The 40753-nt window shown below is 66.3% G+C and carries 36 protein-coding genes and 1 pseudogene; 17 read left to right on the top strand and 20 right to left on the bottom strand.

Annotation, left to right across the window (positions count from 1 at the left end; translation table 11 throughout):
* A partial coding sequence (locus G7Z99_RS17790) for a helicase C-terminal domain-containing protein (RefSeq protein ID WP_308812301.1) occupies positions 1-301 on the top strand: 301 nt, incomplete at its 5' end.
* Positions 302-616: 315 nt separating this feature from the next.
* Positions 617-2254: a phosphoglucomutase (alpha-D-glucose-1,6-bisphosphate-dependent) gene (pgm, locus tag G7Z99_RS17795; protein ID WP_181096111.1), complete on the top strand. Its 1638-nt coding sequence runs from the start codon at positions 617-619 to the stop codon at positions 2252-2254.
* Between the two features lie 70 nt (positions 2255-2324).
* Here the strand turns inward: pgm and G7Z99_RS17800 are convergent, their stop codons facing one another.
* Positions 2325-2663 (bottom strand): hypothetical protein, encoded by a 339-nt coding sequence (locus G7Z99_RS17800; protein WP_181096113.1) that lies wholly within the window; start codon positions 2661-2663, stop codon positions 2325-2327.
* 287 nt (positions 2664-2950) lie between these two features.
* On the opposite strand from G7Z99_RS17800, the gene G7Z99_RS17805 reads away from it, so the two are divergent.
* Positions 2951-3817: a hypothetical protein gene (locus G7Z99_RS17805; RefSeq protein WP_181096171.1), complete on the top strand. Its 867-nt coding sequence runs from the start codon at positions 2951-2953 to the stop codon at positions 3815-3817.
* Between the two features lie 452 nt (positions 3818-4269).
* Here the strand turns inward: G7Z99_RS17805 and G7Z99_RS20240 are convergent, their stop codons facing one another.
* Both G7Z99_RS20240 and G7Z99_RS20245 read right to left on the bottom strand, forming a co-directional pair.
* Positions 4270-5025, bottom strand: coding sequence for a methyl-accepting chemotaxis protein (locus G7Z99_RS20240; RefSeq protein ID WP_375139170.1), 756 nt, complete (start codon positions 5023-5025; stop codon positions 4270-4272).
* Positions 5026-5127: 102 nt separating this feature from the next.
* Positions 5128-6417, bottom strand: a pseudogene (locus tag G7Z99_RS20245) (PDC sensor domain-containing protein); the annotation flags it as partial.
* A gap of 288 nt (positions 6418-6705) precedes the next feature.
* Here G7Z99_RS20245 and G7Z99_RS17815 point away from each other — a divergent pair.
* Positions 6706-8025 (top strand): Na+/H+ antiporter family protein, encoded by a 1320-nt coding sequence (locus G7Z99_RS17815; RefSeq protein ID WP_181096117.1) that lies wholly within the window; start codon positions 6706-6708, stop codon positions 8023-8025.
* Between the two features lie 8 nt (positions 8026-8033).
* Here G7Z99_RS17815 and G7Z99_RS17820 read toward each other — a convergent pair whose 3' ends face one another.
* Complete coding sequence (locus G7Z99_RS17820; RefSeq protein ID WP_181096119.1) at positions 8034-9044, bottom strand: FecR family protein; 1011 nt, start codon at positions 9042-9044, stop codon at positions 8034-8036.
* Positions 9045-9350: 306 nt separating this feature from the next.
* Between G7Z99_RS17820 and G7Z99_RS17825 the strand changes: the two genes are divergently transcribed.
* From G7Z99_RS17825 to G7Z99_RS17835, 3 genes are read left to right on the top strand one after another with little or no spacing between them, the layout of a single operon-like run.
* Positions 9351-9824, top strand: a complete 474-nt coding sequence (locus G7Z99_RS17825) for a MarR family winged helix-turn-helix transcriptional regulator (RefSeq protein WP_181096121.1) — start codon at positions 9351-9353, stop codon at positions 9822-9824.
* A 34-nt stretch (positions 9825-9858) separates the two neighbouring features.
* Positions 9859-11058 carry an HlyD family secretion protein gene (locus G7Z99_RS17830; RefSeq protein ID WP_181096123.1) on the top strand — a complete coding sequence of 400 codons (1200 nt, stop codon included), beginning with the start codon at positions 9859-9861 and terminating at the stop codon, positions 11056-11058.
* Entirely contained in the window at positions 11055-12590 is a 1536-nt protein-coding gene (locus G7Z99_RS17835; RefSeq protein ID WP_181096125.1) for a DHA2 family efflux MFS transporter permease subunit, read from the top strand. The genes G7Z99_RS17830 and G7Z99_RS17835 overlap by 4 nt, the downstream gene beginning before the upstream one ends.
* Positions 12591-12872: 282 nt before the next feature.
* Here G7Z99_RS17835 and G7Z99_RS17840 read toward each other — a convergent pair whose 3' ends face one another.
* The 3 genes from G7Z99_RS17840 to G7Z99_RS17850 all read right to left on the bottom strand — a co-directional run bounded on the left by G7Z99_RS17840 (position 12873) and on the right by G7Z99_RS17850 (position 14910).
* Positions 12873-13694, bottom strand: coding sequence for an aldo/keto reductase (locus G7Z99_RS17840; RefSeq protein ID WP_181096127.1), 822 nt, complete (start codon positions 13692-13694; stop codon positions 12873-12875).
* Between the two features lie 63 nt (positions 13695-13757).
* Positions 13758-14327, bottom strand: coding sequence for a GNAT family N-acetyltransferase (locus tag G7Z99_RS17845; RefSeq protein WP_181096129.1), 570 nt, complete (start codon positions 14325-14327; stop codon positions 13758-13760).
* Positions 14328-14412: 85 nt separating this feature from the next.
* Positions 14413-14910 carry a GNAT family N-acetyltransferase gene (locus G7Z99_RS17850; RefSeq protein WP_181096131.1) on the bottom strand — a complete coding sequence of 166 codons (498 nt, stop codon included), beginning with the start codon at positions 14908-14910 and terminating at the stop codon, positions 14413-14415.
* A gap of 206 nt (positions 14911-15116) precedes the next feature.
* On the opposite strand from G7Z99_RS17850, the gene G7Z99_RS17855 reads away from it, so the two are divergent.
* The gene (locus G7Z99_RS17855; RefSeq protein WP_181096133.1) at positions 15117-15737 is read left to right on the top strand and encodes a LysE family translocator; all 621 of its coding nucleotides are present in this window, start codon (positions 15117-15119) and stop codon (positions 15735-15737) included.
* Between the two features lie 82 nt (positions 15738-15819).
* On the top strand, positions 15820-16611 hold the full coding sequence (gene hisN / locus G7Z99_RS17860; protein WP_181096134.1) for a histidinol-phosphatase: 792 nt from the start codon (positions 15820-15822) through the stop codon (positions 16609-16611).
* 216 nt (positions 16612-16827) lie between these two features.
* Here hisN and G7Z99_RS17865 read toward each other — a convergent pair whose 3' ends face one another.
* Positions 16828-17922, bottom strand: a complete 1095-nt coding sequence (locus tag G7Z99_RS17865; RefSeq protein ID WP_181096136.1) for an alpha/beta hydrolase — start codon at positions 17920-17922, stop codon at positions 16828-16830.
* Positions 17923-17973: 51 nt separating this feature from the next.
* Between G7Z99_RS17865 and G7Z99_RS17870 the strand changes: the two genes are divergently transcribed.
* On the top strand, positions 17974-18162 hold the full coding sequence (locus G7Z99_RS17870) for a hypothetical protein (RefSeq protein ID WP_181096138.1): 189 nt from the start codon (positions 17974-17976) through the stop codon (positions 18160-18162).
* Positions 18163-18382: 220 nt separating this feature from the next.
* On the opposite strand, the gene G7Z99_RS17875 is transcribed toward G7Z99_RS17870, so the two are convergent.
* A complete protein-coding gene (locus tag G7Z99_RS17875) occupies positions 18383-19627 on the bottom strand; it encodes a saccharopine dehydrogenase family protein (protein WP_181096140.1) in 1245 nt (414 codons plus the stop codon).
* Between the two features lie 31 nt (positions 19628-19658).
* Entirely contained in the window at positions 19659-20756 is a 1098-nt protein-coding gene (locus G7Z99_RS17880) for a carboxynorspermidine decarboxylase (RefSeq protein ID WP_181096142.1), read from the bottom strand.
* A gap of 270 nt (positions 20757-21026) precedes the next feature.
* Here G7Z99_RS17880 and G7Z99_RS17885 point away from each other — a divergent pair, with 270 nt between their 5' ends.
* The 3 genes from G7Z99_RS17885 (at position 21027) to G7Z99_RS17895 (ending at position 22516) form a co-directional block, all read left to right on the top strand.
* The gene (locus G7Z99_RS17885; protein ID WP_060393601.1) at positions 21027-21236 is read left to right on the top strand and encodes a hypervirulence associated TUDOR domain-containing protein; all 210 of its coding nucleotides are present in this window, start codon (positions 21027-21029) and stop codon (positions 21234-21236) included.
* 58 nt (positions 21237-21294) lie between these two features.
* Positions 21295-21567 (top strand): PepSY domain-containing protein, encoded by a 273-nt coding sequence (locus G7Z99_RS17890; protein ID WP_181096144.1) that lies wholly within the window; start codon positions 21295-21297, stop codon positions 21565-21567.
* 166 nt (positions 21568-21733) lie between these two features.
* On the top strand, positions 21734-22516 hold the full coding sequence (locus G7Z99_RS17895) for a hypothetical protein (RefSeq protein ID WP_181096146.1): 783 nt from the start codon (positions 21734-21736) through the stop codon (positions 22514-22516).
* Between the two features lie 32 nt (positions 22517-22548).
* Here G7Z99_RS17895 and alkB read toward each other — a convergent pair whose 3' ends face one another.
* Together alkB and G7Z99_RS17905 are read right to left on the bottom strand one after the other, a co-directional pair.
* Entirely contained in the window at positions 22549-23193 is a 645-nt protein-coding gene (gene alkB, locus G7Z99_RS17900) for a DNA oxidative demethylase AlkB (protein ID WP_181096173.1), read from the bottom strand.
* Between the two features lie 211 nt (positions 23194-23404).
* The gene (locus G7Z99_RS17905; RefSeq protein WP_181096148.1) at positions 23405-24181 is read right to left on the bottom strand and encodes an NAD(P)-binding domain-containing protein; all 777 of its coding nucleotides are present in this window, start codon (positions 24179-24181) and stop codon (positions 23405-23407) included.
* Between the two features lie 851 nt (positions 24182-25032).
* On the opposite strand from G7Z99_RS17905, the gene G7Z99_RS17910 reads away from it, so the two are divergent.
* On the top strand, positions 25033-25704 hold the full coding sequence (locus G7Z99_RS17910) for a lipopolysaccharide kinase InaA family protein (RefSeq protein WP_258197078.1): 672 nt from the start codon (positions 25033-25035) through the stop codon (positions 25702-25704).
* Between the two features lie 118 nt (positions 25705-25822).
* Here G7Z99_RS17910 and G7Z99_RS17915 read toward each other — a convergent pair whose 3' ends face one another.
* On the bottom strand, positions 25823-27169 hold the full coding sequence (locus G7Z99_RS17915) for an MFS transporter (RefSeq protein ID WP_181096151.1): 1347 nt from the start codon (positions 27167-27169) through the stop codon (positions 25823-25825).
* A gap of 265 nt (positions 27170-27434) precedes the next feature.
* Positions 27435-28235, bottom strand: coding sequence for a hypothetical protein (locus G7Z99_RS17920; protein ID WP_181096153.1), 801 nt, complete (start codon positions 28233-28235; stop codon positions 27435-27437).
* Positions 28236-28450: 215 nt separating this feature from the next.
* On the opposite strand from G7Z99_RS17920, the gene G7Z99_RS17925 reads away from it, so the two are divergent.
* The gene (locus G7Z99_RS17925; RefSeq protein WP_181096155.1) at positions 28451-29557 is read left to right on the top strand and encodes a Gfo/Idh/MocA family protein; all 1107 of its coding nucleotides are present in this window, start codon (positions 28451-28453) and stop codon (positions 29555-29557) included.
* 139 nt (positions 29558-29696) lie between these two features.
* On the opposite strand, the gene G7Z99_RS17930 is transcribed toward G7Z99_RS17925, so the two are convergent.
* The 4 genes from G7Z99_RS17930 to G7Z99_RS17945 all read right to left on the bottom strand — a co-directional run bounded on the left by G7Z99_RS17930 (position 29697) and on the right by G7Z99_RS17945 (position 35332).
* Positions 29697-31451: a glycoside hydrolase family 15 protein gene (locus tag G7Z99_RS17930; RefSeq protein WP_181096175.1), complete on the bottom strand. Its 1755-nt coding sequence runs from the start codon at positions 31449-31451 to the stop codon at positions 29697-29699.
* Positions 31452-31735: 284 nt separating this feature from the next.
* The gene (locus G7Z99_RS17935) at positions 31736-32509 is read right to left on the bottom strand and encodes a ParA family protein (protein WP_181096157.1); all 774 of its coding nucleotides are present in this window, start codon (positions 32507-32509) and stop codon (positions 31736-31738) included.
* A gap of 178 nt (positions 32510-32687) precedes the next feature.
* Entirely contained in the window at positions 32688-33737 is a 1050-nt protein-coding gene (gene uvsE / locus G7Z99_RS17940) for a UV DNA damage repair endonuclease UvsE (protein WP_181096159.1), read from the bottom strand.
* Between the two features lie 47 nt (positions 33738-33784).
* Positions 33785-35332 carry a sensor domain-containing diguanylate cyclase gene (locus G7Z99_RS17945; protein WP_375139169.1) on the bottom strand — a complete coding sequence of 516 codons (1548 nt, stop codon included), beginning with the start codon at positions 35330-35332 and terminating at the stop codon, positions 33785-33787.
* 330 nt (positions 35333-35662) lie between these two features.
* Here G7Z99_RS17945 and G7Z99_RS17950 point away from each other — a divergent pair, with 330 nt between their 5' ends.
* Positions 35663-37789, top strand: a complete 2127-nt coding sequence (locus tag G7Z99_RS17950; protein WP_181096163.1) for a putative bifunctional diguanylate cyclase/phosphodiesterase — start codon at positions 35663-35665, stop codon at positions 37787-37789.
* Here the strand turns inward: G7Z99_RS17950 and G7Z99_RS17955 are convergent.
* Positions 37786-38046 carry a DUF1652 domain-containing protein gene (locus tag G7Z99_RS17955; RefSeq protein WP_181096165.1) on the bottom strand — a complete coding sequence of 87 codons (261 nt, stop codon included), beginning with the start codon at positions 38044-38046 and terminating at the stop codon, positions 37786-37788. The two genes, G7Z99_RS17950 and G7Z99_RS17955, sit on opposite strands and share 4 nt — an antisense overlap.
* Before the next feature lie 471 nt (positions 38047-38517).
* On the opposite strand from G7Z99_RS17955, the gene G7Z99_RS17960 reads away from it, so the two are divergent.
* Positions 38518-39363: a site-specific integrase gene (locus tag G7Z99_RS17960; RefSeq protein ID WP_258197080.1), complete on the top strand. Its 846-nt coding sequence runs from the start codon at positions 38518-38520 to the stop codon at positions 39361-39363.
* Between the two features lie 28 nt (positions 39364-39391).
* Here G7Z99_RS17960 and G7Z99_RS17965 read toward each other — a convergent pair whose 3' ends face one another.
* On the bottom strand, positions 39392-40252 hold the full coding sequence (locus G7Z99_RS17965; RefSeq protein ID WP_181096169.1) for a CAP domain-containing protein: 861 nt from the start codon (positions 40250-40252) through the stop codon (positions 39392-39394).
* Positions 40253-40753 lie beyond the last annotated feature (501 nt).

The following is a 40753-nucleotide window of genomic DNA, read 5'->3' on the forward strand; positions in this document are numbered from 1 at the left end:
GGCCTTCGGGGAGGGGGTGGATTTGCCCGGCACGCGACTGATCGGGGTGTTCGTCGCCACCCTCGGGTTGCCCCAGGTCAACCCGGTCAACGAGCAGTTCAAGCAGCGCCTGGGGCGCCAGTTCGGCGCCGGGTTCGACTATGCCTACCTCTACCCCGGGGTGCGCAAGGTGATCCAGGCCGCGGGCCGGGTGATCCGGGGTGATCATGACCAGGGCACGCTGGTGCTGATCGACGAACGCTTCGCTGAAGCGCGGGTGCGGCAGATGTTTCCGTCGTGGTGGCAGTGTCCCGAGGGGTAGGGGCTTGTGCCGACGGTGCGGGGTCTTGTGGGCCCTGCGGGCCCAATCGCGGCACAGGGGCCGCTCCTACAGGGTGGACCGCATCGTTGATCCGGCAGGCTGATGCAATTCCTTCTGTAGGAGCGGCCCCTGCCGGGGCGCCGGACCGACCGCGATTGGGCCCGCAGGGCCCACAAGACCAGCCCACTCCGATCCCTCTCCAGCACCCCCTCTCAACGCGACACCCAGCCCTTGCCCCACATCACCTCGCCGCGCCCGAGAACTCTCAGTACACTGCGTGTTCCAACCCCCCACACTCCAGAACACGAGGTTTTCATGACGCTCAGTCCCTTGGCAGGCAAGCCAGCACCTTCCAGTGTGCTGGTAGACATTCCTCGCCTGTTGACCGCCTATTACACCCACCGCCCTGACGCCAGCGTGGCGTCCCAGCGTGTGGCGTTCGGCACCTCGGGCCACCGCGGCACCTCGTTCGAATCGAGCTTCAACGAAGACCACGTGCTGGCGATCACCCAGGCCATCTGCCTGTATCGCCAGGCCCAGGGGATCGACGGCCCGGTGTTCATCGGTGCCGACACTCACGCGCTGTCCGCACCCGCTGCCGCCAGCGCGCTGGAAGTGCTCGCCGCCAATGGCGTGCAGGTCATGCTGTCCAAGGACGACGAGTACACCCCGACCCCGGCGGTGTCCCACGCGATCCTCTGCTACAACCGCGACCGCCAGCAGGGCCTGGCCGACGGTATCGTCATCACCCCGTCGCACAACCCGCCGCAGAGTGGCGGCTTCAAGTACAACCCGCCCAATGGCGGCCCGGCCGACAGCGACGTGACCAAGTGGATCGAGGCCAAGGCCAACGAACTGCTGGCCGCAGGCCTGGACGGCGTCAAGCGCATGGACCACGGCCAGGCCCTGGCCGCACCGACCACCCAGCGCCATGACTACATCACCCATTACGTCGAAGACCTGCAGCACGTCATCGACTTCGACGTCATCCGCCAGGCCAACCTGCGCCTGGGCGTGGACCCCTTGGGCGGCGCCGGCGTCCACTACTGGCAGGCCATCGCCGATCGCTACCAGCTGAACCTCGAGGTGGTCAACACCGAGGTCGACCCGACCTTCCGCTTCATGACCGTCGACTGGGACGGCCAGATCCGCATGGATCCGTCCTCGCCGCACGCCATGCAAGGCCTGATCGGCTTGCGTGAGCGCTTCGACGTGGCCTTCGCCTGCGACCCGGACCACGACCGCCACGGCATCGTCACCGCCGACGGCCTGCTGGCGCCGAACAACTACCTGGCCGTGGCCATCGACTACCTGTTCCGCCACCGTCCGCACTGGCGCGCCGATGCGGCCGTGGGCAAGACCGTGGTCAGCAGCGGCCTGATCGACCGCGTCACCGCGCGACTGGGGCGTCGCCTGCATGAAGTGCCGGTCGGCTTCAAGTACTTCGCCCAGGGGTTGTTCGACGGTTCGCTGGGGTTCGGCGGTGAGGAGAGCGCGGGCGCGTCGTTCCTGCGCATGGACGGCGGCGTCTGGGCCACTGACAAGGATGGCCTGATCCCGGCCCTGCTGGCGGCCGAGATGACCGCCCGCACCGGCCGCACCCCGAGCCAGGCCTATGCCGACCTGACCGAGGCCCTGGGCCGGCCGTACGCCACCCGTGTCGAAGCCAAGGCCGATGCCCGTCAGAAGGCGCTGTTGAGCAAGCTGGCGCCCGAACAGGTCACCTCGACCGAGCTGGCCGGCGAAGCCATCGAGCAGATCCTCAGCCATGCCCCGGGCAATGGCCAGGCCATCGGTGGCCTCAAGGTGATGACCGCCAACGGCTGGTTCGCCGCACGCCCGTCGGGTACCGAAGACATCTACAAGATCTACGCCGAAAGCTTCATCGACGAGGCGCACCTGCAGCGTCTGGTTGCCGAGGCCCAGGTGCTGGTGGACGCCGCCATCGCCTGATGGGGCCAGCGGGCCGCTTCGATGGAAGGGGCCCGCATCGCAGACCGGTCTTCGACAGGGTGGCCAGGAGTCATGATGGCGCCGCCTTGATCGTCACCACGCCCTTGCCGGCCAGGGCGATCTCGATCACCGTCTCGTGCTCGGCGCCGCAGGGGGCGACCGACGCATGCAAACCTTCTTCCGAAAGCGCCTGCACATGGGCGTGAAGCGGCTGCCCCGTGGGGTCGATCAAGGCCTCGTAGGCCAGCAGCTCGACCTGCTCGATCAGCTGCCGGCTGCGCTCGTCCGTGGCACAGAAGAACAGCACGCCACTGAGGTGCGGATCGTCGTCCGGGTTGTGCAGGTCATGGTCGGCCAGGGCGCGCAGGGCGGTGCGCAGTGCCTGGAGGGCAGGGGTGTGCGTGGGCATGAGGGTGGGCTCTCACAGACGATCGGCCCGGGCCGGGCCAGCGCCTGATCATGGGCAGGCTTGGAGGGTGTGGCAATGTTGCGGATTCCCAAGAGGTTGTAGGAAAAGGTTTAAGTGGTGAGTGGCGAGTAGTCATTGCTGTGCGTCAGGCGCTCGATGCGGCCCCGAAAGATCAACCACGCCTGCCCCATCCGACACAATTTTCACATCCCCTTGCTAGCATGCCCCCACCATCGACACACGAGGAAGGGTGAGTGGGCGTTCGTGCGCGACGTATCAAAAGCGTCATGCTGGTGTCGGCCGGTGTGGTGGTCAGTGCCTTGGGCTTTTTCGCCTGGCAGAGTTTCTACCCGGTCCAGGCCGCCAAGGGCTGGGAGGTGGAGGTGGTGCACGGAGCGGTCGACAAGGCGGCTTCGCTGGTGCCGCTGGCCGATGGCAGCCTGCTGGTCAGCCGTGAACTCAAGGACGGGCAAGGCAGCATCCTGCGCATCACGCCCGACGGCGGGCGGAAAGTGATGGTCAAGGGCCTGTCCAAGCCCGACGGCATGATCGCCGCACAAGGCGGTTGGGTATTCAGCCAGGAGGGCGGCAAGGCGCCGGTCAGCCTGTCGCGTGACGGGCAGATCACCCACCTGTTCGACGGCGAGAACGTGCAGGGTCTGTGGAGCGATGCCCATCACCTGTACGCGATCGAAGACCGCAAGGCCGAAGGCCGCCTGATGCGCTACGACTGGCACACGGAGGCCCTCGACGTGCTGCGCTCGGGGCTGACCGAAGGCGAAGGCCTGACGCGCTGTGGCGAGGGCCGGTTGCTCTACACCGAAAAGGCCGCCGGCCAGGTGCGGGCCTTGACCCCGGACAAGCGTGACCCGGTGGTGGTCGCCGGGTTGCGTAACCCGACGTTCCTGATGTGCGACCAGCGCGGGCTGTGGATCAGCGAGGACTCCACCCACCGCGCCCGGCTGCTGCGCATCGACCCGCAGGGGCACCAGCACACGGTGCTGACGTTCCTCAAGGCGCCCCAGGCGATCGTGCCGGATGGGGAGGGCGGTTACCTGCTGGCCGAAGGCGGGCGTGACCGGATCCTGCACCTGACCCCGCCGACCGAGCAGCGTGACGCAACGGCGGTGGTCGAAGGCAAGCCAGGGACGTGACCCCCGGCACCCTGCGAACATGACAGAAAGCGCCACTCCTCCTGTGGGAGTCCGCCCGCCGCCTTGGCGCCGCGCTGTCGCGCAGAGAACATGGCGATAGCTGGCAGTGCTCAGATGCTGTGTCACTGATCGATTTTTGGGACCGCTTTGCGGTCCATCGCGGCCGGTCCGGCGCCCCGGCTGGGGCCGCTCCTACACCCACCGCAGTGGCACAGGCAATCGCGGTCCCATGTGGGAGCGGCCCCTGCCGGGGCGCCGGACCGGCCGCGATTGGGCCCGCAGGGCCCACAAAATACTGAAGTTACTCCTTTTAAAATCAACAAGGTATTTTATGTTCTATGAGAGCGGGCTTGCCCGCGATAGCGTCCGTTCCATCACCGCCTGCATCGCGGGCAAGCCTGCTCTCACATAGGGGGTGAACCGCTTTGCCAGATCAGCGATCACTCTGCGCCCTAGACCCTGAACTGATCCATCAACCCCTGCTGCTGGTTCGCCAGCCCATTGAGCGACTGGCTGACCCGCGCCGCTTCACCGGCCTGCTCGGACAGCGACTCGGTCACGTCGCGAATGGTGGCGATGTTGTGGTTGATCTCTTCGGCCACGGCGCTCTGTTCCTCGGCGGCGCTGGCGATCTGCAGGTTCATGTCGCTGATCACGCTGACTGCCTCGCCGATGCGCTGCAAGGCGCTCACGGCATGGTTCACCTGCTCGACGCTGCCCTGGGCTTGGCGGTGGCTGCCTTCCATGGCCGAGACCACCTCGTGCGTGCCAGCCTGCAAGGCTTCGATCACCTGGCGGGTCTCTTCCACCGACTCCTGGGTACGCCGCGCCAGGTTGCGCACCTCGTCGGCGACCACGGCGAACCCGCGGCCTGCTTCACCCGCACGGGCCGCTTCGATCGCAGCGTTGAGGGCCAGCAGGTTGGTCTGCTCGGCAATCGAGCGGATCACTTCCAGCACGCTGCCGATCTGCTCGCTGTTGCGCGCCAGGCCACCGACCTGGTCCATGGCGCTGTTCATCTCGTTGGCCAGGGCGTCGATGCCGGTGGTGGTCTTGTCGATGACGGCCAACCCTTCACGGGTGGCCTGGTCTGCCTCGCGGGCGGCCTGTGCGGCCTGCGCCGCGCTACGGGCCACGTCCTGGGCAGTGGCGCTCATCTCTTGCGAGGCGGTGGCGGCCTGGTCGACCTGACGGAACTGCTGCTCCATGCCGGCGCTGGTCTGGCTGGCGATGGCGGCCGACTGCTCGGCGTTGCCGCGGGCCGCGGTGACCGACTGCTTCACTTCGGCCACGATGGGCTGCAACTTGTCCAGAAAGCGGTTGAACCAGCCGGCCAGCTGGCCCAGCTCGTCCTGCTTGGCGTACTGCAAGCGGCGGGTGAGGTCGCCCTCGCCACTGGCGATGTCCTTGAGCATCGCTGCCACGCCGAGGATCGGCCGGGTCACGCCGCGTGCCAGCATCCAGACCAGCAGCAGCCCCAGCAAGGCCGCACCGATGCCCAGCGCCAGTTCGAGCCAGGTGCCTTGGGTGTTCAACTGGTCGAGTTCCTGCTCCAGGGCGTCGGCCGGTTCGGTGAGCACCTGCTTGGGCGCATCCAGCATCACGCCCCAGCGCTTGCCGCCGGGGATCGGCGCGAAGGTCGCCAGCACTTTCAGGTGATCGGTGTTTTGCAGCAGGCTCAGCGGCTGGCCTTCGCCCAGCAGTCGGGTCAGCTCGGCGCCCTGGACGGTGTCCACCTGGTCGAAACGCGTGGCCAGCTTGCTGGCATCGCCGCTGTAGCCGGCCAGCAGACCGCCTGGGCTGAGGATGCCCACCTGGGTACGGCCTTCGTACAGGCCACGGCTGGCCTCCACGCTGAGGGCCTGCAGGCTGTCGAGGTTGATGTCCACCGACAGCGTACCCATCACCCGGTCTGCGACCATCAGCGGGAACACGATGCTGGTCATCAGCACCTGCTGGCCCTCGACTTCATAGAAGTAGGGCTCGCTCACGCACACCTGGCGCGTGCGGTTCGGGCAAGCCCACCAGGTGTTGGCCGGCTCGCCGCTGGGGCCGACACGGGTATCGGTCATGTCGCTTTCCGGCAGGGTGGTGGCAGTCAGCTGCCCGGCCCGCGGTTGCGACCAGTACAGGGCGAAGCGCCCCTGGGGGTTGCTGCCCAGAGCGGCCTGGTCGACGAACCGTGCATCCTGGTTGTCCAGCCCGTCCGGCTGGAACACCAGCGACAGGCCCAGCAGCTCGGGCTTGCCACGCAGCGCGTTCTGCACCAGCGTGGCCAGTTCCTGACGCAACTCGCGGGCATCGACCCCACGCTTGGTGGCCTGCTCGCGCAGGAACAGCACTTGCCGCGCATAGCCTGCGCCGTACTGGTAAGCCTCGGTGAACTGGCGGCGGATGTTCTGGGCCTGCACCGTGCCCTGGGCCTCGATGCGCGCCTGGGCGGCCTGGGTCAGCATCTGGGTGCTGCTGGCCTTGACCAGCTCGCTGGTGTGGGTCATGCGGTAGAGGGACAGGCCGACCAGCAGCGTGACGATGGCCGCCAGGCACAGGCCTGCCAGCAGGGTGATCTTCCATTGGATGGACAGTTGACGCAGTGACATGGCGCGAGCCCTTGGTAATTTTCAGATCGGCATGACGACGTATCGGCCGCTTGGCGACGATCTTGATGGGTGTCATGACTTTGACATCCACGGTGCCCTGCTTCAGAGTGTGCGCCCTTCGCGAAACCCGTTCCTGGGCCTTGGCGCGGTGCGTCCAGCGCAGCCTGTGCGTCGGGCCGGACCGCGGCGCATGGCCGTGGCCCGTCGGCACTAACGTTCGGCCGCCCGTGCACGTCCAGGTAGGGGCAACCCGTCGCTTTTCATTCGTCGCAAGAGGTAGATCCGTTCATGAATGCAGTCATTGCCGCGGTCAGCGTCATGCTGGTGCTGAGCCTGTCCCGCGTGCACGTCGTCATCGCGCTGATCGTCGGTGCGCTGACCGGGGGCCTGGTCGGTGGGCTGGGCATCGAGGGGACGCTGGCGGCCTTCAACGGTGGTCTCGGGGGCGGGGCCACCGTGGCATTGTCCTACGCGCTGCTCGGCGCCTTCGCCGTGGCCATCGCCAAGTCGGGGCTGGCCCATGCCCTGGCCGACCGCGCCTTGCGCATGATCGACCTGCAAGGCCATGCCGAGGGCGGCAAGGTCAAATGGCTGCTCATCGGCCTGCTGCTGATGGTCGCGATCGCCTCGCAGAACGTGCTGCCGATCCACATCGCCTTCATCCCGCTGCTGGTACCGCCGCTGCTGTACGTGCTGACCCGGCTGAAGATCGACCGACGCCTGATCGCCTGCGTGATGACCTTCGGCCTGATCACCCCGTACATCTTCCTGCCGGTGGGCTTCGGCAACATCTTCCTCAACCAGATCCTGCTGGCCAACGTCAGCCGTGCCGGGGTCGACGTCAGCGGCATCAACGTGACCCACGCCATGGCCATTCCGGCGGCCGGCATGCTGGTCGGGCTGCTGGTGGCGGTGTTCATCAGCTACCGGCGCAAGCGCGAGTACGACCTGTCGCGGATCGAGCAGGTCGAGCAGGTCGCCGTCCGCTACAACCCGATGACCTTGCTGGTGGCGGGCATCGCCATCGTCTCGGCGTTCGTCGTCCAGCTCTGGCTGGATTCGATGATCATCGGCGCCATGGCAGGCTTCCTGATCTTCTCGCTGTCGGGGATCGTGCGCTGGAAGGACACCGACGACCTGTTCACCGAAGGCATGAAGATGATGGCCATGATCGGCTTCATCCTGATCAGCGCCTCGGGCTTCGCCGAGGTCATGAAGGCCACCGGCGACGTCCAGGCCCTGGTCACCAGCGCGGCCGACTGGATCAACCACAGCAAGGGCGTCGGCGCCTTGCTGATGCTGCTGGTGGGGTTGCTGGTGACCATGGGCATCGGCTCGTCGTTCTCCACCGTGCCGATCCTGGCGGCGATCTTCGTGCCGCTCTGTGTGCAGCTGGGCTTCGATCCGCTGGCCACGGTGTGCATCGTCGGCACCGCCGGTGCCCTGGGCGATGCCGGTTCACCCGCGTCCGACTCGACCCTCGGCCCGACCTCGGGGCTCAACGTCGACGGGCAGCATCACCATATCTGGGACACCGTGGTGCCGACCTTCCTCCACTACAACGTGCCGTTGCTGGCCTTCGGCTGGCTGGCGGCGATGGTGCTCTGAGCGTGCCGTCAGCCGCGTGAAGGGGCAGGGGAGATGCGGTTGAGGACGGTGCTGCCGTCCTGGCTGCGGGTCAGGTAGACCGGCAGCACCTTGGGCAAGGTACGTACCAGGCCTTCGATGTCCTGGGTGCTGTAGGTGCCGCTGATGCGGATCTGACCCACCGTGCGATCGGCCAGGCGCAGCGGTCTGGCCAGGTAGCGATTGATCGACGGCAGGGCCTCGGCCAAGGTCAGGTTGTCGAGCACCAGATGCCCGGTGCGCCAGGCCAGGCTGTTGCCGTTGTCCGCGGTCTGGCTCAGCTGCGGTTCGAAGTCGCCGGCCTGGTAGTGCGCCTGCATGCCCGGGTCCAGGCGATGGCCGCCGGTGCCGCCGTCATGGCTGACCTGCACCGAGCCTTCGACCAGGGTCACCGTGACCTGATCCTGGTACTTCCAGACGTTGAAGCCGGTCCCGGTCGCGCGCGTCTGGCCGTTGCCGGCACGTACGATGAACGGGTGGGCGCTGTCGTGCCTGACCTCGAAGAAGGCCTCGCCCTTGACCAGTGCCACCCGGCGCTGGTCCTTGAAATTGAAGAACCGCAGCTCGGTGTCCAGGTTCAGTTGCACCTGGCTGCCGTCGCTCAGCTGCACGCTGCGGACCTGATCGGTGCTTTCCAGGTGCTGGTAGGCGTTCGGCACCCAACCCTGTTCCCAGCCGAGCCAGGCCGCCGACGGCAACCCCAGCAAGCCGATCACGGCGGCAGTTGCCAGGCGACGCAGTGGGGTGGCGCCCAAGCGACCACGCGGCTCGATCGGGTCCGGCTCCAGCACGAAGGGCGTACGCGGCAGCAGATCGGTGGTGTGCCAGATCTGCTCCATGGCACGGTACTCGACGACGTGCCGGGGATCCTCATCGAGCCAACGGGCGAACGCCTGACGCTCGAGCGTGCTGCAGTCGGGCGCATGCAGGCGCATGCACCAGTACGCAGCCGCGTCGGTGATGGCGTCTTGTTCGCAGCAGGTCGGGCGCTCAGGGGTCATCGGAATTCCAGTTTTTGCGCATTCTACCTGCGGGGCGTTGCCAGGGAGAACCGGGAACGCCGCGAAGCGCGCCCGTCTGGATACTTTTTGTGGGCAGTCGAGAACGGGGCGTCCCCCGCACGCACCGTCCATCGCCAGGTAGATAGCAAGCTAATCACCTGTTTGACATTCACTGCCTAAGCAGTAATATTTGCACACATATTCAGCACGTGCTGAGCGGACGCGAACGAGGTCGGTCGACTTCATGCCGCCGGCTCCGGACGCGTTGTGGATCGATCTGTCGCCCCAGCCTTAGCCAGGTGCCCCTTGCCCCATTTCACGCCCGAAAACTTCTCGCATTGCGCCATCGGCCTGCTGCTGGGCCGGGCTGCGCTGCTCAAGGACCGTGTCCTGGATGGCCACCTCGAACCCCATGGCGTCACCGCCGCGCAGTTCAAGGTGCTGATCATCGTCACCCAGTACCAGGTCGACACGCCGGCCGAGGTGTGTCGCTACCTGGGCCTGGACAGCGGTTCGATGACGCGCATGCTCGACCGCCTGGAGCACAAGGGCCTGGTGCGTCGGCAACGCTGCCCGACCGATCGGCGCGTGGTACGCCTGGAGCTGACCGAGGACGGCCAGGCCCTGGCCGACCGCCTGCCGGAGATCGGCGCGGCGGCGATGAACGACCTGGTCGGGGTGCTCGAGGCCGACGAGCTGCAGACCCTCGAACGCCTGCTGACCAAGGTGCTGTGCAACGCCGGTGACCCACTGACCCTGCGCCGCTTCGGCGATCGCTGACACTCCCTGATTCGACTTTTTCCAAGGTATCGCCATGGCCACTCCTGCGGACACTCCCTCTACTTCTCCGGCTCCCCAGCAGTCCTCGCGCAAGCGCAAGGTGCTGCTGCTGGGCCTGCTGTTGCTCGTGGTGCTTGGCGCCGCCGGCTTTTGGGCCTGGTATTCGCTCGTCGGTCGCTGGTACGAAAGCACCGACGATGCCTACGTCAGCGGCAACGTGGTCGAGATCACCCCCCTGGTGACCGGCACCGTGACTCGCATCGGCGCCGACGACGGCGACCTGGTGCAGGCCGGCCAGGTGCTGCTCACCTTCGACCCGAGCGACAGCGAGGTGGCCTTGCAGTCGGCCGAGGCCAACCTGGCCCGCACCGTACGCCAGGTACGCGGGCTGTACAGCAACGTCGATGCGCTCAAGGCCCAGGTACAGAGCCGCCAGGCCCAACTGAAGACGGCCCGCGACAACTACGGTCGACGCAAGGAGCTGGCGTCCAGCGGTGCGATCGCCGCCGAGGAGCTGTCGCATGCCCAGGATGACCTGACCAGTGCGCAGAGCGCCCTGGACAACGCCCGTCAGCAGTTGGCCACCAGCACGGCCCTGGTCGACGATACCGTGGTCGCCTCTCACCCCGACGTGATGGCCGCTGCCGCCGACTTGCGCCAGGCCTACCTCGCCCATGCCCGTACCACCCTGGTGGCGCCGGTGACCGGGCATGTCGCCAAGCGCACCGTGCAGCTGGGCCAGCGCCTGCAACCGGGCGCGGCGACCATGGCGGTGATCCCGCTGGACGAGGTGTGGATCGACGCCAACTTCAAGGAGACCCAGCTGCGTGACATGCGCATCGGCCAGCCGGTGGACGTCACCGCCGACCTGTATGGCGACGACATCGTCTACAAGGGGACGGTCGAGAGCCTGGGCGCCGGGACCGGCAGCGCCTTCGCCCTGCTGCCGGCGCAGAACGCCACCGGCAACTGGATCAAGATCGTCCAGCGCGTGCCGGTGCGCATTCACCTGGACCGCGAGCAGCTGAAGCAGCACCCGCTGCGCATCGGCCTGTCCACCGTGGCCGAGGTCGACCTGCACGATCAGAGCGGCCCGACCCTGGCCCAGCAGCCGCCACGCCAGGCGCCGTTCGCCACCCAGGTCTATGACCAGCAGTTGGCCGAGGCCGACCAGCTGATCACCCGCCTGATCCGCGAGAACAGCGCCGCCAGCGGCAAGTCGGCGCAGCGATGAGCCAGAGCGCACCGGCCCAGTTCACCCCGCCGAGCCTGCTGCTGACCACCATCGGTCTGTCGCTGGCGACCTTCATGCAGGTGCTCGACACGACGATCGCCAACGTCGCCCTGCCGACCATCTCGGGCAACCTGGGAGTCAGCTACGAGCAGGGCACCTGGGTGATCACCTCGTTCGCCGTCAGCAACGCCATCGCCTTGCCGCTGACCGGCTGGCTGAGCCGACGCTTCGGCGAGGTCAAGCTGTTCATCTGGGCCACCTTGCTGTTCGTGTTGGCCTCGTTCCTGTGCGGGATCGCCCAGTCGATGCCCGAGCTGGTGGGCTTTCGTGTGCTGCAGGGGGTGGTCGCCGGACCGTTGTACCCGATGACCCAGACCTTGCTGATCGCCGTCTACCCCCCGGCCAAGCGCGGCATGGCCCTGGCGTTGCTGGCCATGGTCACGGTGGTGGCGCCGATCGCCGGGCCGATTCTCGGCGGCTGGATCACCGACAGCTACAGCTGGCCGTGGATCTTCTTCATCAACGTGCCGATCGGCCTGTTCGCCGCTGCCGTGGTGCGCCAGCAGATGCGTGACCGGCCGGTGGTCACCAGCCGCCAGCCGATGGACTACATCGGCCTGCTGACCTTGATCGTCGGCGTCGGTGCCTTGCAGGTGGTGCTCGACAAGGGCAACGACCTGGACTGGTTCGAGTCGCCGTTCATCATCGTCGGCAGCCTGATCTCGCTGGTGTTCCTGATCGGTTTCGTGATCTGGGAGCTGACCGACCGTCATCCCATCGTCAACCTGCGCCTGTTCGCCCACCGCAACTTCCGCGTCGGCACCATCGTGCTGGTGGGCGGGTATGCCGGCTTCTTCGGCATCAACCTGATCCTGCCGCAGTGGTTGCAGACGCAGATGGGCTACACCGCCACCTGGGCGGGCCTGGCGGTGGCGCCGATCGGCCTGTTGCCGGTGATCATGTCGCCCTTCGTCGGCAAGTATGCCCATCGTTTCGACCTGCGCCTGCTGGCGGCGCTGGCGTTCCTCGCCATTGGCGGCAGCTGCTACATGCGGGCCGGGTTCACCGACCAGGTGGACTTCACGCACATCGCCCTGGTGCAGATGTTCATGGGGATCGGCGTGGCGCTGTTCTTCATGCCGACCCTGAGCATTTTGCTCTCGGACCTGCCGCCCCAGCAGATCGCCGACGGCTCGGGTCTGGCGACGTTCCTGCGCACCCTGGGCGGCAGCTTCGCCGCCTCGCTGACCACCTGGATCTGGATTCGCCGGGCTGACCAGCACCATGCGTATTTGAGCGAGCACATCAGCACCTTTGAGCCGGCGACCCGGCATGCCCTGGAGACCTTGGGCGGCGCCAACGGGCAGAGTTACGCCCAGCTTGAACAGATCCTCAATGGGCAGGCGTACATGATGTCGACGGTGGACTACTTCATGATGATGACCTGGGTGTTCGCCGGGCTGATCTTGCTGGTGTGGTTCGCCAAGCCTCCGTTCAGTGCCAAGCCGGCGCCGGGGTCGGGGGGGCATTGAGGCGGCGAGGCAGGAGGCGTTGTGCGGTGTTGGCCAGGGTGGTCCTGGGAGAGACGGGCGGCTCGGGTGCGTGATGACTGAGAGAGGAAGGGGCTGATTTTACGGCCCCTGCGGGCCCGATCGCGGCACAGGGGCCGCTCCTACACCCGTAGCAGCACCGGGGTGAGTCAGACGGGCGCAATTCCCTCTGTAGGAGCGGCCCCCGTGCCGCGATCGGGCCCGCAGGGCCCGTAAAACCCGCCACCCCGAGCCATCAGCTTACCCCGATCTGACCGCCCCCCCTCACACCATCGCCAACCGTTGCTTGCGCGTCGGCGCTGGAAACGCCCGATCGATCGCTGCCAGATCCTGTGCCTCCAGTACCAGCGCGCCCGCCGCTGCATTGAGCCGCACATGCACCGGGTCCACGGCCTTTGGTATGGCGATCACCCCGTCCTCCCGTGTCACCCACGCCAGGCTTACCTGGGCCGGTGTAACCCCATGCCGCTCGGCGATCTGCGCCAGCACCGGGTGACCCAGTAACTGACCCGCCTGGGCCAAGGGGCAGTAGGCCATGGTCGGCACGTGCCGCGCCCGACTCCACGGCAACAGGTCGAACTCGATCCCGCGCTCTGCCGGGTTGTACAGCACCTGGTTGGTCGCACAGTCCGGGTTGTCCAACGCCTCCAGATCATCGACATCGAAGTTCGACACCCCCCAGCGCCCGATCTTGCCCTGTTCGCGCAGCCGTTCGAAGGCTTCCACGGTCTCCTCCAGGGGATAGCGGCCGCGCCAGTGCAGCAGGTAGAGGTCGATGCACTCGGTGCCCAACCGCCGCAGGCTGCGTTCGCAGGCCGCCGCCACGCCCTGGCGGCTGGCGTTGTGCGGGTAGACCTTGCTGACCAGGATTACCTGGTCGCGACGCCCGGCGATGGCCTGGCCGACCACCGTCTCGGCACCGCCTTCGGCGTACATCTCCGCCGTGTCGATCAGGGTCATGCCATGCTCGATCCCCTGTTGCAGGGCAGCCACCTCGGCCGCTCGACGGCTCTGGTCCTCGCCCATGTACCAGGTGCCCTGGCCGATCACCGGCACCGTACGGCCGGCAAGCTTCACGTGACGCATGTCCACCTCCTGCAATCATCCATTGGCGTGGCAGTGGACAGCGCCCGACGGGCGATGCTCCCTTCAGCGTCCGCGACGGCGCGACACACGGGCCTCGATGTTCTTGCGGCCGATCAGCAGGGCAGGGGTCTCCACCACGGGATCGTCAGCCAGCCACTTGTACATCACCAGGCCGTCGACCAGCCCGAGCCGGGCATGGCGAAACACCCGTGGCAGGCGCCCGACGGTGTCGAAGCCGAGCTTGGTCCACAGCGCCACCGCCACCTCGTTGGTGGCCACCACGCAGTTGAACTGCAAGGCCAGCAGGCCCTCCTGGCGTGCCAGTTTCTGCGAGTGCTCGCACATCGTTCGGGCCACGCCGCGCCCGCGTCCCGTTTCGCAGACCATGTAGCCGCAGTTGCCGACATGGGCACCGGGGCCGGCGGCGTTGCGCTTGAGGTAGTAGCTGCCCAGCAACTGCCCGTCCGCTTCGGCGACCAGCGTGCGCAGGGGCAGCTCGAGCCACAGCTGGCGGGCCTGCTCGAAGGTCATTGCCGGGTCCAGGGCGTAGGTGTCGCCAGCGGCGACGATGGCCTGGAAGGTCGGCCAGAAGAGGACGAAATCGTCCTCGGTCATGGGGCGGATGTGGATCATGATGGCTCCGGAAGACGTGAGGGGATGAAGGCAGCCTGGGTAGTGCACGTCGGCATGCCTGGGGCACTGCGCCGCTGGCAGGCGCTCAAGCGCTTGCCACGGGCCGCCCTTCGGAGAAGGCCACCAGCCCATCGCCCTCCAGCCGGTAGCGAATCCACTCATCCTGCGCCTTGGCGCCTACCGCCTCGTAGAACCCGATCGCCGGTGCGTTCCAGTCCAGCACGCTCCATTCCAGGCGGCCGCAGCCGTTGGCCACCGCTTCACGGGCGATGTGCTGCAACAAGGTGCGCCCGGCACCGCCCCCGCGTTGCTCAGGCGTCACGTACAGGTCTTCCAGGTAGATGCCGTGACGCCCCAGCCAGGTGGAGTAGCTGTAGAAGTACACGGCGAAACCGATCGCCTGGCCGTCCCGTTCGCAGATCAGGCTGTGGGTCGTGCTGCCTTCGTCGAACAGCGTGCGTTCGATATCGGCCTGGGTCGCGATCACTTCATGGCGAGCGCGCTCGTACTCGGCCAGCTCGGTGATGAAGGACAGGATCTGCGCGGCGTCGGTGCGGCGGGCGGGGCGGATGGACAGGCTCATGGTCAACTTCCTGGTTGGACAGCCTGCCATGGTAGCGGCCCGTGCAGCGCTTGCCGAGACCGGGCGGGCACATTGGCCGGATGCGGGACGACGCGAGGGGTACAGTGAAGTGTATGGCTCCGTTAGTAGGTAACTGTATGGGTCCGACACGCACAGCGTCCATTACGGTAGAACGACTCCAACAAAACGCTCTGGAACACGCCGCCATGCTCGATTCCTTCGACCTGCTCAGCGCTTTCGTGCTGTTCGCCTTCGTCTCCTCGATCACGCCGGGGCCCAACAACACCATGTTGCTGGCCTCGGGTGTCAACTTCGGCGTGCGCCGCTCGATCCCGCATGCCCTGGGGATCAGCCTGGGCTTCATGGTGCTGGTGCTGGCGGTGGGCTTCGGTCTGGGCGAAGTGTTCAAGGCCTGGCCGCCGGCCTACACCGCCCTGCGCTTGGCCGGTGCTGCCTACCTGTTGTACCTGGCCTGGAAGATCGCCACCTCAGGGCCTATGGCCACTGACGCGCCAGGCACCCGCAAACCCTTGAGCTTCCTGGGCGCGGCAGCCTTCCAGTGGGTCAATCCCAAGGCCTGGGTCATGGCGATCGGGGCGATCACCACCTACACGCCGGCCCAGGGTTACGTGACCAACGTCATCGTCATCGCCGCACTGTTCGCCCTGGTCAACCTGCCCAGTGTGGGAATCTGGGTGATGTTCGGCAGCGCGCTGCGCAACCTGTTGCGCAACCCGCGCTGGCTGACGCTGTTCAACCTGCTGATGGCGGCGCTGCTGGTGATCTCGCTGTACCCTTTGCTGTTCATGGAGGCCGGTTTCTCCTGAGCCTTGCCGCGAGACGCCGGGCTCGGCCGGGCCGAGGAGTGGGGTATGATGCGCTCCCTTTCCTTCGAACGAGGCCCTGCCCATGTCCTTGAGCGCTGAACAGATCCGTGAGTACCGCCGCTTCGCCGAGCACCTGGCCGCGTCGGCGGCGACGGCGATCCAGCCGTACTTTCGCGCCGAGCTGGCGGTCGAGGACAAGGGCGGACGGCTGTACGACCCGGTCACGGGCGCCGACCAGGCTGCCGAAGCGGCCATGCGTGCCATTATCCAGGCGCAGTATCCCGACCACGGCATCCTCGGCGAAGAGCAGGGCGCAGTCGTGGGCAGCAGCCCGCTGACCTGGGTGCTCGACCCGATCGACGGCACCCGTGCGTTCATCACCGGCCTGCCGCTGTGGGGCACCTTGATCGCCCTCAACGATGGCACCCGACCGGTGCTCGGGGTGATGAACCAGCCGTTCACCGGCGAGCGCTTCATCGGCACGCCCGAAGGCGCCTGGCGGGGCGAGACCGTGCTCAAGACCCGTCGTTGCGCGGACCTGGCCTCGGCCACCTTGATGTGCACCACCCCCGACATGTTCGACACCCCAGCCCGGCGCCAGGCTTTCGACACGGTTGCAGGGCAGGCGCGGCTGATGCGTTATGGCGGGGACTGCTATGCCTACTGCATGTTGGCATCGGGGTTCGTCGACGTGATCGTCGAGGCCAGCCTGCAACCGTACGACGTGCAGGCCCTGATCCCGATCGTCGAAGGGGCTGGCGGGGTGATGACCGCCTGGGATGGCGGGACTGCGCAGCACGGCGGGTGCGTGGTGGCGTGTGGCGACCCGGCACTGCACGAGCAGGTGCTGGCAATGTTGCGCGGTGTGTCGTGAGGCGAGGCGGGGTGAGAGGCGCAGGGCTGCGGGGCTGGCAAGCCCGCTGCCTGCACCCGTAGCGCCCTCCGTGCAGATGCCAGCAAGCGCGGTCTTCTGCGAGCGGTCGTTAGGCTGCGAGGGGCCGCAAGACGGCCCGAGAAGACCGCAGCCTCCCCACACACACACGCTGAAACTCCTCACAGCCCCCTTGACCAAGGCTGCTAGCCGCTCGTCTCAGCGCAGATCCGCCTTCAGGCGCTGGCCTGCATACGCCTGCGCTTGCTCGGCCTTCTTCACCACGGCCGCCGTCCCGAAGAACTCGTGCGTCACCCCTGAATACAGCTTGCGCTCGACACTGACGCCCGCGCTGCGCAGCGCCTGTTCCAGTTGCGCGCCGTCATCGCGCAGCGGGTCGATCTCGGCGTTGATGACGGTGACCGGTGGCAGCCCTTTCAGGTCGGCGTGGACCAGATCGATGCGCGGATCCTTCACGTCGGCCGGGGTGGTGCTGATCTGGTCGATGAACCACAGCATCATCGGCCGGTTGAGCGGGATGGCGTCGGCGTACTGCGTGTAGGACGCTGTCTGGGTGTCGTTCTGCGCCACGGGGTAGATCGCCAGCACATGCTTGGGCTGGGTCACGCCAGCCTTGTGCGCCGCCACGGCGGTGGCCACGGCCAGGTTGCCGCCGGCGCTTTCGCCGGCCAGGGCCAGGCGGGTCGGGTCGCCCTTGAGCGACGCGGCGTTGCGGCTGACCCAGCGGTAGGCGGCCAGGGCGTCGTCGTGGGCCGCAGGGAACTTGGCCTCCGGCGCACGGCGATAGTCGACCGAGACCACCACGGCGTTGGCCTGCTTGGCCAGGCCACGGGCGCCGGCGTCGTAGACCTTGCGGTCGGCGAACACCCAGCCGCCGCCGTGGAAGTAGACGATCACCGGGAACGGCCCGGTGCCGTCCGGGGTGTACACGGTAGCCGGCAGTGCGCCAGCGGCGCCTGGCACGGTGGTGTCGCGCGCGCTGACGCCAGGCACCAGTGCCTCGGGGCTGCTGTCGCGTTTCTGGTCGGCCAGCACGGCCTTGACGGCATCGGCGATGGTGGGTTGCTGGCGGGCTTCGGCGGGCGTGATCTTTTCCACGGCCTTGGCGTCGAAGCGTGCATACGTGTTCAGCACGGTCTGCATGTCCGAATCGGTGCGCAGCAGGCTCTTGGTGCCACTGACCGCCAGCTCCGACACCGAACGCTTGTCCGGGTCGCGGGCACAGCCTGCCAGGGCGGTGGTCACGCCAAGCACGGCAAGGGCGATCAGCGTCATGCGGTTGGGTTTGATCATCGGTCGTCTCCTGATAATGACGGCTGTAATGCGGCATACAGGGAAACCGACATGGCATGCCCCGGCTGGGTGGACGAAGGTCAACCCCACCTGCATGAGGCGTTCGGAGGCGTGAAATCGTTCCAACTGGATGGTGAAGGCGCGGCCGCCATCGCGGGCAAGCCCGCTCCCACACAGGAAATCGCGTCGATCTATCAGATCAGCGATGCAGTCCAAATACCCATAAGCACGCCGCTCTAAGACAGGTCGCCACGAGCCTGTCGGTGTAGGCATAGCTGCGCAAGCAGCGTGTGGGAGCGGGCTTGCCCGCGATGGCAGACGACGCATGCCCCCTCTTGATCGTCGACAAGCCGGGTCCCACACCTGTCATCACGACGCACAGCAACGCCCGACCAGCAGCCCTGAAACGAAAAGAGGCGCCCCTTGGGGCGCCTCTCGACAGAGCCTCAACGCGACGCGATCACGCCTCGGCGTCCCACGGACGGTCGCCGTGCGCGTCCTTGACGCGGGTCGGCAGGCCCATCACGTCCAGTGCCTTGAGGAACGGCTCGGCCGGCAGCTCCTCGACGTTGACCATGCGCTGCACGTCCCACTGGCCACGGGCGACCAGCAGGGCCGCCGCCACGGGCGGTACGCCTGCGGTGTACGAGATGCCCTGGCTGTCGGTCTCGGCGTAGGCCTCTTCGTGGTCGGCCACGTTGTAGATGAACACTTCGCGCGGCTGGCCATCCTTGGTGCCCTTGACCAGGTCACCGATGCAGGTCTTGCCGGTGTAGCCCGGCGCCAGCGAGGAGGGGTCGGGCAGCACGGCCTTGACCACCTTCAGCGGGACGACTTCCAGGCCTTCGGCCGTGCGCACCGGCTGCTCGGAGAGCAGGCCCAGGTTCTTCAGCACGGTGAAGACGTTGATGTAGTGCTCGCCGAAGCTCATCCAGAAGCGCACGTTCGGCACGTCGAGGTTCTTCGACAGCGAGTGCACTTCGTCGTGGCCAGTCAGGTACAGGTTCTGCGCGCCCACGACCGGCAGGTCGTCCGTGCGCTTGACCTCGAACATGGTGTTGCTGGTCCACTGGCTGTTCTGCCAGCTCCAGACCTGACCGGTGAACTCGCGGAAGTTGATTTCCGGGTCGAAGTTGGTCGCGAAGTACTTGCCATGGGAGCCGGCATTGACGTCGAGAATGTCGATCGAGTCGATGCGGTCGAAATACTGCTGCTGCGCCAGTTTGGCGTAGCTGTTGACCACACCCGGGTCGAAACCGACGCCGAGAATGGCCGTGATGTTCTTCGCCTGGCACTCGTCGAGGTGTTTCCACTCGTAGTTGCCATACCAGGGCGGGGTCTCGCAGATCTTGCCCGGCTCTTCGTGGATCGCAGTGTCCAGATAGGCTGCGCCGGTATCGATGCAGGCGCGCAGCACCGACATGTTCAGGAAGGCGGAACCGACGTTGATCACGATCTGCGAGTCGGTCTCGCGGATCAGCGCCTTGGTCGCCTCGACATCGAGGGCATTGAGCGAAAAGGCCTGGATGTCGGCGGGTACCTTGAGGCTACCCTTGGCCTTGACGCTGTCGATGATGGCCTGGCATTTGGAGATGTTCCGTGACGCGATGGCGATACGACCGAGTTCGTCGTTATGCTGCGCGCACTTGTGGGCCACCACCTTGGCGACACCTCCTGCACCAATGATAAGAACGTTCTTTCTCAATTTATCCCTTGCTCCTCGTTGAAGCCTGTCGTCAGGACAGGCTGGACAGGTAGTCGTCGAAACCGAACTCGCGCACCACCTCGACGTTGCCGTCGAGCTGCTTGACCGCGATGGCCGGCATCTTCACCCCGTTGAACCAGTTTTTCTTGACCATGGTGTAACCCGCCGCGTCGATGAACGACAGCCGATCGCCGACGGCCAGCGGACGGTCGAAGCGGTATTCGCCGAAGATGTCCCCGGCCAGGCACGACTTGCCGCAGACCATGTAGCTGTGCTCGCCGTCGCAGGGCGCCATCTTGGCGTCCAGGCGGTAGATCAGCAGGTCGAGCATGTGCGCCTCGATGGAGCTGTCGACCACGGCCAGGTGCTTGCCGTTGTACAGCGTGTCGAGCACGGTCACTTCCAGCGACGCGCTCTGGGTGATCGCCGCTTCGCCGGGCTCGAGGTAGACCTGGACGCCGTAGGTGTCGGAGAAGCGCTTGAGACGCTCGCAGAACGCGTCCAGCGCATAGCCTTCACCGGTGAAGTGGATGCCGCCACCCAGGCTCACCCAGTCCACCTTGTGCAGCAGGTGACCGAAGCGTTCCTCGATGTGCGACAGCATCTGGTCGAACAGGCTGAAGTCGCCGTTCTCGCAGTTGTTGTGGAACATGAACCCGGAGATCTGATCGATGACGGTTTCGATCTTGGCCGGGTCCCATTCGCCCAGCCGGCTGAACGGACGCGCCGGGTCGGCCAGCAGGTAGTCCGAGCTGCTCACCTGGGGGTTCACGCGCAGGCCGCGGGTCTTGCCCTCGGAGGCATCGGCGTAGCGCTGCAGCTGGCCGATGGAATTGAAGATGATCTTGTCGCAGTGCTCGAGCATCTCGTCGATTTCGTCGTCCGCCCAGGCCACGCTGTAGGCATGGGTTTCACCCGCGAACTTCTGCCGGCCGAGCTTGAGCTCGTACAGCGACGACGACGTGGTGCCGTCCATGTACTGCTCCATCAGGTCGAACACCGACCAGGTCGCGAAGCACTTGAGCGCCAGCAGGGCCTTGGCCCCGGATTGCTCGCGCACGTAGGCGATCTTCTTCAGGTTGACCAGCAGCTTCTGCTTGTCGATGAGGTAGTACGGCGTCTTGATCATCACAGGCCTCCCGGCCAGGCCGGCCAAAAAAAGATGCGCATTGTGCCTGCCCTCGGCCTAGATCGAAAGGGTGAAGCGCGCATTTCGTCCGCGTGGTCGTCGAGTGACCCGCAGGGGGCGACCCGTCATGAACCGAGCGGCGTCTGCCCAGTGCTTCCTGCCTCCGATGCAAGGGAATCTTCTCCCTGGCGCCAGACTCAGTTGAACAGAGCCACATGACCGTTGTGTGGTGTCACTGACCGCTCCGTCGTCGGAGCCAGGGAGAGCGTGATGAGTTCGAAATACAAGGTGGGCGATGCCGTGCGCTGGAATTCCGAGGCAGGCGTGATCCACGGCAAGGTCACCAAGGTGCACACGCGTGACGTGGAGTTCGCCGGGCGCACGCGTCACTGCTCCAGCGATGAGCCGCAGTACGAGGTCAAGAGCGACAAGACCGGCCACTTGGCCATGCACCGCGAAGATGCCCTGGATCGCGACTGAACCCCGGCAGCGTTCTGCCAGTCCTACAGATCACCTTCACACCGAAAGGATGTTCCCGATGAAAGCACTGACTCGACTGTTCACTGGTCTGGCCCTGGTGGGCTCCTTGGGCGCTACCGCGGCCTGGGCCGATCAGCCAGGCGCCGACTGGAAGGTCGACATCGACCACGCCTTGCAGACCGCCAAGGGCGCTGGCTACAGCCAGATCACCGAAGTCAAGATCGACGACGGTCATTGGGAAGGCAAGGGCACCAAGGCCGATGGTATGAAGTACGAGTTCCAGATCGATCCGCGCTCCGGCGCCATCGTCAAGGAAACCATGGACCACTGATCCCTGGGTCGTCCTCGAAGGCCGGGCCCGTCCACGCGACGCGCCCGGCCTTTTCACGTCCGCCCGGTCACCTGGCCTCGGCGTGCTGCCCAAGGTGCCAGGCCCTGCGATAGACTGTGCGGCCCATGCGCCGACCGTGGCGCCCATTCCCTTGTGCAGGATGCCCATGTCCGATTCTCCCTCGCTCGCGTCCCCCATCACCGTCTTTCCCGCTGCCACGTCCCTGGGCACGGCCCATGAACAGGTCGCCCAGGCCGAACGCCAGTTGCAGCGCCGCCAGGGCCAGGTCATGCGGGTCTTCGTGGGCGTGCAGACGGCGTACTGCGCCTACCTGCTGCTCAAATGGGTCTGGCAGGGGCACTACATCGGTGGGCCGATCTACGCGGTGCTGATCTGGTGCCTGTTGTGGCTGCTGGCTGTGCCGTTGACGCTGCTCTGGCGGCCGCAGGCGCGCGCGCTGGAGCGCGCCCAGGCGGCGCTGGGGTCGGCACGCCTGGAGGCCGGCAAGGCGTTTCTGGCCAGCCAGTCGCTGGGCGCCTACCGCTGGATCTGCCGCAATGGCCGGATGCTCGGGGTGTTTCCAGACCGTCAGACGCTCTACGTGTCCGGTGGCGACCTGGGCGATCGGCAGGTGCTGATCGACGCGCCGCGGGCGGTCAAGCAGGTCCACGTCGACGAGAAGACTTTCACCCAAAGCACGTCCCAGACCACCACCACCCATGGCCGGCGCAACGTGTTTACCTTCAACAAGTACATGGGCATGGTCGGCAAGGGCACCTCGCACTCGACCACGACCACCACCGACAGCACTTCGCGCAGCTTCACGCTGAACGTGCAGTTACAGGCGGCCGGGCAGGATCCGTGGTGGGTGCAGCTGCCATTCGGTGCGGACTGGCAAGAGGCGCTGAACTGGAAACTGCTGGTCGAGCAGGCCGCCGGGCGCCAGTGACCGGGCAGGGCGGGACGGCGCATGGGGTGCCGTCAGCCGGCCTTGCGCAGCGTCAGGTTGAGGCGTCGTTCGCCCAGGCGAGGATGATGCCCGGGCTTGATCGGCAACACGCCATGAAAGCGCAATCGGTCCTCGCCGCCCCAGACCAGGACGTCGCCGTGGTTCAGGGGTATCCGTGCGACCCGATCGGTGCGCTGTAGCCCGCCCAGCACGAAGACCGCCGGCAGCCCGAGCGAGAGCGAGACGATCGGCTGCGTGAAATCATGCTCGTCACGGTCCTGATGCAGGCTCAACGGCGTACCGGGCAGGTAGTGGTTGATCAGGCAGGCATCCGGCACGAAGCCCTCGAAGCCCGCCAGGGCGGCCGCGCGCGAGGCCAGTGCCACCAGCAGCGGTGGCAGGGCCGGCCATGGCTGGCCGCTGAGGGGGTCCAGGGGCGTATAGCGGTACCCGTGCGCGTCGCTGACCCAGCCCAGTTCGCCACAGTTGCTGATGCCCACGGCCATGCGCCGGCCCCCTGGGGTGTACAGATGACGAAAGGGCGCCGCGCGCAGCACGGGACGCAGCGCATCGAGCAACGGCTCGACGCTGTCCAGGATGAAGCCTGGCAGCAGCACCGTGTGCGGGGCCAGGCGCTGCGGCTCAGGGCCGAACAGGTTCAGGTCCGACTGGATCAGGGGCGGCCTCGGGGTAACAGGGGGGTAGGGCAGTGTAAGAGGGCGTGGCGGCAGCTCACAAGCGGTGAGCGGCAAGCGGTAGCGCTCGTAAGGAGACGGCTTTTGCGTTGCTGGTAATGGCCTGGCGGCGCTGCCTGTCGAGCACGATCGACGTGTTGTGCGAGCACACCCGCGCCAGGCCATTCACAGCGTGCAACGTACCGCCCCACGCTCATTTTTCCTCTCGCGTTCCGACCAGCCCCGCCAGCACCTGCTCGAAGGCGGCATTCCAGTTCAGCGCCGAGGGGTGTGCCTGGAGCACCGCCAGGCCCTGGGCGGTGAAGGTGCCTGGCGTGGCGATGGCATCGCCCAGCGCTTGAAGCGAACGCTCGGGCTGCGCGCGGACGCTGGTGAGGCAGTCTTCCAGGTTGCCCAGCACCAGTGCCCGGGCCTGTTCCGAAGGCAGGCCCTGCTCGGCGAACCAACCCTGCAGGCCGTTCAGCAGGAAGTAGAACCAGCCATTCATGCACGCTGCCACCGTGGCCAGTTCGAAGGCCGGCTCGTCGGCCATCGCTACCAGGGTCCCCAAGGGTTCGAGCACGCTGCGCGCCTGGTCGTCCGGGGGGCAGAGTGCGACGGTGGTGGCGGTGTACTGCGCCGCATAGGACAGCATGGCGCGCAGGCAGCGCGCGGTCGGGAACGCCGCGTGCAGGCGCGCCAGGTTCACGCCTGCCAGCAACGACACCAACGGCTGGCCCTCACGCAGATGCACCTGCGCCGCTATCGTCTCGAGCGCATCGGGCCGTACGCCGAGAATCAGCAGGTCGGCCGCATCGACCACGGCCTGGTTGCTGGCCAGCACTCGGCAGCCTTGCTGTTCGGCCAGGATGGCGGCGCGTTCGGCATTGCGAGGGGACAGCACGATGGCGCCCGTGTAGCCACTGCGACGCAGGCCGCGGACCACCGTTTCGGTGAGTTCGCCAACGCCCAGGATACCCAACGTGTCCATGTCATCTCCTTCGTGAAGGGTGACCGGCTCGACACGGGGCACCCGGGAACGTGAAGCGAGGGCTGCGGTTGGGCCGCCGGGGAGGCACCGGCGCAGGCAACGGCCGGTGACCGTCCGGTCGAGCAGGCCGGGCCCCTGGCAGCACTCGCCAAGCCCCTCACTATACGCACGCCAGGTCAGCAACGCCCAGCCTGCGCTGAACGTGTCTTGCAGAGGGTGGATGAACCCACGCCATGGCATCACCGAACCCGCGCCCGCTCGCTACGTGACCGTCGTCAGCGCCAGGCAGAGCCGATCAGGTGCAGGCCGCTCGGTCACCTGGATGAGTCGCTGGTCAGCTTTGAACTCGGAGGAAACGGCTGCTGACGCATGAAGCGAAATGCCCGTCCACTGCTGTGCCAAGGGCGGTACTACCCATCATGATGGACCCGTTGAGCCTGAGCATTTTCCGGCAGCGTCTGGCACTGTCCAGCGCTTTGGGTCAGGTGACGCCTGCATCGCGGGCAAGCCTCCACAGAGGGCCAACCAGTGAGGGGCACCAGGCAGTTGATTGGAATGAAGGCCAGTGGGAGCTGGCTTGCCAGCGATAGGGCCCGAGCAGGCGGCGCCTGCATCGCGGGCAAGCCTGCTCCCACAAGGGGCCAATCAGTTGGGAAGCACCAGGTAGTTGAGTGGAATGAAGGTCATTGCCTACACGTCCACGTACAAGCGTCTGTCAGTCTTTGCCCGCGTACCCGAGGGAAACCAGACCCCATGAGCGCTTGTCAAACGGCGCGGCCACGCCGATAGTGAGCTGTTTTCAATAAAAATGCAGATGTCCTGACAGGGCAGAGGTTCTGATGACACACGATATGACGACTGAGCCAGGGCTTCCATGCCCGCCGGTCAAGGACATCCTGAGCGCACCGGGTGAGTGGGTCGAACCACCGAACGTGCGCCGAGGTGGCGAGAGTGGCGTACTGCGCGTCGCCCTCGGCGGCCTGACGTTCTACAAGAAGCAGCAGGTGGGCCACATCTACCGAAGCCTGCTGCACCCCTTCGGTTACCCGACGGTCGCCCGAGAGGTCAGGGCCATCCGCGCCGCTGGCGCTCTGGGCGTGACCACGCCGTCGCTGGTGTACAGCGACGTGCACAAGCAGTCGGGCGAATGGCAGGCAGTGATGGTGACCGGCGCGCTGGAAGGGTACATGTCGCTGGAGGACTTCTACGCGCAAGGGTTGGACAAGACCGTAGGGCACGCGCTTCACCACGAAATCCTGGAAGCCTACGGACGCACGCTGGCGAAGCTGAACCTCGGGCGCTGGCAGCATGGCTGCCTGTACACCAAGCACGTGTTCATCGACGCGCGCCAGCCGGGCATCAAGGTGGCCTTGCTGGACTTCGAGAAAGCCCGCCGACGGCTCACGGCCAAGAAAGCCAGTCGGCATGACCTGAGGCAGGTCAAGCGCCGCTCGGGATGGCAGGAGCCGGAGTGGCAGGCGTTCTACAATGGCTATCGCTACGTGTTCGGCGCGGCGGCCTGAGGCCGACCGGTTACACCGGTAACGACGCCATCGAAGCCTGCTGCCAGCCTGCTGCGGCCTTGGGCACCCCCTGGCGCCACAAGGCCGCGTCCGCGTTCACACGCGGACAGGCCTGCCTTCAGGGCATGGATCGCCCCTTCATCCACCCCGTTTTCTCGTCACCCCCACCGATCTCGTCGTGCAGCGAGATCCGTGAGGTCTCTGGCAGCCCAAGGCCGCCCGCCATCGCCACCAGCGCGATGACCACCAGGTAGAACGCCGGCGCCAGGCTGCTGCCCGTTGCGCTGATCAGCCAGGTCGCCACCAGCGGCGCGGTGCCGCCGAACAGGGTGTAGGCCACGTTGTAGGTGATCGCCGAGGCGGTGTAACGGGTGCGCGTCGGGAAGGTTTCCGACAGCAGGGCCGCCGTGACCACACCACTGAGCAGTGCGCCGATGGCCAGCAGGACCACGCCGACGATTGCGGCTGCCACCGACCCTGAGCTGGCCAGCCAGTAGGCCGGGAATACGCAGAGCATCACCCACAGGCACGTGAACCCGATGGTCTTGCGCCGGCCCACGCGGTCGGAGAAGGCACCGGCCAGGGGGCAGGCGAGCGCGGCGAACAGCAGCGCCACGGTCGACACCAGCAGCGACTGCGCGCGAGTCAGGTGGCCGACCAGCTGCAGGTAGGTCGAGAAGTAGGTGGTGAACATGTAGAACGACAAGGCCGTCAGCGAGATGAACGCGCCCAGGTTGCGCATGGCCCGGCCGTGATGACGCAACGTGTCCTTGAGCGGTGAATGCTCGGCGACCTTGCCCTCGCTCATGGCTTCGCGGAACGCCGGGGTTTCTTCCATGCGCCAGCGCAGGTACAAGCCGACGATGCCCAAGGGCGCGGCGATCAGGAACGGAATGCGCCAGCCCCAGCTGGCCATCGCCTCGCTCGACAGGCTCGCTTCCAGGCCGTAAGCCAGCACCGCAGCGCAGGCAAAGGCCGAGAAGGTCGAGACCGGCACGAAACTGCCATAGAACGCGCGTCGCTCACGCGGCGCGTGCTCCATCAGGTAGGCGCAGGCCCCGGCATACTCGCCGCCTGCGGAGAACCCCTGGATGCAACGCGCCAGGGTCAGCAGGATCGGCGCCAGGATGCCGATGCTCGCATAGGTCGGCAGCAGGCCGATCAAGGTCGTCGAGCCGGCCATCAGCAGGATGGTCAGCGACAGGATACGCTTGCGGCCCAATCGATCTCCGAGCGCGCCGAAGACGATGCCGCCCAGGGGACGCAGCGCGAAGGCCACCGCGAAGACCGCGAAGGTCTTGAGCAGGGCCACGCTGGCGTCGCCGCTGGCGAAGAACTGGCTGGCGATCAGCGTGGCGAGAAAGCCGTAGACGGCGAAGTCGAACCATTCGACGAAGTTGCCGACGGCGGCAGCGGCGATGACCCGGCGCAAGGTGGCCGGTGGTACGTCATGGGGTGTGGACATGCGAGTGCTCTCCCGATTCTTGTGCATGCCGTGGGCCTGCGAGGGCCTTGGGCGTGTTGTTGTGATGAGACGGATCAGTGAGGCAGGGGTGGGAAGGAGGGGTGTGCCTTGTTATTGGAGGTGCGCTGCCAGGGCAGCAACGCCCTGGCATTTGGGCGCGAACCATCATAGGAGCAGGGTCCGGGACAGGTCCATGCCTGACAGCGACCGGTGGTGTCGCATGCGCGCCGAGCCTGCGGCACCGGCGGGCCGGCATGGGTGACAGTCAGGGACGGTCGACGCTCCAGGGCGCGTAGTCCAGCTGCACCGTACCTGCGACGCGGCCGTCTTCATCGCGCGGCAGGTCCGGCACCGGCTTCAGGTCCAACCCTGTGCAGCGACGCATCAGGCGTGCCTGCAGGTCGGCATCCGGTCGAAACGCATCGGGCCGTGCGGCCAGGGGCGTGAGGTTGACGACACAGACCTCGATCGTGCCGTCGGCATCGGTGCGGTACAGCAGGCTCGCCCGGCCGATGCTGTCGACCCGTTCGCCCGCCAGCACCTGCTGGCGCATGAGGGTCTGCAACGCCCCACGCGCGTACGCCCGTGCCCCGTCGGCCTCGGTCCGGACAATCGGTTGCATCACCAGGGGCGCGATGATTTCGAGCGGGCCGTCGGCGTCACGCAGGGCCGCCGGCACGATCGGGTACACGCTCTTCCAGCACTGGTCGATGACCAAGCGCTTCAGTGCAGGGGGGCTGGCGGACGTGCCCGTCCGATTGGCCGCCAACAGCAACGGTGCATCACGCACACGATCGACGGGCAGCAGCTCACACCCGATGGTGCTGTTGTCAGCGGCCAGGCGGATCTTCAGGCGCAACACGCCGCTCAGGTTCCGAACGTTGGCCTGGGCCATGTCACGCATCAGGATCGCTTGGGCATGGCGCGTGAACAGGTCGGCCGCTTCCAGGTCGGCGGCGGAGGGCGGCGGTGTGGGACGCGTCTGACAGCCCATGAGCCAGGTGGTCATGCACAGCAGCGAGGTAGCGAAAGCGAGGCGGGTGGCGCGGTAGGGCAGAGCGAACATCGAGCTTCCTTGGCATGGGGGCGTCTGGGACGGGTGAAAACGTGCGGCCAGAGCCTAGATCATCGGCGCCTGAACGAAAATCGGGCTCGTAACGGCTTTTTTCCTGCAAGCGATGCGCGAAGCGGCCAGCGGGCGACGCGAGAATTTCTGAACTCGTCCGGCATGCGTTTGCCCACACCTCTAGAGCCTTACACCCTATGACGAAGGAGCACTACATGCCCAACCCAGATGGCAAGATCCGTTATGCGGTCGTTGGTGGCGGTTCGATCTCCCAAGGGGCATTCATGCCAGGCGTGGGTCAGACCGACAACTCCGTGATGACCGCGCTGGTCACTGGCGACCCGGAGAAGGCCGACAAGCTGGCCGGCCTCTATGGCCTGAAAAGCTACACCTACGAGCAGTTCCCCGAGCTGCTCAAGTCGGGCGAGATCGACGCGGTCTACGTCGCCACGCCGAACTTCCGTCACACCGAATTCGTGGTCCCGGCCCTCGAGGCCGGCATCCATGTGCTGCTGGAAAAGCCCATGGCCGCCAGCCTGGAAGACTGCGAGCAGATGAACGCGGCCGCTAAGCGCTCGGGCGCCAAGCTGATGATCGCCTACCGGCTGCATGCCGAGCCCGGCACGCTGGACATGATCGAGCGGGTCAACAAGGGCGATTTCGGCGATGCCCGGCTGTTCACCTCCACCTTCACCCAGACCGTGCGCCCGAGCAACCACCGTGCGCAGTGCGGCTTCGCTGCCGGGCCGGTGCCGGACATGGGGCCGTACCCTCTGAACATGGTGCGCCAGCTGTTCAATGCAGAGCCCATCGAAGTGAGCGCAGTGGGCGTGCGTTCCCCTGGCAGCGAGGTCAACACCTGGGACACGGTGACGGTCTCGCTGCGCTTCCCGCAGGAGCGCCTGGCCCAGTTCACCCTCAGCTACACCCTGCCCAGTTCCGAGCGCTTCCAGTTGCTGGGGACCCAGGGTGAAATCGAGGCGTCGCCGTGCTTCGGCTACGGGGAGGGCGTCGGCATCGCCTACCGCGCCACCTTCGACGATGACACCACGGTGCACACCTTCCCGGTGGTCGATCAGTTCGCAGGCGAGACGGCCTATTTCTCCGACTGCATCCTGCAGAACCTGCCGGTCGAACCGTGCGGCGAGGAAGGCTGGCGCGACGTGCGCGTGATCGAAGCCATCGAGCGCGCCCTGGAGACGGGCCAGCCGCAGACGCTCGAACCCCTGGCGCCCAAGCCCCATGCCCGACGCGACCAGCAGCGCAAGTTCCCGCTGGCCAAGGTGCCGGAGTACGTCGACACCGAGGATCCGACCCAGTGAAAAGGTGAGCGGTAAGCGGCGAGCGGACGGCAGGGCGATTCGCCAGGCATCCACAGGATGTCGAGGCGACGCCAAGGCTTGTAGCTTGTAGCTTGCAGTAGCGGCTTGCGTCCTACTGCAAGCCGCTCCCGCCGCTTCTCTATCGCTCCGGGTTGATCCCCGCCAGGCTGCACGCTGCGCCCAGCAGGGCCAGGTGGGTCAGCCCCTGGGGCAGGTTGCCCAGGAAGTGGCCCGTGTCGGCCTCGACCATCTCCGAGTAGATACCTACCCCACGATGCAGCCCGGCGACCGCGTCGTCGAACAGATGGCGTGCCCGTGCGCCTTCACCCAGCAGGTTGAACGCCTGCACCATCCAGAACGTGCAGGCCAGGAAACAGGCTTCTTCCTCGTGCACGTGGCTGTAGCGGTAATGGAACGCGCCATGGCGCAGTTCGTCGTCGATGGCTTCGAGGGTCGAGCGCAGCCGCTCCTTGTTGGGGTAGCCGAAACGCACCGCCAGCGCCAGCGAGGCATCCACCTCGTCACTGCCCTGGTGGAAGCTGTAGGCCTGGCGGCGCTCGCTCCAGCAATGGGTTTCGATCCAGTCGTAGACCCGCTGCCGCTCACGGTTCCAGCGATCGCGACAGGTGGTCGGCAGGTGCCCGCCATCGGCCAGTTCCACGGCGCGGCTCAAGGCTTGCCAGCAACTGATCTTGGACATGGTGTAGTGACGCGCCTCGGGCAGTTCCCAGATGCCGCAGTCGGCCAGGCGCCAGCTGTCGGCGCAGCGATCGGCCAGCTCCGAGAGCACCCTGGCGCTGGAGGCGTCGAGGATGTTGCCCTTGTCGATGAAGCACCGCGCGGTCTCGAAGATGTCGCCGAAGATACCGTGCTGATGCTGGTCCACCGCGCGATTGCCGACGATGGGCGGGGAGTGCTTGTAGCCAGGCAGGTCGATGGGTTCGGAGGTCTTGCCCAGGCAGCCATCGAGGGTGTAGCAGACTTGCGGGCCGTGCTCGCCCAGGCGCTTGAGCAGCCACTTGAACGCAGCCTGCGCCTCGGGCAGCGCACCGATGCCGATGAAGGCCTCGATGGTATAGCCTGCGTCGCGCACCCAGGCGAAACGGTAGTCGTAGTTCTTGTCGCCCCCGATGCGTTCAGGCAGGGAAGTGGTCGCGGCGGCCATGATCGAGCCGCTGGGGGACGACAGCAGCAGCTTGAGGGCCAGCGCGCTGCGCACGACCAGTCCCTGATCGTCACCTTCGTAGAGCAGGCTCTCGGACCACTGTCGCCATTCCTTGTCGGAGCCGTCGATGCGCGCGTCGATCAGGTCCAGCGGGGGCACTACCAGGGGCTCGTCGTACCCGGCGACCAACGCCACCACCTCACGCTCGCCCTGTTGCAGGGTGATGAACGCCTGCAGGCCCAGGTCGTCACGGCGCTCGACACGGGTATGGGCGCCGTGCAGGAACGTGCCGAGCACCTGACCGGCATGGAATACGCAGCCGTTGTCGTTGGGGGTGAGGTAGGGCGCGATCTTGTTGGCCTGGGTGCCGAACGCCATGGTCACTTCGAACACCACCGTGCCTTCCAGGCATTCGACACGACGCGCCAGCTCCGCCCAGGGCAGGCGTCCGGCCGGGCCGCTGTTGAGCGACTCGACGACCCGCGCCTTGCCACCGGCCGTGCTGAACACGGTTTCCAGCACGTTGCTGCCAGGCAGGTAACGACGTGCCACGGTGAAGGCGTCCTGCGGACGAAGCTGGAAATACCCGCCCGTGTCCGGCGCCAGGAGGCGGTCGAACAGGGGCGGCGAATCCATGTGCGGCACGCACCACCAGTCGATGCTGCCATCCCACCCGACCAGGGCGACCGAGCGGCCATCGCCCAGTGCGCCATAGGCTTCCAAGGGCAGGTAACCGTCCGCGTCGCGCACCGGGTCGGCGTGCTGCCATCGAGCCATCGAAGAATCGTTCATGAAGCCCCACTTTGCCAGAGGATAGAAAGCAGTGGGCACCGTGGACCCAGACGCGTCTTGCACCTGCAGGCCTGAGGTCAGGTTCGTAGGCGTCGGCGTATCGACAGTCGCTGCAACGCGCACTGCCTGGCGCACCGGAGGCCGCGTCTGCTCAATGATGCCCTTTGGCTATCGACCCACGACGCTGCGCAGGGTTCGGCTTTTCGCGCGATGCGCCCTGTTCAGGCATGGCTTTCCAGGCGTTCGAGCAGGGCGAAGAACTCGTGCGTCAGGCGATGCCGGGGCGCAAGGTGCGCCAGGGGCGTCGAGCATTCATGGGAGTCGCGCATCTTCACCGAATGGCTCAGGTACGTGGGCAGCACCGGCAGGCCCTCGGCGATCAACTGCTCGACCAGGGCCGGGTGCAGCGTCGTGCGCCCGTCGAACTGGTTGATGACGATCCCTTCCACCACCAGGTCTTCGTTGTGGTCCTGGCGCAACTCCTCGGCATGGGCCATCACCTGCAGCAAGGCCTGGTGGGAGAAGCGGTCGCAGTCGAACGGGATCAGCAGCCGGTCGGCCGCGACCAGGGCGCTGAAGGCATAGAAGTTCAACGCCGGGGGCGTGTCGATGTAGATTCGTTCGTAGTCCTCGGACAGCTCCAGCAGCAGCTTGCGCAGCTTGTTGATCTTGAACTTGCTCTCCAGCCGTGGCTGCAGGTCGAGCAGCTCGGCGCTGGCGGTCACCAGGTGCAGGTGGTCGTGTCGGGTCTCGGTGATGGCCACGCGGTTCTTCAGGCCGGCGGCCTTGCCGGTGAGTGTCTGCTTGAAGAAGTCGACGATGCCGGGGGGCGTCTGCTCGCCGCTCAAGCCGGTGAGGTAGTGCGTGGCATTGCCTTGGGCGTCGAGGTCGACCAGCAGCGTGCGGTAGCCCTGCGCGGCGCTGCACGCGGCCAGGTTGCAGGCGATGCTGGACTTGCCCACGCCCCCTTTTTGATTGAAAACGACGCGGCGCATCAGAGTTGCCTTCCGTGAGGGGCCTGCTGGCCAGAGGTGACGGTCGTCACGATGAAAAGAGGTTATGACGTACAGGTGACAGTTTTAAGACAGGCGCGCCCGATCGACGGGCTCGGGCGGGTTCGGCAGCGAGCCCGGGTACCGAATGGCCCAGGGCCGAGGCAGACGGTTCGTGGGCTCAGGGCACGCCCTGATCGGCCGAGGCCTGCACCAGGTAGCGCTCGTAGAACGCCTGGGTCGCCAGGTTCTTGTGCTTGGCCTCGAACATCATGTCGAACCGGTCCAGAAACGCCAGCGCATAGCGGTTGGTCCAGTCGTTCCACATCTGCTCGCTGTGCGGGTACAGGTCGCGCTTGTTGACCTGCTCCAGCAACACCGGCATCTCCAGCTTGTGCTCGGCATCGAACCCGAGCGCCTGCAGACGTTCGGGCGGCTGGGAGTAATGCATCGTCGGCCGTACGTCGCGCCAGCTCTCGACGATGCGCGCCACCCGGGCGCCGTGCGGGTCGATGTAGTCGCTCTCGTGGATCCAGCAGTGGTGGATGTCGAGCACCACCGGGGCCAGGTCGGCCAGTTGCAGGCAATCGTCGACGCCATAGGTCTTCTCGTCGTTCTCCAGGGTCAAGGTGTTGCGCGCCACCTCTGACAACCGGGGCCAGACCGCGCGCATGCCTTCGACGCCCAGGCGCCCGGCGATGTGAACGTTGCACTTGAAGTCCTGGAAGCGTCGGCCATACCCCATCATGCGGATCATGTCGGCGTGGTACTCGAACTCGGTCAGGCTGTTTTCCACCACCTCCGGCCGGTCCGAGGCCAGCACGCAGAACTGGCCCGGGTGGAACGACAGGCGAATGCCCGCTTCACGGGCGTACTCGCCGATCCGTGCGAACCGCGCTTCGAGCAGGCGTTGGACGGCAGGGTCCTGATAGAACGGCGCCACTTGCGGGTGGCTGTACAGCGGCAGCAGGTCACTGCTCAGGCGCACCATGTGCAAGGCCGGCGGCAGCGTGTTGACGTGCTTGAGCAGGCGCAGTTGAGCCTCGAGGTTGTGCTTGACGACCTCCAGCAACTTGGCGCGCGCCGTGTCCACACTGGTGCTGTTGATCCAGCGCAGGGTGGTGGTGCGGGGGTTGAAGGTACGCTCGAGGGCCTCCAGTTCCTTGTTCGGCAGGTTGCGGTGAGAGTGGCGGTACTGGCAGGCAAAGCCCAGGCGGGCAGGTGAGGGCATCGTTGGCTCCTGGTTCGGACGTCTTCGGTAGACCACACCGGCAGCGCTTACGCTCCTTCGGGTTCGACCGATGCATCCGTCGGGTCATGTCGAGGCAGGTCGTCGCCACTCACCACCTGGTTGCGTCCGCCGCGCTTGGCCATGTAGAGGGCGCGGTCCGCCTGGCTCAGCACGTCCACTGGGGTCAGTGGGCCATCGGGGTGCCAGTGCGCCACACCCAGCGATACCGTGACCGTGCCGATCGGCTCGATCAGCGTGCTTGCCACGCACAGGCGCAGGCGCTCGGCGACCGCCAGCGCCACGGCCTGGCTGGCGCTCGGCAGCAGCATGAGGAACTCCTCGCCCCCGGTGCGGCACAGCAGGTCACCTTCGCGACACCCGGCGCGCATCAAGTCGGCCAGTTGCCGCAGCACCTGGTCGCCGACCTCGTGACCCTGGGTGTCGTTGACCCGCTTGAAGTGGTCGACGTCCAGCACGATCACCGAGAACCCTCGGCGCTCGGCGTCGAGCACGGCCAGCGCCTGCTCCAGCCCGCGGCGGTTGACCAGGCCGGTCAACGGGTCGGTCTGTGCATCGCGGTTCAGCCGGCCGATGCGTTCATGCAGCAGGTTGAGCCCGAACAGCAGGGCGCGCTTGAGTTCCTCGGCCTCGAAGTACCAGGCCCGCACACGCTGCAGGCGCTCACGGGTGTCGGCATGGTCCATCTGCCGTGCGCCGGCCGCCAGTTGCCACAAGGGCCGGGCAATGACCAGCGCCAGCCACCACAACAGCGCGATCCCCAGCAGCACCAACGGCGCCGACAGCTCGAGCATGCTCAGCACCAGGCCTTGCAGCGGGGCCAAGGTCATGGCCTGTGGCTGCTGCGCGACGATCCCCCAACCGGTACTGGGCACGGTAGCGAAACCGGCGAGCATGGGCACGCCTTGACTGTTGATCAGGCTGCGCGTGCCGCTGGTGTGCTCGGCCAGTTCATCGAGCATGACATTGCCCTTGACCTGAGTGCCCACCCGCGCCGGATCGGGGTGATACAGCAGACGCAAGTGGCGGTCGACCACGTAGAGGTAGGAGCCGTCCTTGTAGAAGTGCTCGCCCAGCAGCGTGCTGAAGAGGTTGGATTGGTGCAGGTGCAGGCTGCCGCCGACATAGCCCAGGTACTGGCCATCGGCGCCATAGATCGGTTGCGACAGCACCACGACAAGGTTGTTGGCCACCGACAGATAGGGCGTGGAGATGATCGGCCGACGTTCGTGCAAGGCCTCGCGTGCGCCAGGTGTTCGCAGCTGCCGACCAACCGCAGAGTGCAGGGTAGCTGGCGAGATGGCCCGCATGACGCCGCGTGCATCGACGGCAAAGGTGGAGTTGAATGCGCTGCTCTGACGCAACAGGCGGTCGACTTCGGCAGCCAGGGCCTGGTCGTCGCCCATGTGGCGCGCCTGGACGCTGGCGCTGACGGCCAGTTGCTTGAGCGCGCTGGCGATGAAGGCCTCGGTGGTCGACGCCAGCTTTGCCGCATACACCCGGTTGGACTCCAACGCATGATCGATCAGCAACTGGCGCTGCACACGGTAGCTGGCGAAATAACTGGTGCAGAGCATGACCAGCACCGTCAGCGCGGAAAGCGACAGTATCAGTGTGCGCAGCGTTAGACGGGGGGCTCGCTTGACGTTCGGCAAACCTGGCCTCGGAAAGCGGGGAGTGAGGGCGCTACCTTAACCGGTTCAGGTCGAATGGGCCATTGGTCGAGCAGGCACAGGGCAGGCGTCGACGGCATGAGACGCGGTCAAACGCACCGTTCATCATCCATTGGCAGGCACTATGACATCATTCATCTAAATCATCGTGCGTTTCATCAATGGCTGAGTACACTGATTGCTCATCAGGCCAGCCAGGGAACCATGGCGCGCCCTTCGTTCGTGGATCTTGGCATGCTCACAAGTACCTATTCGTTCTCACTGGTCGCCATCTCGCTGGGCGTGGCGATCCTGGCGTCGTACACCGCACTTGACCTGAGTGGCCGAATCGCCACCGCGCGCGGGCGTGTCGCCTATGTCTGGATGGGCGGCGGCGCCCTGGCGATGGGCGTGGGTATCTGGTCCATGCACTTCATCGGCATGCTGGCGTTTCGTCTGCCGATCGAGCTGGGCTACGACGTGGGGCTGACCGCGCTTTCGCTGCTGATCGCCGTCCTGTCGTCGGGCTTCGCCCTGTGGCTGGCCAGCCAGCCACGGCTGCCGCTGCCACAACTGGGGCTAGGCTCGATGATCATGGGCAGCGGCATCAGCAGCATGCACTACACCGGTATGGCCGCACTGCGCATGCAGCCGGGCATCGACTACGATCCGACCTTGTTCATGGCGTCGCTGGCCATCGCCGTCGGCGCCTCGGCGGCCGGGTTGTGGATCGCCTTTCGGCTGCGCCAGCACACGCCCTACGTGCGGCCGATCCGTGCCGCGGCGGCCGTGTTGATGGGGGGGGCGATCGTCGGCATGCACTACACCGGCATGGCCGCGGCCAACTTCCCCGAAGGCAGCGTGTGCGCCGCGATCGCCAGTGGCTTGAGTGGTTCGGGGCTGTACTACACGGTGCTGGTGACCACCTTGGCAGTGATGGCCGTCGCCTTGTTGACCTCGGTGCTGGATGCGCGCATGCAGGTGCGCACTGCGCAACTGGCGGGCTCGCTGAAGCGGGTCAATCAGGAGCTTGTCGAGTTGAGCCTGCATGATGCCCTGACCGGCCTGCCCAACCGGGCGCTGCTGATGGAACGCATCGACCAGGCGATCGAGCGGGCCGATGCACAGGGCGGGTGTTTTGCGCTGATGTTCATCGACCTGGACGGTTTCAAGCCGATCAACGATGCCTATGGCCATCACCTGGGCGATCAGGTGCTCAAGGCCGTGGCCGCGCGGTTGCGGGCCGCTCTGCAAGCGCGCGACACCCTGGCGCGCATCGGCGGTGACGAGTTCGTGCTGTTGGCACAGCTGCAAGGCCCGGACGATGCGCTGGACCTGGCCGCGCTTCAGGTGGAACTGGTCTCGCGCCCGTTCGACATGCTCGACCAGCGCCTGGTCATGTCCGCCAGCCTGGGCATCGTGGTGTACCCAGGTAACGGTCAGGACGCGCACGAGCTGTTGCGCAATGCCGATGCGGCCATGTACCACGCCAAGGGCAACGGCAAGAACGGCTACCGGTTCTTCGATGCGTCGATGAACAGCAATGCGCGCCTGCAGGTCCAGCTGATCCAGGACTTGCGCGTGGCCTTGGAGCAAGACCAGTTCCGCCTGCATTACCAGCCCAAGTTCGAGGCGGCCACCGGCGTGGCGATCGGCGCCGAGGCCCTGCTGCGCTGGCAACACCCGGAGCATGGGCTGTTGTCACCAGACCGCTTCGTGGGCCTGGCCGAGAAGACCGGGCTGATCGTGCCCATCGGCGTCTGGGTGCTGAACGAAGCCTGCCGGCAGATGCGCGCCTGGATGGACATCGGGTTCGAAGGCTGGCGCATCGCGGTCAACCTGTCGGCGATCCAGTTCTGTCATCCTGGTCTGCTCGGCAGTGTGGAGCGTGCCCTGGTTCAGAACCGGCTGCCTGCCAATTGCCTGACCCTGGAGATCACCGAGACCACGGCCATGCACGATGTGGATGCGAGCCTGGTGGTGCTCGGCAGGCTCGCCGAGATGGGCGTGGACCTGTCCATCGACGACTTCGGCACCGGCTATTCGAGCCTGATGTACCTCAAGCGCCTGCCCGCCAACGAGCTGAAGATCGACCGCGGCTTCGTGCGTGACCTGGAGCACGACAGCGACGATGCCGCGATCATCTCGGCCATCGTCGCCCTGGGGCAGGCCTTGGGCCTGCGCATCGTCGCCGAGGGTGTGGAAACCGAAGCCCAGCGAGCGTTTCTCACGCGCTTGGGCTGCGATGCGTTGCAAGGGTATCTGCTGGGGCGACCGGTTCCGGCCGAGGCGTTGCCGGCCAGCGTCGTGCGCGAGGTGATGCCGGTCATGCTGGACGACGCAGCGCAGGTCGCCCAGCGCCCGCTGCCAGTGGTGCGCTAGCCGGCGTGGCGCAAGGTGCAGTAGGGCACGAAGGCTTCCAGCTCCGCCTCCACCGCTTCGATGATGCGCTCGACATCGGCAGCGGCCATGATCGCCGTGCAAGGGATACCTGCGACTGCCAGCAGCGTTTCACCGCTGGACCGGTCGAAGACGCGCACGATCAGGCTGCGGGGGGCATCCATGGTGGCTTCGAAGCCCAAGGGGTGGAAGTGCCAGCGCATCACTTGGCACGCGTTGGGAAACGTCATCTTGTTCACGGCCAGCCTCCTTGTCCACGAAGTCGAACACGGCGATGGCGCTACCGATCCTCGGTCTGCGCGAAGAGTAACGATAGCACCTGGAGGCCCATGTTCCGGTACCGATCGTGACAGACGCGTGAACGTTGGGGCGACGCGCGTGCTTCAGGGCGCATGACGAAGCGCTGCACCGCGCGTGCAGACGTCTAGCACGCAGGTCCTGGGCTGGCAAAAGCCGATGGCGGCATGAGCGGGGACGATGACTTTCCGACCGGCGGTCAGCACAGGGGCGCAACGAACCCGGCGAACCTGCGGATCGTCTGCGGATGTCGAATGGGTTACCATCCCGTGTGGCTCCGCGCCGAGGCGCTGGCGGGTGGAGCCGATTTCCAAGCGTTCATCCCGCGTGCACAGGACCTCGTTTTGCCCAGTCTTCCGCTCAACCCGCTGTCGCACTACCTCGCGCGTCTGGCCCCGTCCAGTCAACTGACCATGCGCTACGTCCTGCAGGACGTCGCTGACCGCCTGGGGTTCGACGATTGCGACGTCCTCGACGTGCCCTGGCACCAGCTCGAGGCCGGGCACGTGATCGGGCTGGTGGCCGCCTTGCGCGCCGATGGGTTCGCGCCCAACACCTCGTCGCTCTACGTCAACGCCGTGCGCGGCGTGATGAACGAAGCCTGGCGCCTGGAGCTGATCTCCCATGACCGGTTGCTCAAGATCCGTGAGGTCAAGCCGGCCGCAGGCAGCCGACTGCCCCCTGGGCGCAACTTGCGCCGCAGCCTGATCCGCGAGCTGATGGACGTCTGCGCTGCCGACCCCAGGCCGCAAGGCATTCGTGATGCCGCGATCATCGCGTTGCTGTACGGCACGGGCATGCGCAAATCGGAGTCGGTGGACATCGACCTGGGTCAGGTGGATTTCGAGGAACGCAGCGTGCAGGTGCTGGGCAAGGGTAACCGTCAGCTGATCAAGTACGCGCCGCCTTGGGTCTTCGAGCGACTCCAGGCCTGGCTGAGCTTGCGTCGCGACGCATTACCCCCTGGCGTGGAGGACGACAGCTTCCTGTTCAACCGCATTCGTCGGGGCAACCACATCACCCGTGCGCGCATCACCAAGCATGCCATCTACTACATCGCCCGTCAGCGGGGCGCCCAGGTCGGTATCAAGATCATGCCCCATGACTTCCGACGTGCCTTCATCACCCGGGTGATCGAAGAACACGACCTGTCGATCGCTCAGAAGCTCGCGCACCACGCCAACATCCAGACCACCGCCAGCTATGATCGGCGTGACGACAACGAGCGTCGGCGCGCGGTGGACCGTTTCGACTATTGAGTGACCCGGCGCTGCGATCGCGCTTGCGTCACTGTGGCGTACCGAACAGGCCGGTCCAGTAGATGCCGGCATCGCTCTTGGGGTCCACGGCATAGGCGGCCCCCAATTCGGTGAAGTCCGGGTTCATCAAGGTCGCGCAATGCCCAGGGCTGGCCAGCCAGCCATCGACCACCTTGCGCGGCGTGTCGCGGCCGGCGGCGATGTTCTCGCCGATCTGCTGGTACAGATAGCCGGCCAGCTCGGCACGGTCACCTGGCGTGCGGCCTTCCTTGTCGATGTGGTCGAAGTAGTTCTGATTGGCCATGGCGCGGGTATGGGTGGCGGCCACCCCTGCCAGGGTGGTGCTCCAGGTGAGGGCGCCGGCCTGGGCGAAGGGTTGCCCGCCGCACTGACGTGGCAGGCTGCGCGCGGCGTTGATCTCCTGAAGCAGCTTCTGGCCTTCGACCTGCCAATCGCCCAGGCGCCCACTGAGCAGCGGGCGGGCCAGGACGATGCGCCAGTCGCGGCCCTCCTGGCTGACGCCGATGTCGACGAATTGCGGGTCGAGCACGACCTGGCAGAAGCTTTCCTCGATCACCTGCATCGCCGCCTGGGCATTGCGGGGGCCGGACAGGCTGATGGCCTGGACATTGACCATGGGGTAGGCCGCCTGGGTCATGGCCTGCTGCAGGTCGCGCGTGCCCTCCGGGGACAGCGCCAGGCGCGTGTCGCTGTTGAGCGGCGCCAGCTCCAGGGAGGCTTCGCCACCGCAGGCCTGGGTCTGGCTGCGGTAGTGGTTGATCGAATCGATCAGCTGCGTTTCCTCGCCGCTCAGGGCATGGGCCGGCGCACAGGGCATCAGGCTCAGGGCCGTGAGCGCCAAGGCGGCAGCGGATGACAACACGCGCATGAAGATCTCCCTATGACTGGCAGCGGCCCGAGGCTGCGGGACCATCCTACACAAGCCGTTTGCGTTTGGCCCGGACTGACGTGCACGATGGCCACAGGCAAGAGTCGGTAGACCGTCGAGGTCGTGAAAAGTGCGGTGTGGGGCGCATGAAGTCTTCACCCTGTGTGGCGCGTGGCGCGTGGCGCGTGGCCCGGCGCCATCGCCGGCAAGCCGGCTCCCACAGGATGTGCTGAGACCGCCGTATCCATGGGGCTTGCAAGCCCACGTATGGCTGGAGGGGTTGAATGGCTGATTCTACGGCCCCTGCGGGGCCGATCGTGGCCGGTCCTACAGATGGACCGCAGCACTGATTTGCCAGGATGCTACCGTTCTTTTGTAGATACCGTCTTGATCCTCACATCGCAAGTGCGATCTGAGGGTCGAATGGTTTGTCGGATTTCACCACGCCATACACCAGGTGCAGCAGCTTGCGCATGGCCGCACAGACGATCTGTTTGTACG

Origin of the sequence: Pseudomonas entomophila (genome assembly GCF_013523165.1) — a bacterium.
Classification (GTDB): Bacteria; Pseudomonadota; Gammaproteobacteria; order Pseudomonadales; family Pseudomonadaceae; genus Aquipseudomonas; species Aquipseudomonas entomophila_A.

What these genes read in the sequence shown, in the direction of transcription:
- uvsE (WP_181096159.1), bottom strand. Translation starts at nt 33,737, where the DNA reads ATGCCCTCACCTGCCCGCCTGGGCTTTGCCTGCCAGTACCGCCACTCT.
- hisN (WP_181096134.1), top strand. Translation starts at nt 15,820, where the DNA reads ATGTCCTTGAGCGCTGAACAGATCCGTGAGTACCGCCGCTTCGCCGAG.
- G7Z99_RS17855 (WP_181096133.1), top strand. Translation starts at nt 15,117, where the DNA reads ATGCTCGATTCCTTCGACCTGCTCAGCGCTTTCGTGCTGTTCGCCTTC.
- G7Z99_RS17920 (WP_181096153.1), bottom strand. Translation starts at nt 28,235, where the DNA reads ATGTTCGCTCTGCCCTACCGCGCCACCCGCCTCGCTTTCGCTACCTCG.
- G7Z99_RS17890 (WP_181096144.1), top strand. Translation starts at nt 21,295, where the DNA reads ATGAAAGCACTGACTCGACTGTTCACTGGTCTGGCCCTGGTGGGCTCC.
- G7Z99_RS17840 (WP_181096127.1), bottom strand. Translation starts at nt 13,694, where the DNA reads ATGCGTCACGTGAAGCTTGCCGGCCGTACGGTGCCGGTGATCGGCCAG.
- G7Z99_RS17945 (WP_375139169.1), bottom strand. Translation starts at nt 35,332, where the DNA reads ATGCTCTGCACCAGTTATTTCGCCAGCTACCGTGTGCAGCGCCAGTTG.
- G7Z99_RS17800 (WP_181096113.1), bottom strand. Translation starts at nt 2,663, where the DNA reads ATGCCCACGCACACCCCTGCCCTCCAGGCACTGCGCACCGCCCTGCGC.
- G7Z99_RS17880 (WP_181096142.1), bottom strand. Translation starts at nt 20,756, where the DNA reads ATGATCAAGACGCCGTACTACCTCATCGACAAGCAGAAGCTGCTGGTC.
- G7Z99_RS17895 (WP_181096146.1), top strand. Translation starts at nt 21,734, where the DNA reads ATGTCCGATTCTCCCTCGCTCGCGTCCCCCATCACCGTCTTTCCCGCT.
- G7Z99_RS17915 (WP_181096151.1), bottom strand. Translation starts at nt 27,169, where the DNA reads ATGTCCACACCCCATGACGTACCACCGGCCACCTTGCGCCGGGTCATC.
- G7Z99_RS20240 (WP_375139170.1), bottom strand. Translation starts at nt 5,025, where the DNA reads ATGGAGCAGCAGTTCCGTCAGGTCGACCAGGCCGCCACCGCCTCGCAA.
- G7Z99_RS17820 (WP_181096119.1), bottom strand. Translation starts at nt 9,044, where the DNA reads ATGACCCCTGAGCGCCCGACCTGCTGCGAACAAGACGCCATCACCGAC.
- G7Z99_RS17845 (WP_181096129.1), bottom strand. Translation starts at nt 14,327, where the DNA reads ATGATCCACATCCGCCCCATGACCGAGGACGATTTCGTCCTCTTCTGG.
- G7Z99_RS17815 (WP_181096117.1), top strand. Translation starts at nt 6,706, where the DNA reads ATGAATGCAGTCATTGCCGCGGTCAGCGTCATGCTGGTGCTGAGCCTG.
- G7Z99_RS17965 (WP_181096169.1), bottom strand. Translation starts at nt 40,252, where the DNA reads ATGCGCGTGTTGTCATCCGCTGCCGCCTTGGCGCTCACGGCCCTGAGC.
- G7Z99_RS17870 (WP_181096138.1), top strand. Translation starts at nt 17,974, where the DNA reads ATGGCATGCCCCGGCTGGGTGGACGAAGGTCAACCCCACCTGCATGAG.
- G7Z99_RS17805 (WP_181096171.1), top strand. Translation starts at nt 2,951, where the DNA reads ATGCTGGTGTCGGCCGGTGTGGTGGTCAGTGCCTTGGGCTTTTTCGCC.
- G7Z99_RS17910 (WP_258197078.1), top strand. Translation starts at nt 25,033, where the DNA reads ATGACGACTGAGCCAGGGCTTCCATGCCCGCCGGTCAAGGACATCCTG.
- G7Z99_RS17960 (WP_258197080.1), top strand. Translation starts at nt 38,518, where the DNA reads ATGCGCTACGTCCTGCAGGACGTCGCTGACCGCCTGGGGTTCGACGAT.
- G7Z99_RS17885 (WP_060393601.1), top strand. Translation starts at nt 21,027, where the DNA reads ATGAGTTCGAAATACAAGGTGGGCGATGCCGTGCGCTGGAATTCCGAG.
- G7Z99_RS17905 (WP_181096148.1), bottom strand. Translation starts at nt 24,181, where the DNA reads ATGGACACGTTGGGTATCCTGGGCGTTGGCGAACTCACCGAAACGGTG.
- pgm (WP_181096111.1), top strand. Translation starts at nt 617, where the DNA reads ATGACGCTCAGTCCCTTGGCAGGCAAGCCAGCACCTTCCAGTGTGCTG.
- G7Z99_RS17835 (WP_181096125.1), top strand. Translation starts at nt 11,055, where the DNA reads ATGAGCCAGAGCGCACCGGCCCAGTTCACCCCGCCGAGCCTGCTGCTG.
- G7Z99_RS17865 (WP_181096136.1), bottom strand. Translation starts at nt 17,922, where the DNA reads ATGATCAAACCCAACCGCATGACGCTGATCGCCCTTGCCGTGCTTGGC.
- G7Z99_RS17925 (WP_181096155.1), top strand. Translation starts at nt 28,451, where the DNA reads ATGCCCAACCCAGATGGCAAGATCCGTTATGCGGTCGTTGGTGGCGGT.
- G7Z99_RS17950 (WP_181096163.1), top strand. Translation starts at nt 35,663, where the DNA reads ATGCTCACAAGTACCTATTCGTTCTCACTGGTCGCCATCTCGCTGGGC.
- G7Z99_RS17935 (WP_181096157.1), bottom strand. Translation starts at nt 32,509, where the DNA reads ATGCGCCGCGTCGTTTTCAATCAAAAAGGGGGCGTGGGCAAGTCCAGC.
- G7Z99_RS17850 (WP_181096131.1), bottom strand. Translation starts at nt 14,910, where the DNA reads ATGAGCCTGTCCATCCGCCCCGCCCGCCGCACCGACGCCGCGCAGATC.
- G7Z99_RS17830 (WP_181096123.1), top strand. Translation starts at nt 9,859, where the DNA reads ATGGCCACTCCTGCGGACACTCCCTCTACTTCTCCGGCTCCCCAGCAG.